Raw genomic sequence first — 57,671 nt, 5'->3', positions numbered from 1 at the left:
CAAAACAGGCCGTAAACTTCCCGATGTGATTTCTACGGAAGAAATAGACCGACTAATCTCTGCCATAGATCTGGGAAAGGCCGAAGGTGAAAGAAACCGAGCTATCCTTGAAACCCTTTACGGCTGTGGACTTCGGGTTTCAGAATTGGTAAACCTGCAAATCTCTGATCTCTATTTCGAGGAAGGTTTTATAAAAGTTACCGGGAAAGGCAACAAACAGCGGTTCGTACCCGTGTCTCCATACACCGAGAAATATATAAATATCTATCTGAAAGAGATGAGACCACATCTACCGGTAAAGAAAGAGGCCAGCGACACGCTTTTTTTAAACAGGAGAGGGAATAAACTCACCCGGGCAATGATTTTTACAATTGTACGCCGACTTTCCGAAGAAGCCGGAATTAATAAAAAGATAAGTCCGCACACCTTCAGACATTCCTTTGCTACTCATTTACTTGAAAACGGCGCCGATCTAAGAGCCATTCAGCAGATGCTTGGTCATGAAAGCATTACTACAACCGAAGTTTATATGCATATAGACCGCAAACATCTGCGGCAGGTGTTAGAGCAATTTCACCCACGGGCCTGAATATTAAATTTCTGCTAAAGCCTTTAAATTACAGGATTTTCCGCAGGATTATCATTAAATTAAGGCGACATAAAAGAATATAAAATTTTAATTAAATGAGGACACTTAAGTTTAAAAATAATGATGAAATGCCTGCAATAGGTCTCGGCACCTGGAAATCGGGTAAAGGCGAAGTGGGAAATGCGGTAAAGATCGCCCTTAATAACGGTTACAGGCATATAGACTGTGCCGCAACCTACGGCAATGAGGCTGAAATTGGGGAAGCCTTCACAGAAATATTTTCAGAAGGAAAAATTAAAAGAGAAGAGGTTTGGGTTACTTCCAAACTTTGGAATGATGCCCATAAAAAAGAAGATGTCATTCCTGCCTTAAAGGAAACCCTCAAAGATCTTCAGCTGGATTACCTGGACCTGTATCTCATTCACTGGCCGGTAGCCTTTAAAAGAGGCGTTAGCTTTCCCGAAAACGATGAGGATTATTTAAGCCTTGAAGAAGCTCCTATCATAGAAACCTGGAAAATGATGATTGAGGCTAAAAAACTGGGTCTTGTAAAGCATATTGGAGTTTCAAATTTCAGTAGCATGAAACTGGAAGAACTCATGGAAGAGACAGAGGACATTCCCGAAATGAACCAGGTGGAACTGCATCCTTATCTTCAGCAACCGGAATTGCTAGAATTTTGCAGCAAACATGATATTAATCTCACTGCTTATTCCCCTTTAGGCAGCGGCGACCGAAATGAGGCCATAAAAGCTCCCAACGAGCCTTCGCTTCTCGAAAATAAAGTAATTCAAAAGATCGCAAAAAAACACGGGGCAAGCCCGGGGCAAGTACTCATAAAATGGAGCGTATTAAGAGGCACAGCTGTAATTCCAAAATCAACCAACGAAGGTCGGATCATTGAAAACATTCAAAGTATGGGAGTAAATCTGGACGAGGATGATCTTTCGGAAATTGCAGGCCTTGATAGACATTTCCGGTATGTAACAGGAGAATTCTTTGTAACAAAAGGCAACTCCTATGAAAACATTTTTGATGATGACGATTATAAAGCTTAATACTTCTTCTTATAATAAAAAAAGCCCTGCAATTGCAGGGCTTTTTTTTTTGATTATTTTTTTACTTGGCGATATTGACCGCCCGTGTTTCCCGTATCACGGTAATCTTAACCTGTCCGGGATAAGTCATATCTGTTTGGATCTTTTGCGAGATCTCAAATGAAAGATTAGTTGCCTTTTCATCATTCACTTTTTCACTTTCTACGATAACTCTCAATTCTCTACCCGCCTGAATTGCATAAGCCTTCTTAACCCCGGGGAAACCGAAAGCGATCTCCTCCAGGTCTTTTAAACGCTGAATATAAGAATCCAGCACCTGGCGTCTGGCGCCTGGCCTGGCCCCGCTTATCGCATCACAAACCTGCACGATTGGAGAAAGAAGGGAGTTCATCTCTATCTCATCGTGGTGAGCTCCAATGGCATTACAAACCTCGGGTTTCTCCCCGAATTTCTCAGCCCATTGCATCCCGAGAATAGCGTGAGGAACTTCGGTTTCTGTATCCGGTACTTTTCCAATATCATGTAATAATCCGGCACGCTTGGCAAGTTTAGGGTTTAGCCCGAGCTCAGCAGCCATAACTCCACAGAGTTTAGCGACTTCCCGAGAGTGTTGCAAGAGGTTCTGGCCATACGAAGAACGGTATTTCATTCTACCCACAATCTTTATAAGCTCCGGGTGAAGTCCATGAATACCAAGGTCAATAACAGTACGTTTTCCTATATCAATTATCTCCTCTTCAATTTGTTTTCTGGTCTTTTTCACCACTTCCTCAATTCGGGCCGGGTGAATACGTCCATCGGTTACCAGTTTATGAAGGGACAACCTGGCGACTTCTCTTCTTACCGAGTCGAAACATGAAAGAATAATTGCTTCCGGGGTGTCATCTACGATAATTTCTACACCGGTAGCAGCCTCCAGGGCACGAATATTACGCCCTTCTCTTCCAATAATTCTACCTTTAACATCATCGCTCTCCAGGTTAAACACAGAAACACAGTTCTCTACGGCCTCTTCTGTGCCTATACGCTGGATGGTAGTAATAATGATTTTTTTAGCTTCCTGCTGTGCAGTGAGTTTGGCTTCTTCAACAGTATCCTGTATCAGGGCCATTGCATCGGCCTTTGCGCTATCTTTTAAGGCTTCGGTAAGCTGTGATTTGGCATCATCTGCCGAAAGACCTGAAATAACTTCCAACTGCTGAATTTGGCTGTTATGAAGCTTATCTATCTCCTCCTGTTTCTTCTCAAGATATTCGGTACGATAGGAATAGTCTTTTAATTTCTCTTCCAATTCTTTATTGAGCTTCTTGTTTTTGGCAAGCTCGCTGGAAACCTGGGATTCCTTATCCCTTACTCTCTTTTCGGTTTCATTAATCTTTTTATCCCGGCCCATGATCACCTTCTCGTGCTCTGTCTTAAGCTCGATAAACTTTTCTTTGGCCTGCAGGATCTTATCCTTTTTAATGCTCTCTCCTTCCGATTTTGCCTCCTTAAGGATATTGGCCGCCGATTTCTTGGCGTTTTTAATTGTGCGGGAGGCTTGCTTGCGTTCCAGCAATTTTGCGATGGCATAGCCTATTGCTACACCTAAGACCAAACCTATAATTATAGTAGTGATTTCCATTGTTGAATGTTTATATAAAAAAAAAGCCTGTATTAGTATTGGTTTGAAGTAAACTCTTTAAAATCAGGTTTAGGGCTAACAAGCTGCTCAAGAATCCGCTTTCCCGAGGGATACGGCGCGCTTTTACAACTTAAACTCACCCTTCTTAAAGAATTCGTGTTGAGTTTCTCAAAATCACTAATACAGGCAGTAACCTTATTTTATTTAAAGAACTTTTTAAGAGGCCAGGTGCTGTTGCAAAAGCTCGTTAAGCGATCTTAACTTTTCTTCAGCTTCCTGCATATCTCCTGCTGCTTCTATATCTTTTTGCTCGGTTTGGGCTGCAAACTGCAAGGCACACATGGCCAGTACATCCTGCTTATCCCTAACGGCATAACTCTGCTCAAATTGTTTTATCATGGCCTCGATCTTTTTTGCAGCCTTCCTCAAACCTTCCTCCTGGTGAGGCTCGATTGTTAAGGGATAAACCCTGTCTGCAATGGAGATCTTAATTCTTAATTTATCCATGATGCCTATTTATTCCGATAATTGAACAATACATTGATCAATTTCTCTAATCAAGCTGTTTATCTTGAGCTTTGTTTCTGTCTTGTAATCTTTACTGCCCAGCATCGCGTTGGCTGCTTTAAGAGTTTGAATCCGTTCTCCAGAATTTTCAAGTTCTTCCTTGAGCCGGGTATTTTCAGAAGTAAGTCTGGTCATTTCATCCTGAAGAGAACCCAAGTTTTGCCTCAAAGCTTCATACTTATGAAGCAACTTGCTGATTCTATTTTCAAGATTATCAACTATTTCTGTCAATTCACTCATAAAAGCGCAATCTAATGCTTATTTCCACAAAGTTAACATACGCTTTGAAATATCCCAATACTTTTTATTGCTATTTTAGATTTTACCTAAACCCGAAGCTAACATATTAAGGCTTAAGGCTTTATTTTTTGCATAAAGTTTGATTAAATTTACCACCAGGAAATTGCTATTCTTAACCTAATATTTTATGAAAATTATCACCATTCTAAGCTTATTATTAACAGGCTTAAACCTTTATACCCAGCCCAGTGTCCCCGAAGATTATTTCTCTTCTCCCCTGGAGGTTCCTCTTGTGCTCTCCGGTACTTTTGGGGAGTTACGTTCCAATCATTTTCACAGCGGCCTGGATATCAAAACCCAACACCGCCAGGGACTAAAGGTGCTCGCTACTGCCGAAGGTTATGTGAGCCGAATAAATATTCAACATTATGGCTACGGAAAAGCCCTGTACGTACAGCATCCCAACGGCTACACCACAGTATATGCGCATTTGCAGAAATTTTCTCCAGAAATTGAAGCCTATGTAAAAAAACGCCAATACGCCAACGAAACCTATGAGATTGAACTTTTCCCTGAAGCCGGGGAACTTAAAGTCTCTCAAAATGAACTCATTGCCTTTAGTGGAAACACTGGCGGCAGTGGCGGCCCTCACCTACACTACGAAATTAGGGATGGCAATCAACGCCCTATGAACCCCAAACTTTTTGGCGTTCAAATAAAAGATTCACGTCCTCCAATCATCAATTCGCTTTTTGCCTATCCCCTTGACGGAGAATCGCATGTAAACAATTCAGCTGAAAGACAAAAAATACGGCTCATCCCCTTACAGGATGGGAGTTATACCACCGAAAAGATCGATGCCTGCGGCAATATTGGCTTCGGGGTTTCTACGGTAGACCAGCAGGATATGGCTCCTAATAAAAACGGCGTCTATAAGGTTGAAACTTCGGTAAATGGAGACGATATCTTCGCGCTCAGGTTTAACCGCTTTTCTTTTTCTGAAACCAGGCATCTCAACCAGCTTATAGATTATGAATACTACGCTAATCACAAAAGCAGGGTTCAGAAACTCTACGTAGAACCCGGAAACCCGCTGAGTGTTTACGACAAAGTGATTTCCGAAGGAAAACTGAATATAGAGGATAGCCTGGATTATAATTACACCATCAGGGTGACCGATTTCTCAGGAAATGAAAGACTGATAAGGATCCCAATACGCGGACGAAACAGCGGGGAAATTCAACCTAAAAAAATAAATAAAACCGATTATTTCGTTAACGCCAATCAGGCTTATGCTGCCGAAGAAAACGGAATCGACTTTTATATTCCTGCAGGAAGTTTATATGAGAATACTTACCTCGATGTTGAGTTTAAAGGAGATACAATAAATTTCCATACCGACGATACTCCCATCCATAAAAACATCACCCTGGGATTTGATGTAAGTAAATACAGTCCCAAAGACCGGGAAAAACTATTTATCGCGCGTTTAGGCTACCGCGGAAGACCTCTCTACTCCTCAACCTACAAAAAGGGGGATCGTTTCACCACAGGCATCAGAACCTTTGGAGAATATACTTTGGCCGCCGATGTCACCGCCCCGAAAATAACTCCCGTAAATTTCGGTGACGGGCAGTGGATTTCCTCTAATAATGACCTGAGGCTTAAGATCTCCGATGATCTCTCCGGAATAAAGAGTTATCGGGCCACGGTTAACGGAAAGTTCATTCTAATGGAATACGAATATAAAAACAACACGCTTACCCACAATTTCGATGATGGGGTGGTTACCGAAACCGAAAATGATTTTAAGCTTATCGTTACCGACAATGTTGGCAACAGCACTACTTACGAAGCTAAATTCTTCAGAAAAAATTAAATCACAAGCGGTTACCTGCCTTATCTAAAGCTTTAGGTAAGCGGTAACCGCAATTGTTTTTTATCGGAAATATATTGTTTTAAAGCGAGTAAAGCAGCCAGCCTGGCCTCTTCTCTTATCTCTTCCTGAAGTTTTTCTGCTGAATAATAATTCTTCACAAAATGGGTGTCGAAATTCCCGCTTCTGAAAGCTTCATGTTCGAAAACAAACTTCCCGAAAGGAAGTGTAGTGCTTACCCCTTTTACTTCATAGTCGCTTATGGCTTTCAACATTAACTGAATAGCCTCTTCCCGGGTTTTCCCGTAAGTGATAAGCTTACTAAGCATGGGATCGTAATAAATAGGCACATCCATTCCCTCTTCAAATCCGTTGTCCACTCTTATTCCAGGACCCGCGGGCATTCGGTATCTTTCAAGTTTTCCCACACTTGGCATAAAATCTTCCATAGGATCTTCGGCATAAACCCTTAATTCCAGCGCGTGCCCTTTAATAGTTAAGTCTTCCTGGTGATATCTTAATTTTTCTCCCCTGGCGATCTTTATTTGTTCTTCTACGAGGTCGATTCCGGTAATTAGTTCGGTTACGGGATGCTCCACCTGCAGGCGGGTATTCATCTCCAGGAAATAAAAGTTTTTATTTTCATCAAAAAGGAATTCCACAGTTCCGGCTCCTACATAATCACAGGCGCGGGCTACTTTTACGGCGGCTTTCCCCATCTGCTTTCTTATTTTGGAGTCTAACACCACCGATGGTGCTTCCTCTACCACCTTCTGGTGCCTTCGCTGCACACTGCACTCCCTTTCAAATAAATGGATGATATTCCCTTGAGTATCGGCCAGCACCTGAATTTCTATATGCCTGGGAGAAGTCACATACTTTTCGATAAATACCGACCCATCCCCAAATGCCGACTCGGCTTCACTAATAGCCCTTTTCATCTGGTCTTCCAGGTCTTTATCCCGTTCTACAATGCGCATTCCCTTTCCTCCACCCCCGGCAGAGGCTTTTATGAGAATTGGATACCCTATTTTGCTGGCTATTTTTTTTGCTTTTTCAACATCGGTAATGGCCTCGTCTATTCCCGGCACCATTGGTATGTCATACTCTTTCACCGCATCCTTGGCGGCCAGTTTGCTTCCCATAATCCGAATGGCTTTTGAGCCCGGCCCAATCCAGGTGATTCCCGCCTTTTCTACAGCTTCTGCAAATTCGGCATTTTCACTAAGAAAGCCATAACCGGGATGAATACCATCTACCTCAAGTTTCTTTGCGACTTCAATTATTTTATCAGCTTTAAGATAAGATTCGCTGGAAGCAGCTTTTCCTATACAAATAGCCTCATCGGCAAACTTTACATGTGGGGCATTTCTATCGGCTTCAGAATAGACCGCGACGGTTTTTATCCCCATTTTTTGTATCGTCTTCATTACCCGTAAAGCGATTTCTCCACGGTTGGCAACTAATATTTTTTTCATTTCTTGCTTGTACTTTGTAATTATTTCACCTCTATTATCACCGGAGCTAATCCATTTCAATAAGCAATTGATTCTTATCCACGCCCTGGCCTTTTTCTACTGAAATGGCTTTCACTACTCCATCCCGAGGGGCACTAAGGGTGTTCTCCATCTTCATGGCCTCCAGCACAAGCAGGTAATCACCTTCTTTCACCTCATCACCTTCCTTCACCATCACATCGAGAATTAGTCCCGGCATTGGCGCTTTAATGTCGTTAACCATCAAAGCAGAACTCAGGCTTAGGCCCATCTTATCTATAAGCTGGTCCAGCTCATTGGAAATCTTTACCTGGTAGTTATTGGAATTAATTTTCACCTGATATTCCCGGTTTAGGAAATCGGCTTTGGCAATAGTGCCCTTAAAGCTTCGGTTTTCGCTTAGCATATGATAATTATTCACGGAAACCTGTTGAGTGTCTAAAGCATTGATCTCGTCCTGGGTAAATTCGAATTCAAAAGAATCGTTCACCTTAACGCTGAATTTTTTTTCCATATATATTGGTTTTCAAATAGAATTTGAAGCTGCTGATGTAAATATAGAAAAACTATATAGCTTTTAAAGAATAGCTTTACAGGAAGATTTTACTTCTCTCCAACTGTTAAGAAAGCGTGAATTCACATAATATTAAAGCAAGGGCTTTTCTAATCAGCTTAACTTAGAATGAACCTAAAACCGGTGAATTATGAAAAAATTAATTTTAACAGGGCTACTTGCCGTATTTGCAATGAGCTCAGGAGTAGCACAAACAGAGGAGCAGGTGTCTGCAGAGATTTCCGCCTGGCTATCAGAGCACTTTTCCAATGAAAGTATTATGGATATGCATGTAGATCTGGATGACCAGGATGATGCGTATGAGGTTAAAATGTCTGACGGAACCGAGATTGAATTCGATGTTGAAGGTCACCCTACCAGCATTGATAGTAAGAAGGGGTTCTGGCCGGAGGCTCTACCAGAAGACATCGCCAATTACCTAAACACCAATCACAAGGATGTGAAAGTGGTGAAATATAAAAAAGAAGCCGATGGGTATGAAGTAAAATTAGCCAATGGTACTGAATTGGAATTCGATGCTAATGCCAGGCTTCATGAAGAAGATGATTAAAATGAGCTATTAAAAAACAAAAGTGGCTGCCCGTTTGGACAGCCACTTTTTTTATATAAACTTCAACTTAATTATTTTGAAGTTGCAGCTTCTTTATATTCTTCGATTTCTTCACTGAAATCAAAAACTTTAGCATCTTTAAGTTTATTTTCAAGAATACTACTACCGGCTGCAGATCTGAACCCACCGGCACAGTGTACTACCACAGGCTTATCGGTTGGCACTTCATCTGCTCTGTTTCTTAGTTCATTCAAAGGAATGTTCAAAGAACCTTCGATAAATTTTCCATCGGTTTCAACTTCTGCTTCGTTGCGCACATCTACTACAGTATACTTATCTCTGTTCTTCTTGAAATCTTCGTGATCGAAAGCTTGAGTAGTAAGAGAAACTTTTTCTGAAAGTGTTACAATACCTTTCATTTGTTGCTCATAACCGATCTTAGCGATCCTTTCAAGAGTATCTTCCATATCATCCACACTCTTCACCACCATATAGAATGGTTCTTCAGGAGCGATAATGGCGCCTAACCAGGTCTCCAGCTTATCCTCTTCTGTCACTCCCATGATATTGATAGTGTGAGGAAGGTGACCCTCTCTGTAAGTTTCACGGCCACGACTATCTACCACTACGGTGTCATCTTCAAGGCTTTCCACCAAAAGTTTCACCGGCACACTGTATTTCGCTTTCTGGACATTCATAGCTCCTTTTCGGTTAACATCTACGTTAAATCCGAAGTAAGCCGGAATGAATGGCTGATCTTTAAGGATTTCTTCCACGAACTCTTCTTCAGTCTGGTCTTTAAAAGCCCAGTTCCCCTGCCGTTCGTTTCCTAAGGTACTGGAAGAAGCATCACTCATGTTCTTTCCACAAAGTGAACCGGCACCGTGAGCAGGATAAACTACCGTATCGTCTGGAAGATCATTGAACTTGGTTTGCATGGTTTTATACATAGCCTTAGCAAGTTCTACCCTCTTAGCTTTCATATTACCCGCTTTCTCACGAAGGTCAGGACGACCTACGTTTCCGATAAAAAGAGTATCCCCGCTAAACATTGCAGTTTCTCCATTTTCTTCTGCGATAAAGGTCAAACTGTCTGGAGAGTGACCGGGAGTATGCAATGGTTTTACAGTCGCACCTCCAATTTTTACGCTCTGCCCCTCGTCAAAACCAGTATGCGGATAACTTACCCCTACCATTTCGCTAATGTAAATAGTCGCTCCGGTTTCTTTATGAATCTGTAGGTGACTACTCACGAAATCGGCGTGAGGGTGAGTTTCAAAAACCGCTACGATCTTTGCATTGTTTTCTTCAGCATACTTATAGTAAGGCATTGGGTTTCGGCTTGGGTCTACCAGGGCCATCTCCCCGTTACTTACTAAAGCATAGGAATAATGCGCTAAAGGCTCGTCTTTAAACTGTTTTATCTTCATCTTAATTTCTGTTTAATTATTATTTAGTGATTGTTTATTTTTCTTAAATGGAAAGAGCATCTGATTTTTGAAATCCTCAGGGAAATCACTGTCTCCTTCAAAACCAAGTTCTATATCTCTTCCTTCCTTCGGAATATAGGCCGTCCCGAACAAATAATCCCAAATACTCAGGCTAAGCCCGAAATTCATTCCATAGGGGTGTGCCTCCGGGAGTTCTTTTGAATGATGCCAGATATGCATTTTAGGATTATTGAAAATATAACCTAAAAACCCATAGCTCCAGCCCACATTCGCATGGTTTAAGTGCCCTACTAAAACTGCGAACATATGAACCACAAAGAATTCCTGTATTCCAAAACCTATCATCGCCAGCGGGATGTATTGCACGGTTTTATAAACGATGGTCTCCATAAAATGAAACCTGAACTGTGCTGCAAAACCCATTTCTTTAACGCTGTGGTGCACTTTATGAAATTCCCATAGCCAGGAGCGCTTATGCAATTGCCGGTGTACATTCCACTGAATAAAATCGGCAACAATGAACATAATTAACAACTGCGCCCAAACGGGGAAATTCTGCACTTCGATGGCCACGATATTACTTATTCCCAAAAGAGCCAGAAAATCATTGAATAATTCCACCGCTACATTCGAGATCGCATTATACCCAACCAGGGAAAACAGGAAAAAATTAAATATGATATAGAACGTATCCAGCCAGAAGCCTTTTCGAAAAACCTTTTGATTCTTCCTCCAGGGAATAAAAATTTCCAGCACCCAAACCACCAGGGACAAGAGCAGGAGCCAATAAAAATAATTGGTCCAGCCCGGATTGCTTATTTCCTCTACCAGATAATTAAAATATCCTGTAAAGGAATTCTGTATAATGTTAAGGTACTTCTCCAACCGGATTATTAAAATTTCAGTGGCAAAAATATACAAAACATAAGGCTTAAGCAGTAACTTTTGTTACAATATCTGACCTACTGTAAGTTACAAAATAATTCAGCTAATTGTTTAGCCTAATTTATCGCTACCCTAATATTAACCAATATTTAACCATTAAACCAGCCAAGGATCTTAATAGCCCCCTTATCCCTGTAATCCATTCGGAATAAAATAATAAGGGCAGAGATTAGGGTAAGTATTCCTATTAGCATAACTGCGGCCTCTGTACTCACCAAATCGGCGATCACCCCGGTGAGTATGGCTCCAATCGCGTAGCCCAGATCCCGCCATAATCTAAAAACTCCTATGCTCTTTGCTCTATCCTGCGGGTGGGTATTTTCGGCAATAGTAGCCAGAAAGGTTGGGTAAACCATCGCCGTCCCCCAGCCCAGAAGCGCCGAAAGGACTACATAATGAGTCATCGTTTCTGCCCATACCAAAATTACCAGTACTATTGCCTGAAGCAACATCCCTATAAACAACATATCCTTTTTGCTGAAGATATCGGCCATTTTTCCGGTAAACAACTGGCCTATCCCCCAAACCGCAGGATACAGGGCGGTCACTATCCCTATCTGTTCCAGGTTAAAGCCTTTATGGGAAAGCAGGATAGGAAAAAGCCCCCAGGCCATCCCGTCGTTAAGGTTGTTTATAAGCCCGGCCTGACTAACAGAACCAAGGTTTTTGTGAGTCCAGGTGGTTTCCTTAAAAATATTTTTTAAGCGGGATACCTCGCTGGTATTCTCTTCTTTAGCTACATGATGCCGGGTATCCTTTATCAGGAAATTACTGAAGAATAAGCCAAGTAGCATCAGGCCTATGCCCAGGTAGAAGGGGTAAGGTCTCAGCCCATATTCCGCCGCTATCCATCCGGTTAAAAAGGCTACTACAGCAACTGCGAAATAACCGGCAAATTCGTTCAGGCCCATCGCGAAACCTCTTTGCTTCTCTCCTACCAAGTCTATTTTCATCACTACTGTACTGGACCATGCGAGCCCCTGGTTGACTCCCAACAGCACGTTAGCCGCAATGATCCAATTCCAGTTTTCAGCAAAAATCAAAATAAAAGGAATAGGAATGGCAAAGACCCACCCCAGCACCAGCAAGTTTTTACGACCAAATTTATTTGCAAGGGCACCGGCGTAATAATTAGAAATCGCTTTCACCGCTCCAAAAACCACTATAAAAGATAAAATTGCCGTTGTGGCGGCAATTTCAAATTCTTTTTCAGCGATCTCGGGCAGAATACTGCGTTCCAAACCAACCATACCTCCTACAAAGGCGTTGACCAACACCAGCAAACTGAACTGTTTCCAGTTTTCTTTAAGTCCGAGTTTTACGTCATCCATTCAGATAATTTTGTTAAAAATAAAAATTCGTAACGAAATTGATCTGGTTGAAGTTACTTTTATTAAAGATACTTTCTGCATCCAGGTGATTCTGGTTTTCCCTGTACACCCACAATAGATCGAAACTTAACCCATCAAGGAATCCCTCTACATTATAACGCAGGTGGGTATTCACCTGAAAAGACTCATCAACATTATATTTATTGTATTTGAATTCTCCCGGTTCGGCGCCCAGAATTTGTTGCATCTCCACGCCCAAATGCAGATTGGGCTTTAAAAAGGTATATTCTCCTTTTAAAGCAACAATATCAACATTGCCCATTCCTTCCAGGCGGGAACGGGAGATAGAAGTAAAGAAATGGTCCCTTCCCAATTCCTTCGGAAATAAAAAGCGGCCCGTATCAAAGGCGTGAGTATAGGCGGCCGCAAAGCGCAACCTGGATCTTTGCCAGCTAAGCTGTGAGCTCAGCACCTGCCCGTTCTCCCCGGGCTGCACATAACGATGTTCGTAGGCCAGCTCCTCATTGTAAGAAAATGGCGACTGGTATACATACTGAATTCCCAGGTTGAAATCATTAAATTCATAATCCACCTCGGTCCACAGGGTATTCATTACCTTATCCAGATAAAAATCATAAACTTTAAAGCTAATATTGTTTCTACGGTATCTATAATTGAATATTCCCATTCCGGAAGACTCATAATACTCGTGGTAGTGAGCTTCCTCCCCGTTGGGTTGAAAACCATTATAAAAAAGTCCCAGCCCTTCTTCAAAGTTAAACCACTCGGTGGTGGCCCGGGGAGACATCCCGTTTAGCCAGCCAAGATTGAACTGATGCCGTCTCCCAAAATTGAAATGCGCCCAGCCTCCACGATGGGCAAAAGGTTTCATCCGGCCATCGCTATGATTTAGCAAGGGAGTGTACTCGGTTTCTATTTTTCCGTAGGTAAGATAAGAATTCCCAAACCTGTATCGAATGAACAATTCCTCCAATCTATCCAGATCCTTAAAATTTCCTTTGTTAAGTACATCATAGAGTTCGTATTCGTACCTGGCATTTTTACCCGTTATTGGGTCTTCCATTCCCAGGTCGTTCCCGAAAGTTTTATAAGTAAAAATCCCTTTTACCCCGGCTTCAAAACCTTTATAATTTCCGGTAGTAAAGCCAACTGCTCCCCCGGTAGCATTGGTATAATAGTCCTTTAGATCGCCACGGTTTATGGTATTCATAAAATAATTCCTGATGTGCCCATGCAAATGGGACTCCCTGAAAATATCCCGCAAATGCTCAGGTTCCTGGGATTCCTCATGATGCTCCTCCTGGGAGTAAACTGATAAATTCAGCAATAATAAAAACAGGGCCAAAGGCCATTTTAATAAATAATTCATATATAAAGTTTTTCTGGAATGGGCTTGCGAAAGAAGCTAAAATAAAATCCGAAATCAGTAACAAGGGTTACAGGTCTGTGTAACATTAGTCACATCATGTTTCACTCTCAAAGTTTATATTTGGCTGCTAATTGATGAAAATTAAATCTTACATAGCTGTTTTCTTTGCCCTGGTCTTCCTGGGAAAATTCTTCATGCTTGATGCTAAATTCTTCGGAAGTATATTAGAATCCGAAGATACCAGTTGGGTGAACACATTTTGTAAAAACACCTTCCTGAATTTTTCCGAAGAAAATAAACCGGCCGACTTTGAACAATCATCAAATATACTGGTTATCAATGCCGAGGCTATTTGTAATTCTCCTTTTAATTTTTCCAATATATATTGGCCAGCACCTCAAGCCGAGCCAAATTTTCAGTATTATGATTACCGAAACCCCGCGGTGATTTCAGCATATCACGATAAATTCTATCCCCCTCCAAAAGTTTTGATTGCATAATAGCTATAAAAGTCTACAGAATATTGATTCTGAAGACTCTATAATAAATTACTTTCATAACTTTAATACAGAATGACAACTAAAATATTAGTAAACCGACGTTCGGTTCAAATATTCAGGGTGTTGCTTAGCGGGATTTTCCTCGTAGCAAGTTTTAACCACCTGCTGAATGTAGAAAAGACCGTAAACCGGATAGACCAGGCCAACTTTAAAGGGATAGCCTACTTTTTTGGAAATCCAGAATTACTGGTTATCCTCTCCGGAGTGGTAATGCTTCTTGCCGGATTTGCTTTATTAATCGGCTTTAAAACCCGCTATTCAGCAATTATTCTGGCCCTTGTATTATTGCCAATAACGCTTACCGTGCAGGTAGGCCAGATTAACACCCTGGGACCGCTCTTTAAAAATATCGCAATTATGGGAGGACTCATTTTTTTCATATTTAACGATTTTAAATCAAGAACCCCGTGGCAAGCCCAGGAAGAATAATTCAGATTTTTTTAAAATAGAGGCAAGCCTCTGAGCATTTAAATCTCGATTATCGAGTAAAAACGAAAAATTATAATAACCACACGCAAAAGCGTATTAAATTCTATACTAAAATGAAGACTATTTTATTAAGCAGTTTCGCAATGTTCCTCACTTTATTCAGTACACAGGTAGCTGCACAGGAACAACCCAACCACGATCATAATAAAGATTATGTGGTGCTTACCAAGAAAGTAGATCAGTTAAAACCTATCCTGCTAACCGCCGAAGCACTTGCTGAAGAGGACGGCGACCACTTTGGAGAGTTCCAGGTGATCGTTTGTGGTAAGGATATTTCTCAGTTAACCAATAAACCGAAAATGACTCCTTTCGTGGAGCAAGCCAGTAAATTAGGCGTAGAATTGGTTGCCTGTGGTTTCTCCCTGAATAAATTCGAGGTAGACCGCAATGAGATTCCTAAGGAAATGACCGTAGTAGAAAACGGGATTCTGCACAACCTCCAACTTCAGAAAAAAGGCTTCTATAGCCTCGGACTCTAATCACTAAGTATCAATCACTAAAAACTAAAAAATGACATTTAAATTAAGTTCAATGCTTTTAGGACTGGGAATAATTACTTTGGGACTTACTTCCTGCAACAGTATTTCCGGTTCAAATGGCGATAAAGAGGCTGCAGTTCCAACTGACACCACAAAGATCACCATACTACAAACCGCCGATATCCATGGACAGCTGGATCCGCACCCGGAATTATTCTGGGAAAACGACAGTATTATCTTTAGAGATCGGGGTGGCCTGGCTCATATCCAAACTCTATTTAAGGAAGAAAAAGCCAAGAATCCCGGTAATACCGTAATTATTGACGGAGGCGATCTTATCCAGGGGAGTGGTTATGCAGCACTTTCAGAAGGAGCTATCTTTCCCGATATCATTAAAAATATGGATTATGATCTCATCGTTCCAGGAAACTGGGAAGTGGTATATGGAAAAGAAGTGATGATGAATGTGATGCAAGGCTTTGAAAAACCTATCATCGCTCAGAATATGTTCCACGATGACGGGGAAAAGAAAGAGCTTTTCCCTCCTTACTGGATCAAGGAGATAGACGGGGTGAAACTCGGATTTATCGGTATAAACGATCCCGATGTACCTGTACGCCAGAATCCTATCTTTAGTGAAGGAATCGATTTCAGCGGAATTGATGACAGCGTCAAGGACCTCATCAAAAAAGTAAAGCACGAGGAAGGTGTGGATGCACTATTCCTGGTGACCCACTTTGGGATCTTTAAGCAGGTAGAACTAGCCAGCAATCCAATTGTAAAAGATGTGGATTACATTCTGGGTAACGATACTCACGAACGTGTTCGTGAACCCATTCAGGGAAAATATGCCAGGGTGACCGAGCCCGGAGCCTTTGGTTCTTTTGTTGGGAAAATGGACCTGTATTTTGTTGACGGAAAGATCGTAAAAGAAGATTATGAATTGATGGATGTAGACCCTGAAAAATACCCGGCCGATCCACAGATTGCAGAGTTGGTAGACAAAGCCAAAGAGCCTTATGAAGAACACCTGGAAACCGTAGTGGGCTATACTACAACTCCTATCTACCGGTATCTAACCGTAGAAAACCCTATGGACAATATGATCACCGATGCCGCCCGCTGGAAGACCGGCGCCGACATCTCTATTTCAAATGGTTTCCGATTCGGAAATCCAATTGTACCCGAAGATGGCAAACCGGCCCCTATAACCCGGGCAAACCTTTGGAACCTGCTACCCGTAAACGAAAAAGTGAAAACCGGAAAAGCTACAGGAAAACAGATCAAGGAGTGGCTGGAAAGTGAAATGCACAACGCCTTTGCCCAGGTAGCTACCGAACGTTTTGGAGGTTGGCTGGTGCGCTTCTCAGGAATGGAAGTCGATTTCAACAGCCAGGGGAAAAAGGGCGAACGAATTAACTCGGTTAAAGTAAATGGAGAGGAGATGAAAGATGATGAGTACTATACCATCTCGGCCTGTGTGCGCCCGGGCGATCCGCTGGACAATCTTTGCCGTATGCCAAATGTTAAAGATGTAGAGGTTAAGGATTATTACATCCATGATGTTGTTGAGGAGTACCTTAGGGAAAACTCCCCGGTATCACCAAAACTGGAGAAACGAGCTTATTGTGAACACTTAGGCCCTAACTCCTTCTCTACCGTTCCCGGTACAGATTATGAGTTCCATTAGGAACTTTTGAGTTATGAAAATGCAAAGGGCTGTCTAAAAAGACAGCCCTTTTTTTTAATCTTATATTCTGATAAAAATTGCGCCAGGCTTTACGAGATGCTAATTAAACTCCTGGCAATCTTCAGAAGGAGTATAAACCCCGGCCGCCTGCTGGTAAACCAGGGTGGCTCCTAAATGTCCTGCATAGCCCAGTAGAGCTGAACCGCTTAACATTCCCAGAACCAGGATAAATTTAAATATGTTTCTTTTGAAATTAAGCATACCATAAGTAAGCGCCAGATCTAAAGCAAAGCCAGCGGTGAAAATCCAGGCCGTAATATAAGCCAGGTTCTCGTGATCCTTCAAAACAGTGGGATCACAGAGTTGACGGGAGACAATGCCATCGGCCTGGTTCCCGGTATAGATAGCGATCCAGGCTCCGAGGATGCCCAAGCCTAGAAGGATACTTCCTGCCTGCGGCCAGAGCTTATTCCTGCTCCAGAGCGAAACAATTTTAAATAAAGTGGCTACAAGAAGTAAGGCTATAGGAAAATGAACGGACAGAGGATGAAAAACCTCTGTCCTCCAAAAATCGGGGATTTCCTGCATTGGTTATTCCATGATTTTTACTGAAATAGGATCTAATCTTTTTCCTACCTTTTCCACTTCTACCTCTACTTTCTGTCCCTTTTGAAGTTCAGAGAATTCCACCTCGTTCCCGCCTCTACTTAGTACGGTCTCATCGGTGAAGTACAGTTCAAGGGTTTTGTTGTCGTCGGTTTTAACATAAATCTCCGTTTTTTCGGGTTCTACCTCATCCACGGTGCCCTGGTAAGTTCCAGATTCCACGGTACTGGTTTCTCCACAGGCAAAAAACATAAATACCAACCCGACAAACATGCTTTTTAAAAATACATTTTTCATATTTAATTGATTTTTGTGTTTATCATTATCTAAGGTACATATAAAACAGCAGATTTTTAGGCTTTTCGGGCCAGAAATCGTATTACAGCGGCTTTGCCTTTGTGATATTCTCCTTCCTCCAGTTCGACCTCCAGCTCTTCAAATTCTTCAAATTTATACCCGCTAAATGCCGCTTCCAGCTCCTCTTTGGTATAAAGCATTTCAGCATCTTTGGGCCCGCCCGATTGCGGGTTCTGCTTCTGAAATTCTATTTGTTCTCTGCTGAAGCCTTCAAAAATCACCACTCCGCCCGGTCGAAGGTATTTATCGAATTGCTGAAAGTAATGTTCCCTGATATCTTTCGGGAAATGCGCAAAAATGAGTGCGACAGCATCAAATTCTTCTTTTTTATAATCCAGCTCTTCAAGCTTCCCCACCTGATAGTCAAAATCGACCTTGTATTCCCGGGCTAGTTTTCGGGCCTTCTTTTTTCCTTCCTTACTAATATCGAAAGCAAAAACCTCCCAATCCATCCTGGCAGCATATACCGCATTCCTTCCTTCCCCTTCTGCCGGCAAAAGGATCCTTCCCGGTCTTAACTCATCCAACTTCTCCTGAAAATAAGTGTTTGGTTTTTTTCCGTAGACATACTCTTTTTCCGAGTAACGTTCATTCCAAAAATCTTTCATAATTCTTCTATTTTTTTCTGAAACTGCAGAAAGTAAAGTTCTGTTTCCCTCCCGAGGGAGTGATATGATCAACATTTCTGCACTCCAGGGTTTCAAATTTTTCTTGTAAGAGGGCGCTCAGCTCTTCTTTTGAATACTGCCTGATCTCCCTACCGCTGCATTTGGTGGGGCCGTTTTCAGAAAAGGTGGCCAGCACCACAAAACCCCCGCGTTTCACAGCACGTTCCAGGTTTTTTATATATCCTTCCACCTGTTCTTTTTCTGTTAGAAAATGAAAAGCAGCACGATCGTGCCAGAGGTGGTACATCTTTTCCGGTTCAAAAGAGGCTGCATCGGCAGCAATCCAGCTTATCTGTTCTGCCTTTACTCCCAACCGATCCCTGGCATGGTCCAGCGCCTTTTCTGAAATATCCAGCACCGAAATATCCCGGTATCCTTCCTCCATAAGGTAATCCACCAGGTTAGAATCACCTCCCCCAACATCAATTATTCTCGCGATTAAAGGCAGGTCCAGGGCGGCAATCATTTCCAGGGAAGTTTCCGGCTTTTCCTGGTACCAGGTGGCTTCTTCATATTTCTTACTCTCATATACTTTCTCCCAATGACTCTTTGAGGCTGTACTCATACTTCTTTATTCTTTGATTCCTGATAGCTAATTAGGATTAGACTTATTAAGAATTTTTATCATATTAAAACTTTTCATAAGGTGAAATAATCCGGGCAGAATTACCAATCCCCCTATAAGCAACATTAACGCGAGGTTATTTATTGTAGCTTCGGGCGCCAGATTCTCCAGCAAACTCAGCTCTTTTTCAGCAGTAATGATAATGTAAGGGAAATGAGCAATAATAGCGGCAAACATAACCAGTACCGCCTGTAAACCTGCCAGGTAGCGGCTCCATATCTTGCTTCCACTTTTTATACTTCGCCATAATGGGATCAACAATAAACCTGAGATTCCAACACTAATCAAAGAAATCGGATTATGGATAAAATCCTCTATGAATATAAACCCGGCAAAATACCCGTAAATAAGCAGGACAGATCCCAACACTACCAACACCACCGTGTACAGGGCCGATTTCTTCCTGTAGAGCTTTCTCACCTCGCCTTCCGTTTCGGCTATCAGGTAGTTGGCAGCGAGAAAAGCACAGAGGGCTGCATAAAACAAGCCTATCAACAAACCAAAAAGATGAAGCCAGGGCTCCATAAACAGGTCATAAAAACCGTAATTGGTGTAATCATCAGTAATGATTATTTTTCCGCTTATCAGGGAGGCAAAAGACATTCCCAGAAATACCGGCGTGACCAAACTCCCAATCCGGAATAATCGGTTATACCAAATTTGTGAGCTGTCTACCACCGCATCATAATGCCTGAAAACGAAAGCCACACCCCTTATGGTAATCCCAAGCAACACCAGTATAAGTGGGATATGGAGATAGATCATCATCACATTGAAATAGGCCGGAAAACCTACCCACAGGATTACCAGCAGGATGATAAGCCAAATATGATTAGCTTCCCAAACGGGTCCCATCACCCGGTAGATCGTATCACGAGTAACCTTTCTATTTTTACGGGAAGAAAATAATTCCACGATCCCTGCCCCAAAATCGGCGCCGCCAAGCAGCACATATAGCAGGAGAGAAAACAACAGGAAAAAAAGCACGATATACAACATAATTATTCTTCTTTATTCAGGGCTTTCATCTGCCGGTTCATAAGCCAGGTCACGGTAATACCCAGTATAATATACAAAAACAGGTAAAAGAAGAAACTGTATTTCATTCCCGGCATAGGGGTTACAGCATCTTCGGTACGCATCACCTGGTGGATAATCCAGGGTTGCCGCCCCACCTCGGTCACTACCCAACCGGCTTCCAGGGCGATAAAGCCCATGGGCGCAGTGATGATAAACAATAACCAGTATTTTCGACTCTTAAGCCAGTGTTTCTTTTTAAGGCTGATAAAATAGACGAGCCCGGCAAGCATCAGCAAAGTACCCAGGCCAACCATTAGCTGAAAGGCATAGTGCACAATGGCTACCGGGGGCAATTCGTCATCGGGAAAATCGTTCAGGCCTTTTACTTCAGCATCAAAATCGCCGAAGGCCAGAAAGGATAAAGCTCCCGGGATTTCGATCTTGTGGCTAACCTCCCGCTTTTCCTCATCCACAATTCCGCCGATATAAAGCGGAGCTCCTTTTTGTGTCTCATAATGGGCTTCCATAGCGGCAAGCTTCACAGGCTGGCGCCCTGCCACATCCTTAGCGGAAAGATCACCACTCAGCGGTTGTAAAAATGCGGCCACAGCCCCGAATACAATCGCAATTTTAAAGGCTTTGGTATGCAGTTCGATATTTTTTCCGCGGAAGATCTGCAGCGCGTGCACTCCTGCCACCGCAAAACTAGTAGCTACAAAGGCAGCCAGGGTCATGTGCAGGGCCTGGGTGAACCAGGCAGGATTGAGCAGCGCCTGCACGGGATCAATATTAAGAAACTCCCCATTGATATAATCAAATCCGGAAGGTGCATTCATCCATCCATTTGCCGAAACAACCAGGATTCCCGAGGCCACCCCGGCGATGCCCACGATGATCCCGGTAAACCAGTGAAATTTTTCTGGCAGCTTCTTCCAACCGTAAAGATAAAAGCCAAGCGCTATGGCTTCAACAAAGAAAGCCGCTCCTTCCAGGGAAAACGGCATCCCGAAAATAGGGCCCGCGTGTTTCATAAACTCCGGCCAGAGCATTCCGAGCTCAAAAGATAATGCCGTACCGGAAACCGCTCCGGTTGCAAAAAATATAGCTACCCCTTTCAACCAGGCTTTGGTGAGTTTAAGGTAAATAGGGTTACGGGTCTTTAACCATTTGTGGTGTGAAACCACCATGAAGAAGGGCATCACCATCCCTATACAGGCAAAAATTATATGAAAGCCAAGGGTAAAGGCCATTTGCAGCCTTGCATAATCCAGATTCTCCATCAAGTATATATTTTTCGGGTCTTTAACAAGCCCGATTTTGGGATATTAAATTTAGAAAAAAATCCAGGGCTTCCGCTATAATTCCAGCATTAATTATGGGGAGAATTTGGTTATTTCAGGATTCGTTATTTGGGGAGTGGTTAATTGGTTAACTAGGGATTGGCTCGCAGAGGTTTAGTAAAGAGCGCGAAGCTAGTTGGGGGATATTAATGGGGATGGATTGAGGCCGAGCCGGCCGCTTGTACTTAGAAGTCTACGGAATGGCAGGCATTTACAAAAACTAACCCCCAGGCCAAAACCTTCCGCTGCGCTTCATATAATCCCTATACTCAGGAAATTTCTGAAGCAATAGCTTTTCTTCATAACTACTTTTAAAATAAAAGAGGATAAGCAATAGAAAGGCGATTAGTAATTTATAACCCGAACCCAGATAAAACGCCAGCGAGAAAGCCGTAAGCAGGATCCCCGAATAAATAGGATGCCGGATATATTTAAAAAGTCCGTGGGTGATTAGTTGAGAGCCGTTTAGCGGACTTGGGAAGATAGAAAGGTTGGTTTTAAGTTGAAGCAGCGCTATAATGACTACCCCTGCACCTAAAAAGATGAGGGGTAGCAATAAATAATCAATCCATACCGGTAATCTGAAGTTTAGAAGCGAAATATCTAATAAAAAACTTAAAAACAGCGTCAACTGTAAACCCACATAAGCAATATCCTTCGCTTTGAGATTCAAATTACCGGAGCTCTTCTATACATCCTTCCCTTTTAACATTTTATTCCAGTACAGGTATGGGAGACCGTATTTTTTAAGCATCCATAACCTCCAGTGTTCTTTCGAAGAATCGAAGATGAGCATTTTCTTTAATTCGGGATCGGGGGTGAATTTATTGTCATAATCAAATTCTGCCAGCACCATTTTCCCGTATTCAGTAACCAGCGGACAAGAAGAATACCCATTGTATTTCTTATTATCGGCCGCTTTATTTTTCATCAGTTTTTCAATGTTATCCAGTACTACGGGCACCTGCTTTCTGATGGCCGCACCGGTTTTCGCGGTTGGCAGGGCAGCAACATCACCCAGGCCAAAAACATTCGGGTATTTATTGTGTTGCAGGGAATGATGATCTACATCCAGCCAGCCTTCAGCATTGGCGAGTTTCGATTTCCTTACGAATTCAGGAGCCACCGATGGTGGTGCCAGGTGAAGCATATCGTAATGGATACCCACCATATTTCCATCTTTCTCTATCTTTAGTTTAGCAGGGTTATGTTCGTAGGCTTCAGGCGCAAGTTCATACCATGCGATTTGTTTTTCAGCATCTATTCTTTTAAGAGCATGGTAGAATTTCAGGTTGATATTCTTCCGGTCTACAATTTTCATCAGGGTTTCCTTGATCTCAGGCACGGCAAAGATCACGGTTCCATTGGTAGCAAAAACCACATTGGTCTTATCTTTCAGTCCGTGTTTTTTAAAGTATGCTTCTGCCAGGTACATAATCTTCTGTGGCGCTCCCCCACATTTAATCGGGGTGGTAGGCTGGGTGAACAGCGCGGTCCCTCCTTTAAAGTTCTTAAGAACCTCCAGGGTATGTTTAGGATCGGTATAATTGGAACAAACATTGCCTTTATCTATTGCTTCGGAAAGTCCGGGCACAAGGCTCATATCGTAAGTAAGTCCGGGTGAGACCACAAGGTAATCATACTTGATCTCCCCTGATTTCTCTGTAGAAACCGAATTACTGTCGGGATCCATCGCGGTAACCTTATCCTGATACCATTTTACTCCTCCCGGAATAAGATCGGCCATAGGTCTTGCTGTATCTTCAAAATCGTAAGTCCCGGCTCCTACCAGCGTCCAGGCAGGCTGATAGTAATGGGTTTTGGCAGGATCAATAATCGCGATATCTAAATCTTTATGCTTTCTCTTAAGGCGTGAAGCCATCATTAGGCCACCGGTACCGGCACCTATAATAAGTATCTGATGTTTGGAATTCATAGTATTTTAATTTTGCACTAATTTAGTTAAAGTTAACTAATAGCCTTGTAACGAGGGTTACACTGACAGAGAAATTTTTGGAGGAACTGATCTTGATCAGGTATTCTTTCGGTAGTGAGCTTGTAATGTTTGGAATTGGGGGTTTGGTTAATTGGGGAATTGATTGATTTGGTGACTAAGTGATGGAGGAAATATCCCGACTCCCGGCGGGACACTCGAAGCCAAGGCTAGAAATCATTTTTAAATCAGGAAGTCTTCAGTTCCCAGTGAACCTTTTTCCGAACTGGTTTTTGAAGTTTGTGCTTTTGAAAAAACAAAAACCTCCTCTTAGGAAAGAGAAGGTTCTTTTTTATATTTAAAATCGAAGAACAGAAAAGCTTACGCCAATTCAGCCCAAACTATGTAAATACCCATAATTAGCACGAACCAACCAAAAGCTTTTTTCAGTTTCTTTCCGTCTATAAACTTGTTCAGATAAACTCCCAGGAAAATACCAGCTATAGAAAGCGCAGTAAAGATAAGCAGGAATGGCCAGTCTATCTCCAGGTTCTGCACATCGCCTATAAATCCGATAAGTGATTTTACCGCGATGATAAGAAGAGATGTTGCCACCGCTTTTTTCATCGGTAGCTTTGCTAACAGCACTAGCGCAGGAATGATAAGGAATCCACCTCCGGCACCAACAATTCCGGTAAGTACTCCTACCACTACCCCTTCCACAATAATCAAGGGATAATTATAAGACACCTCTGCAGGTTCCGGTTTTAAAGATTTTTTCTCCCGAATCATCGAGATAGAGGCCAGGATCATAATGATCGCGAAAAAGAGCATGATCCCAATATTCTTGGTGATCTCGAAACCGGCAACATTAAATAAATGCTCTGGAATAGCCGGCACGATGTACATTCGGGTAACGTAAACGGCGATAAATGCAGGAATAGCGAATACTATCGCTGTTCTAAGGTCTACCAATCCCTTTTTCATGTTTTTTATCGCACCCACCAGGGAAGACGAGCCTACCACGAAAAGGGAATAAGCGGTAGCGGTAACAGGATTAACCGACATCAGGTACACCAGCACCGGTACGGTTAAAATCGATCCTCCACCTCCAATTAGTCCCAAAACAACTCCGATGGTCAACGCCCCAACGTAACCCAAAATTTCAATTATTTCCATAAGTTTAGTTTAGTTTTTACCGCTGCAAAAGTACTGCCTTGAGCGCCCGGTTACAGTAACAAGGGTTACACAAGAACATATTAGCAAGGGCTTTTGGAAAACTTATGAAAAGATACTGCTTTTTTCGCTACAATTTAAAGCTGAAGTACCTCAATGCTATTGCGTTGAAGTTTTATTTTACCTTCCAGCTCCAGTTTTTTAAGTAAACGGGAAATCACCACCCTCGAGGTGTGAAGGTCGTAGGCTATTTGCTGGTGAGTATTGTTTACGATTTCATGCTGATTGATCTTGGCCTTGTCCTGCAGGTATTTCATTAGCCGCTGGTCCATATTCATAAAGGCAATGGTATCTATGGTATCCAGCATTTCTGTAAGTCGGGCGTGATAGCTTTCAAAGACGTAATTACGCCAACTCTTATACTTTGAAGTCCACTCTTCCATCTTTTCGATAGGAATCATTATAAGGCTGGTATCGCGTTCAGCCACTGCACGAATTTCGCTACGGGTTTGTCCCATACAACAGGAAAGGGTCATTGCACAGGTATCGCCCCGCTCCAGGAAATATAACAGCAGTTCGTCGCCATCCTTATCATCCCGCATGATTTTGATAGCCCCCTCCAAAAGCAGCGGCATCATCTTCACATAATCGCCTATCTCGATGATCTTTTCCCCCGCTTCCACGTGTTTTAGGATCCCTACCTCTGATATTTCTTTTATTAAGGCTTTTTCAAAAATAAAATGATAAGCCTCTTCTAGTTTTGCAAGCATGAAATATTTTTTAGAGGCCTAAATTAGGAGTTTTTTGTGGGTTATGGAATTTTTTATTGGGAGATATGATCCAGGAAAGAAGTTAATTCGAAAGGCGACATTCCGTCCCGAAGGCTATCGGGATAATCCGGAATCCCATCTGATTAATAAAATCTTCCCCAAATGTCCTTCCCCATTGTCATTCCGACGAAGGAGGAATCTCATTCTGCTAAGAAGAAGAGCAGAAATGACTTTTACTGCAGGAAGCGGACTCTCAATTCCCAAACAAAAAGATTGCCACGGCAGCATTCTCCTTCCAGTCAAATGTTTCCTCGCAATGACGAGCTTCAACCGCACGGAGTTAATTGAACGTCACTCTGAACTTGATTCAGGGTCTCATAATAGAAGTGAAATTTTGAGAGTTAACAAGGAAGGACAGATCTTCGAAAACAAGCTCACCCAATCGCCTCAGCAAAACAGGATGAGATCCCGGATCGAGTCCGGGATGACGGAAGTTTAGCATTTCGGAACATACCAACAAGCCTTTACCCCAACCAAAAGATTGCCACGTCAACATTCTCCCTACGGTCCTATGTTTCCTCGCAATGACGACCTTAAACCAAGAATAAAAGAGAAAAGACAACAGAGAACCCCACAACAATCTCAGCCCCAACCCCTCCGGGATCTTCCGCAGAAAACCCCGGAAAAAAAGCCTGATTATCATAAAATGTTCTTAATTTTGTCTGACTAACTAACTGACCTTTTTCTCCTCATTTCTGAGACACCCTACAAGAAGGTCTTTATTTCCCGTATCTGATGAAATCGGATTCGCAACGGCGACTTAGTGTCGCCGGCATAATAGCGCTTATCCATGGAGAGCGCGCAAAATAAAGATAATATGTTGTGGTACGTCTTATACACTAAACCGAGATCGGAACAAAAAGTCGCGCAGCGGCTGGACCAATTAGGGGTCCAGGTCTATTGCCCGATGATCACCGAGCTTCGTACATGGAGCGATCGCAAGAAAAAGGTAAGCACTCCTCTTTTTAAATCTTATGTCTTCGTAAAACTTCGTGAAAAGCAACGCAACCTGGTATTTAATGTCCCGGGAGTCGTGCGCTATATGCACTGGCTCGGGAAACCGGCGGTAGTCCGCAACCACGAGATAGAAACCATTGAGAAATGGCTCAACAACGACGAGGTTGAGCAGATGGAAATAAACGAGATCTCCCCCGGTGATAAGATTATGATCAACAATGGTTCCCTGGAGGGCAAAGAAGCCATCGTGCGGGAAGTCGGGAAAAAACAAATGCGCCTCATCCTCCCCGAAATGGGATTTTCGGTAGTAGTGAAGACCAGGGAGGTGCTCTAATTCTTTCTTTTTTTGGGTTTACCTCCCCTATTGTCATTCCGACGAAGGAGGAATCTCATCCTAAAAAGAAGAAGAGCTTACTTAATATTTAATGATTCCCTTTACGGCAGGGAGAGGCGGACTCTCAATTCCCCAACAGAAAGATTGCCGCGTCAACATTCTCCCTGCCGTCAAATGTTTCCTCGCAATGACGGGCTTAAACCATGAACAACAGAGAACCCAAAAACTCGCCAACAGGAAAAAGGCCTCAAACCTTCGGCTTCTTTTAGGCTAAGTGTTAAAACAATGGAGTGATGAAGGGATGCAGGAAGGAAGTTTATCCGAAAGGCGTCATTCCGGACTTGATCCGGAATCCCATCTGATTATTAAAATCTTCCCCAAAAGTCTTTCCCCATTGTCATTCCGACGAAGGAGGAATCTCATCCTGAGAAGAAGAGGAGCATAATTAATATTGAATGATTCCCTTCACGGCAGGGAGAGATCGACTCTCAATTCCTCAACAAAAAGATGGCCGCGGGTTAATTCGTTGAATCGGGATTCGATTAGAAAATTGAGCAAAGCGAATTTCCTATGTGAGTGTAGCAGGTTGGGACCGTTAAAAATTTTCGAAGCCTTGGAGAAAATTTAGGTTCCGATCTGCGGTTTTTTCTGCCTCCGACGACCAGAGGAAGAGGAAGGCATATGCCAAAAAAATACCTGCACATAGGACGCCCTTTTTTGTTTCGTTTTTTGGGCGAGCAAAAAATGAAAGGGCAGACAATTCCAAAAGTTCCTTTAATCCAGAGAATAATAATTTAGCTGGTAAAAATGAGGTAATAAAATAACGTATTTTTACTCAAAGCTCGCAGAAGTTTTGCAAAGGGAGGTGACATTTTCGCGGTAGCGGAAAAGACGGTGGGGTTAAGGCAGGCAGGTGCAAACACTCAGCATACCATGATTTAAACCATGGTCGAGATAAATAGTTAACAGAATGGATTCGGGAGAGGGGATCCAACAAAAATTTCAGATACCACTCTCAATTCCACAACAGAAAGATTGCCACGTCAACATTTTCCCTTCAGTCAAATGTTTCCTCGCAATGACGAACCGGGAACAGAGAACCCACAACTCAAAACCGATCCCGATAGCTACCGAAGCACAATCTCCTCTCTTCTAACAAAGCCCGTTGAGTTCGAGTGCCTTTGTAGAGCGATAGCGGAGCAAAGGTGTATCGAGAACTGTTTATAAGTAAGAACGCTGTATGTCCCTGATATAGGTTGACCACCTAAGCCAACTATTTATGAAAGAAAATGTTTTTAAGTCTTCTCCCGCTTGACCCCTTACCCTAAAGGGTGGCGGAAAAAGTACAATAATCAATAAGTTTTGCTGAACAATATCTGAAAGTGATAAGAATTTGAATTTTCCGTTTTAAAGAAAAATCCCCTCCCTTTAGGGTCGGGGTAGAGGGATTTTTCAATCCCGGTAGCCCTTACAAATATAAATTCAGATGCTACTCTCAATCCCCCAACCAAAAGATTGCCACGTCAACATTCTCCTTCAGTCAAATGTTTCCTCGCAATGACGAACCGGAAAGAGAGAACCCACAACTCAAAACTGATCCTGATGTAAATCGGGATTGTATCTAGAACCGCTTAGAAGTTCCAAACCTTTCTTCTTCAAAACGAAGATTTCTAAAACGCCAAAACTCGATCAAACCACGGTTTTAATCGTGGTCAGGGACAAAAACGACAACAGAGAACTCAGAACCGACAACTGAATCTAAAACCTCCGCTCCAAACTCACTCCCACCCCAAAAAGCGGATTATAATTGCTGTTGATATCTGCCGAAAGCATCAAACTCACCTGGAAAGGATCATTCAGGAGCAGGGTTTCCCCGAAGATATGGAGCACATCCTCATTTCCGAAGGGCAAATCTCTTCGAAAAGTACCCTCATTATGGGCGTAGCTCAGCAGCAGTTTATAGGGATAAGAATTCCAGAAAGTAGAAACCTGACCGCCAAAGCCAAAATGATGTGTAATGAACTTATTGTTGACGATAAGCTGCTGTTTCTCATCATACTTAAAAAAAGGAGCCCCCAGGATTCGGCTTTTATAGGTCCAGCCGGAATAATAGGCCACACTATGCCCCAGGTAATTATCTGCTCCCCAATGATTCACATCATTGCTTTGGTCCCGGGTGTAGTAAAGTTCATAGATAAAAGCATTCAGAAGCCGGTCTTTTTTATCATTCTCAAAATAAATCCCATAACGTCCATCGGGAAAATTGTCGAACCGACTTCCGGAGCCATCTTCAAAAATATTATTATAGATAAAGCTCAACTTAAAATCCTGGTACTGTTTATCGGCATAGATTTCCCAGGAACCCAGATGGTTTCCCAGAACATTATTTATGTCTCCCTGCAGAGCAGCTTCCCCTCCAGCCCTCCCGGTAACAATCCTGAAGTAATCCTCAATACCTTCCGGTTGTTCTCCTCTGTCGGGAGAGGTCCCGCCCCACTGCGCAAAATGTTGGATGCCGACCTTAAAGCGCCAACCGTTCCCGGCATCGTGTACCAGCCTGAACATCTTATGATGCAGCTTAGCCCCTTCTACATGCCGGTCTTTTTCCATCAGATATTCCGCCCAGCGGGCTTCAAAGCCCCAGCTCTGAGCCCTGTTAATAAATACAGGCCCATTGGTTTCCAGCTCCAGCCCCGGCATCGGTCTTGCATTAGTGCTCCAGAGGATATTCTCATCCGAAGCGCTCAGACCCTGGTAGTGCTGCTGTTTTTGTTTTATGCCCAACGAAGCCCGAAGCCAGGGATTTTTATACTGCATATAAATTTCATCCGGGAAAACCTCATCCCTACCGGCATTATCATACGCCGCTCCCAATCCAAACTCCAGCTGCGTCCCCGTCCCCAGGTCCAGGCGATATTGGGCGTTTACCAGCCCGCTAAGATCGGTGAATTCGGAAACCCGCCCCCGCTGATTATGATACATCCAGAAAGGCAAACCCTTCTCTGTACCATCATAGTAAGCGCTAAGCTTCACACCGCCGGAAAACGAATCCTGTGCCGACAAAGAAAAAGGGATCAAAGATCCCAAAATTAAAAATATAGTAAAAGCTTTGAAAATAGTATACATGTATGATTATTAGTCTTAGAAATAGTTAATTTGTTAATTCGGTATTCGAAGCTTGTTTATTTGGTTTTCCTGGTATAGAATAGAAATCTTTTCCCACTTGACCCCTTACCCTAAAGGGTGGCGGGAAAAGGGCGAAACTTAATGTGAAATCCTTCCTTTAGTTCTCGAATAGAAATCTTCGGCTCCCTTTAGTCCCGATAGCTATCGGGAGGGGTGAAACGAAGATTTCTCTACTCTTTTCCCGCTCTTTATTAACTTAACCGTTGGGTTCGAGTGCCTTTTCGAAGCGCTAGCGTAGAAAAGGTGTATCGAGAACAGCTTAGAAGTTTTTACTTATCAGGACTTCTCGATACTTTTTTTATTCCGCTATCGCTTTATAAAAAACACTCGAAGTCAACGCCCTGTTTTAAGGACTACAACTACTTAAATCTTAAAGCTTGAAGATTTCATAATTGCCTAGGATCCCGATAGCTATCGGGAGGGGTGAAACGAAGATTTCTCTACTCTTTTCCCGCTCCGCCCCTTACCCTAACGGGTGGCGGGAAAAGTAGTCCTAATAATATTTACAATTTCAATTCATTTATCTTTTCCAGGATTCGTTGTATAATCCCTTTCACATTCCCAATAACCTCTTCATTCGTAAACCTTATAATATGTAAATCTTGAAATTCAAGTAATTCTTCACGCTCTTTATCGGCAATTTTTTGTTGCTTGCTGTTATGATATCCCCCATCGACTTCGATAACGAGTTTAAATTGATGACAGTAAAAGTCGACAATAAAATAATGTACTGGATGCTGCCTCCTAAATTTATAACCTAGTTGATTATTCCTTAAATATTCCCATAACATTTCCTCGGCAGAAGTCATATCCCTTCTCAATTTTCTAGCCTTAGAAAAATTCTGTAGAGGTGCTCCTTTCCACATGCTGGTATCATATCCGGGATGATCTTTTTTCAAACTTTCTGACTTTATTTATTCCCCTTAACCGGCCATTCACTTTAATTTCCTCCTCTAATATAAAAAAGTCTAATCTTCTTTTCCTTCTTTATTCCTAATTCTATAACTATTTGGGATAGGGATAGAACGAAGAATTCTCGAAATCTTTTCCCGCTCTTTATTAACTTAACCGATGGGTTCGAGTGTCTTTTCGAAGCGCTAGCGTAGAAAAGATGTATCGGCTTAGAAGTTTGTACTAATCAAGACTTCTCGATACTTTTTTTATTCCGCTATCGCTTTATAAAAAACACTCGAAGTCAACGCCCTGTTTTAAGGACTACAACTACTTAAATTTTGAACCTTGAACATTGAAAGTTTCGTCATTGCGAAGGATCCCGATAAGGAAACTGAGGCAATCTTTTATTTTAGCTTCAAAGATTGGTAACAAAGGATCCACGCTTCAAGTATCTCCCTCCGGTCTATACTTTCCTCGCGATGACGTGCTGAAAAACGACTTCATCCCTCCCTTTCTACTTCCCGCCAGCCGGAAAAAAGACTCAGTCTGGAACTGCAATACCCACATTAATTAATCCGAGAACTGAAAACTCAAAACTGCCAACTGAAAAAAGACTTCTCGATAAATCCCGATAACCATCAGGAGGGTAAAGGGATTTTTAGGTTCTAAAATTTATATCTCCAGCTTCTACATCTTAAAAATCTTCGGCTCCCTTTAGGGACGGGGTGAAACGAAGATTTATACTCTTCTTCTTTCCCGCTCTTTAATAACTTCGCCCGTTGGGTTCGAGTGCCTTTTCGAAGCGCTAGCGCAGAAAAGGTGTATCGAGAACAGCTAAGAAGTTTGTACTAATCAAGACTTCTCGATACTTTTTTTATTCCGCTATCGCTTCATAAAAAAACTCGAAGTCAACGTACGTTTAAAGAATTAAGACAAAAACCTTAAACCTTGAATATTAAACCATGAACACCAAACAACAAACCAGAAACCCGGTGAAACTGAGACCCCATAACCGACAACCGAGAACTCACAACCGAAAACTGAATTAAAATATCGCAGCCTTATCTTTAAGTCGCTTTAAAAAAGATTTCTTTTCCTCTCCGTAGACATAGCCGTATTTGTTTCCATAACCGAAATTTGCCATTTCCACATCGTTTAATACAAAACTCACATGGTGTAACTTCCCTTCTTTCTTGGCATCTGTTGCAAATCCAAGCAGCTTCTTTTCAGTATATCCGGCACGGGTTACATAAAGTGTTAAATCGGCAAATTTATTTATCAGAAAAGTATCAGCTACCAGCATTGAAGGGGCTGTATCCACAATCACATAATCATACATCGCCTGAAGCTCATTTAATAACTTTAGCATTCTTTCACTTCGAAGCAATTCTGACGGATTTGGAGGAATACTTCCCGATGCCAGAATATCCATTTTTGGATGAGATTCTGACTTGCTTATTATATCCTCAAGATTAATCTGGGGATCATACAGGTAATCACTAACCCCTGTATAATTTCGCGCATTGGTTTCGTATCGTTGAAGCTGCGGGTTACGTAAGTCAGCACCAACAATAATCACCTTTTTCTTCATATTGGCAAAGGTTATTCCCAGGTTGAAAGCGATAAAGGTTTTTCCTTCACCTTTAACCGTAGAGGTTACAAATAATTTTACACCCTTTTCCCTGTCCAAGGAATTCACTAATAAATATTGCAGATTAGTTACCATGATCCTAAAGGATTCTGAAAGTACCGAACGATCATTAACGGTAATAAGGTCGCTCTCCTTCTTTGCAATTCTTGGAATCTCACCTACAATAGGTATATCCTTAGATGCATTTTCTATATCCGTTCTATCCGTAATCTTATTATTCAACAGGTTCCTGATATAAATAAACAAAAACGGAACCAGCAAGCCCAGGATCAATGCTGCCAGTAGTACGATCTTCGATTTAGGCGACACAGGTTCATTTCCGCTGTAAGCCCGGTCTACAATCTTCGCCTTTGGGGCGGTTACTGCAAGGCTCAGGGAGTTTTCCTCCCTCTTCTCCAATAGGAAAAGATAAAGCGCCTCCTTGATATTCTGTTGGCGTTCTATTCCCCGGTATTGTCTTTCCTTGGCCGGAACCGCCGAGATCTGGGAACCTATTGCTGCCCCTTGTCGCTGCAGGTCTGCCTGGGCTATTTGCAGATTAGAACGCATCCGCTCCAGGCTTTGTAAAATATTTCCTTTTATCTGGTTGATCTGGGAATTAAGTCTTACAACTACAGGGTTGCGCTCGGTAGAGCCACTTAAGATACGGTTGCGTTCAAGTACCAGATTATTGAATTCTTCTATCTGCTGATTCACCCCTTCACCTTGTAGCCCGAGATTAGCGGGAAGCAGGTCGCTCTCACTTGAAGCTTTTAAAAAGTCGATCATCGCATTGGCGAGCTCCATTTGGGTGCCTACCTCCTGGTTGCGCTTTTTATATTCGCTGGCCGTCTCGATAAACATTTCCGATTCGGCCTGGATATCGGTAAGCTGATTGGTCTCTTTGAACTCTTCTTTGCCTACTTCCACCGAATCCAGTTCCTCGTTGATGATTGCAAGCCGCTCATCAATAAAAGAAGCGGTGTTTCGCGCTACCAGGTTCTTGTCCTCTATAGCCTCCCGGTTGTATTCCAAAACCAGCTGGTCCAGGATATCCTGGGCCTTGGCCTTCACAGGATCCTGCAGACTAAGCTCCAGTAAACTCGAATTCTTGTCGGTTAAATTCACCTGCACCGCGCCACGGTATTTCTGCACCACGCTTTCTACCGGACTGAACTTTACCAATACAGCTTCAGTTTCCGCCAGGTCCAGGGGATCGCTGTCTATATTATCTACAAGCACCACTTCCGCGAAGTCAAGGCTGAAAGGTTTTCCTATTTCTGCCTGCATCACTTCTTCGGTTTCGGTGTTGATCACCTCCAGCTTTCCGTTTTCCTGAAGTTTTATTCTGAAACTATTTCCGGCTTCATTCTGAATAGTTCTGCGCAATTCCCGTTCATCCATCTTCAGCACCTGCACCTGCAGCGGACTCCTCTCATAGAGCTCCACCGCTTTCACCGGGCCTTCCTCGAAATAGGTCACATTCAAATTCAAAGCCTTTACCACGTTGCTCATTAGACGCTTTGAATTCAGTATCCCGATCTCATTCTCGATGCTGCTGGCACCCATCCCACCAAGCAAACCGAGATCGGCGAAAGCGGCCATTTCTGAACCGGCGTTTTTACCCTCTTCATCTTTAATAATGATGCTGGCAGTGGTACTATATTCAGGAGTGCTATATTTTAAATAAACAAAGGCGAAAAGCAGGGCTATCACCACGCCTATTACGAACCAGGGCCAGTACCGAAGGTACTTGTCCAGTTCTTCCCTTAAATTGATTTCTCCTTCCTGGGGGGGGTTATAAGTAGATTGTTGTTGAGACATTGTAGATTATCTTGTTAGAAGTACTGCTACTGAAACTAATACGGAAGCGATGGAGATATACACCGAGGCATTACGGTTATAACTGGCGCTTTGTCGCTGCGCCTTGTTTGGCTCCACATATACCACATCGTTTTGTTGTAAATAATAATATGGCGAGTTGATCGCATCGGCATCGGTGAGGTCGAGGTAAGCATGGGTTTTTGTCCCGCCTTCTTCGCGTACTACCAGCACATTATCGCGCCTGCCGTAAATACTTAAATCTCCCGCCATTCCAAGGGCCTGGGGTAGCGAAAAATAATCATCCTGCACCTCGAAGGTTCCGGGTTGGTTCACTTCTCCCAATACGCTTACCTGGAAATTTACCACCCGCACGTTCACGATAGGATCCTGCACATACTCCCTTATCTGCTCCTTGAGTTTTGCGGCAAGTTGTTCCTGGGATAATCCTGCTGCATTCACCTTTCCTAATACAGGAAAATCAATAGTCCCGGCTTCTTCCACCAGGTAGGTCTGCAACTGCTGGCGACCACCAACCGTCATTCCCATATCCATCCCACCTTGTGGCACGCCTATCACCGGCAGGTTAAAAGGCAACGCAGCCTGTTGCTGGGCTGCGGCAACACTTATGGTAAGCAGGTCATTGGGTTTTATGCGTAAGCTTTTCTGTTGCTGATTATCCATCCTGGCCTGCGCTTCTTCCAGTCCCTGGAAGTACACCACCTCCTGCCTCGAAACACAGGAAGTAGCCAGTATGAAAGCAAAAAGCCCTAAGGCCGGAATCTTAAATGATTTGGGGAATTTCATTATTTTCAAAATTTGTGCGAATATATTGATTTATGTTAATTATTCCTTAATATTAGTCAGTAGTCTTTAGACTTTAGTTGGTAGTTTTTTTGTTCCGTCATCCCGTCCCGATAGCTATCGGGGCACAACCAAAACTTATTTACTCCTCTCGCCCTTAAAAACTATATTCCTTATCGCCATCCACAGATACTTAGCGTCTGTTTTTATAGGTGCTCTTTCATAGGCTTCAAGATATTTCAGTTCTGAATTGATAATCTCTTCAATTGTTTTAGGCATATCAGCATAAAAAGGTGGTAAAAGACCCGGTTTGGTTTTTGTCCTTTTTTCTTGCAACTCTTTAGTGTATAAATTAAAGTATTGCTGACTTAATGGCCTAACTCCTATTAGTTTCATCTCACCTTTAAAAAGATTGATGAACATGGGTATTTCATCTAGCCAAAACTTCCTGAAGAGCTTACCTTCTTTGGAAATTCGAAAATCATCCTTAAACTTCCCACCTTCCTGCAGCTCATTCTTTTGAAAAATATAATCCTGTAAATATTCCGAATATGGATGCATGGTTCTTAACTTATATACTTTAATAAGTTTTCCATCTTTGCCTACTCGTCTCAATTTTATCAATGGCCCGTAACTGGGATATTTATCAAAAACCGGTTCTTTTATTTTACGCGCAGTAAAATAGGTTTCTTCTTCTATATCATGTTCCTCAGTAATTTCAAAGCCACACGAATAAAGCCGACCAAAAGCCTCCGCCTTTGATAAAACCCTGTCTTTGCCTTTGGTAATTCCGAAATATATCTTCTTTGCAACAGGAAATTTTGGTGTTACCCGGTTTAAAAGTATATCACCGGAATGAACTACATAGTTAAAAGGTTTTTTTTGGGGATGAATAATTCTACGCTTTCGCGAATTGTATTCTTCAAACCTCCCTATAAATTCCCCGCCATTAGATAATCGGGAATTGATTGCCTCCAGAAATTTATTTAAATATCTGATATCATTTAGACGTTCCAGGTTTATTATCTTTTCTAAACCTTCTTCCAATCCTAATATTGAAGTATGGCATAAACTGGAAGTTACCTGGCACGCTTCCACATCTACGGAATCTGCTACAACTTTTTTATAAGCTGTTGTGCCGATTTTTACTTTGATAAAATCTTCTTTGTTTAAATTTTGGTCATGTAGGAAGTCAGTTATAACCATAATTGTTTTTGTTTGTAGGTTGGGAGTAGAAGAGAATTATGATTACCCACTGTAGGGAGTGGGCGGTGGCTAATATTTTGATAGTACGATGAGTGGAAATTCAGGAAGAACTAATCAAATTTTCGATAAGTTTTTCACAAATAAAGTTTGCTGAATTTCCATCCCCAAAAATCGGAGGAAATGACTTTTTTGATTTATACATTTTTTTAAAGGAGTCGATAATTTTATCGTGATTTGCATTTACTAATACCCCCGAACCTTCTTTGATAATTTCAACCCATTCGGTTTCATTACGCAATATTAAACAAGGCTTTTGGAAAAAATATGCCTCTTTTTGAACGCCTCCAGAATCAGTAATAATTAATTCTGCATTCTTTTCTAATTGGATCATATCCAGAAAAGAAACTGGATCAATTATCCTTAACTTCTTATTATTTTTAATTCTTTGTTGAAGTTCTTCTGGTAATTGTTGTAATTTATTTTTTGTTCTTGGATGAAGGGGTAGCACAACCTGCAATTTGGAGGTTTCTATTATTTCTATTAAGCCTTGAAATATATTACTTAATCTCACTGGATCGTCCGTATTATTATTTCGATGAATAGTAGTGAGTATATAAGATTTATCCTTTAGATCTAAAGAGAATTGAATTGAGGACTTACTATCTGATATATCAGAAAAAAATAAAGAATTGTCATACATTACATCACCGCAGTGGAATATTCCAGGGTTGTCAATATTAAATGAACCGTTATTCTCTTCGAAACCCTCATTTAATAAATTTTTGTACCCTGTAAGTGTAGGTGTGAATAGGAAAGTTGAAGAATGATCACACATAATCCTGTTAATTTCTTCCGGCATACTTTTATTAAATGACCTCAAACCGGCTTCGATATGCACGATTGGAATATGGATCTTAGAAGCTGCAATTGCTCCAGCCAAAGTAGAATTAGTATCTCCATACAAAACTATATAGTTAGGTTCTTCAGAAATTAAAATTTCTTCAATACCCTCTATCATTGCAGCAGTTTGCTTCCCATGGGATCCTGAACCCACATTTAAATTATAATTGGGTTTTGGAATTTGCAACTCATCAAAGAAAATTTGGGACATATTTTCATCATAATGCTGACCAGTATGTACAATGATCTCTTCAATCTCTGAGCTAAAGTTCTTTTTTATGGTTCTGCTTAATGCCGCCGCCTTAATAATTTGAGGACGGGCACCAACTATAGTGAGAAGTTTTAACATATAAATCGATTTTGATAATCAGGTTTATTTTTAATTATTTTTTGACTATCGGGATAATTACAAATAAACCATTCTAAAAATTCTGTAACATCTATCTTATCGTTCAGCATCCTCTTTCTTTTTGTCTGAAATTTTTTACTTAAATTTTCCAGTTCAAGTAATTCTGAGATTTTATTTATAATAGAATTCTCATCTCCAACTTTAAAACCATAAGTCAATCCGTATTTTATTTCAAGTTCCTCGAGTACAGATATTCTGCCTGCAAAATCGCTATATCTAATGGATGGGACTCCTAACATTGCTGACTCCACACTCATGCTTTGGCTATCGCAAATTAATAGTTTGGAAAATGAGAGAATGTCATGCATATCACTGGGATCGATAACAAGTTCGAACTTCCTTAAATCTTCATAAATTACATCCTCAGTAGAAATAAATGGTGATAGGCCTTTCTCCTCAACCATGATAATAATTTGAGTAAGCAGTTTTTGATTAATCCCTTTGATTCCAAAGTCATGGTGAGCGGTTAATTTGGCCAGACGTATTATCACGTAATTATCCGGTAGATTATATTTATCCTTAACAGAATTATTGGGAGTAAATACGTTTGGATGAAGATAACCTAATTTCATATACCCTTTATATCCTATCTTCTTATCATTCCATTTACCAACATCACATACCTCAGGACAAAGTATATTATGAGTAAAGGGATAGGTTAAATCCCCAAGAGTTTTTATTACTTCATAATCATCCTCAGTAATGCTTACACAATCTATTTTAAGCATTCTTCCTAACTGGGCAATCGAGGCATCTGTTCCAATCATTAAATCGGGCCGATTCTTTAATATTATAGGTAAGATTTTAAAATTCCTCTTAACCAAACTCCAGGCAATATGAAATTTTGACTTACCTCTTTCCTGGGGTAAAATATTTTGATAGGGAATCCGGTCAGATTTTAATAAATTTTCAAGAACATCCTTTGTTTTTATTAATATAATAATTTCAAAATCTGGGTTGCTCAGTAATCGTTTTATAGTTGCCCGAGCAAATAGGTATTGAGCCGGATGGCCGAAGTAAAATAATATTTTCATTTAGTTTAAGTTGGAATTATATAAATCAATAATTCTCTTGGCAATTATAGAAGATTCTCAACAGCTGATATCCTCTCCCTGTTGTTTTTTTATACTTCAGAGCCTTTTAAATTTTTTTAGCAATATCTACCTTAATAAAGCTAGTCAATTAACATCTTGAAGCTTTCTTTTTTAGATCTCTTATATCTCCAACATTTGTGGCCAAAATTAGTTTCCATGGAATTGCCTCTTTTATAACATTAGGAGATAGCCTTTTAATACTTTTCATTGAATAGTATAAAACTGAATATTTCCTTCTAAATCAATTAAGAATTAACCTTGATTTTTAATAATTGAATCTAAACCTGTAAGACTATTTCCGTTTGAAAAGATTAATATTTTCATAATTACTTATCTATAATTCCAGAAAATTAGTAAAATAAAAATCCCAACAAATAGAATATTCATAAAATTGCTAATGTAAAATTTTCTTTTTCTGTCAAAAAAATCTTGATAAAAAAAGCTTATAAAAGCAAAAGCAATAATATAGATAAAAGGAAAATGAGGAAGAGATTTTCTAAGTTCCAGACCTTCTAAAATAAATACTAAAGAGAAGGTCTCATACATAACAAAGAAAATCATGGGATAAAAGAGGCATAAACCTTTTTTAAAAATGTTATAAACTCCAAACCAAAAGGGAATAGATATGAGTGATTTATATATTAGACCAGGGGCATAAAAAGATAAAATTACTGACTTATTTGGTAAAATAGTTGGTAATGGCCCAATCATTCCGGCTAAAATATTTATGGCATATGTAAATCCAATTCCGCCTTTAACCATTCCAGAGATTTCTTTAGTTTCTATCATCTCATCAATTCCCCCTAACAGATATCGATTTAAAAGAGTTTCTAAAAAGGTACTTCCATAAATCATTCCTCCTATAAAAATTATTATTATAATCTTGCTAAAAAGTGATTTCCTTTGTTGTAGAATATATGTGGTAATGAGTGCAGCTATAATTAGAACTGTTATAGCCGGCCGAAAATACATTATTGATGCTAGAAAAAATAACGTATAAAAAATATAAATTATCTTTCTTTGAAAAAGATAATTATAGTAATTTAAAAAGGAATAGATTACAAGGAAAATTAAAATACTTTCTTTTAATCCAGAGGAATTAAACCAAATAAAATAGGATGAAATACTAAACGTTAAGGCAGCCAAATAGGCAGATTTATGATCCAGAAGGTAACGTCCGATTTTAAAGATACCAATACCAGAAAAAACCGTCAATACCAAATAAAATAAGTTTAGTAAAAGGTTTGATTCAAAAATTTTATATACAGAACTTATAACCAATACTGCACCTAAATCTTCAAAAGTCCAATCATTAAGAAAATTAGAAATCCCATTAATAAAAGAGCCAGAATTTATTTTTATTGACTCTTTGTGATAAAAAAGTGCATCAGCTGTGCTGAAGACAAAATAATTATTACTGAAAGAGTAAGAAATAAAATTGTAAAGGAAAATAAATATTAATGTGTACGCCAGAATTGTCCATCCCAAATTTTTGGAATTGTAGAAAGTATGAGTCATTCCTGTCTGGGCATGTATAACCAAAAAGTAAGTAACAACTGATAAAAGGTGTAAAAAACTAAGCTCCCAATTTCCCCCTCCTCCTAATCCTAAGAATAAAGAATATAATAATACAGAGAATAAAAGGTACCAAAAACTAATGGATTTTATGAGGGGCATTCAGCTATAAATTAAGATTTCAATATTATGAACCTTCTTATATTTTCTATTTTTCTCAACAGGAATGAAATTATGTTCTGAGAAAACAAAATTTTAAAAATACTCATGTAGAGTTTTTATGAATTTCTCTTTTGAATATTCCGCCAACGGATGTTCACATTGAATACGGAATTCAATTTTTCCCGGTTCATCTTGATAAATTTGAATATTTTAAGAGGAGTTTTAAAATTGAATTAAGACCTATTTGTAGAATTTGATGCTACCTTATTGTAAAGCATCAGAATTCGTTGAGCAACTTGACCTAAACCAATTTCGTATTCAACTAACTCTTTCCTCCCATGCTTAAAATCTTCAGACAACACCTTGTGTATACCATTTGCTATAGATTCAGGAAACGGTTCTACTATAATTCCTGCCTTTGATTCTTTAGAAATCAAATCTCGAACAGAACCAACATTTGTGGTTACCACAGGACAATTGCACGCCATTGCCTCTTTAAGAACTTGTGAAGAGCCTTCATATATGGAAGTTATTAATAGTAATTGAGCAGTGTTCATTAAATGAACTACTTCTTTTCTTGATTTATTTTTTAACTCTGTAAGTCTAAAATGTAAATCACATTTCACAAAATGATTGTTAAAAATTTTAACACCTTCATTTGCGAGAGGATAATTTTTAACTTTATTATCAGCAGATCCGCTAAAAAGTATAATAGATTCTCTTTCAAATAGTGGTGAAGCTGGTTTAAATAAATTCATATCAACCCCACAGGTAATAATATTACCTCTTTTCACACCAAATTTCGTCTTTAATTTTGAGGATACAAATATTGTCTCTTTACTTAAATAATAAGCGATTTTTGAAAGCACTACATTTTTCGACTTATATACATCAGAACCATGAAAAGATGTAATTACAGGAATTTTTCTTTGTAAATTCGCAAATAGGCCAGATATTCCATAATGTGCATGGATAATGTCTGGTTTAAATTCATTGATTTTTTTATATAACTTCGGTAAATGTGATAGGTAGCCTTTTACGCCTTTTTTAGTAATAGTAAAATAGTTTATTTCTAATCCTAAACTAATTAAAGAATCAACCTGCTCTTTAATATATGCAGATGTTTTATTTTGAGTACCAGAATGTACAATTAAGACCTTCATAAATATAAATAACTATTCTGAGTATTCTTTTTTGATTTGAGCGGTAAGAGGCCTCAAGTTAAGCCTTACTTTATGTAGATTGCAATTATCAATTAAATCTTTAATAATAATATTTTCTCCAATGTCGTATGGAGTTTTTGTTGCTCTATCTATTGATTGAAAGTAGTCTAAGAATTTAAAATCTCCTCCAACAACCTTATCACTAAACTTTATCCAAGCATTTGGTATACCATATGCATCGCTTACAATTAATCCATGCAAAGAACTTGAAGCAACTTTTTCGCATCGTAAGAGTTGATCGATAACCAAAAATGGGTCTGGATTACAAATATCTATAACTAAAACATTATCATCATTGATATGTTTTAACCTATCATCATTAAAATCAACATAATGTGGAATAATCCCTAACTTATATTTTTTGTCAATTTTCGGATTGTATATATTAGGCATTAGTAGTGCGGGATCACCATAAATTTCGGGACATTCAATGTTCAACTCTAATAGTCGTTTTCTTGTTTTTGGTCCTCGAACGGCAAGAATTTTTTTAGGAGGCCCTATAACAAAAGATTTATCTTTTATAAATCCAGCCCCCCAAACAATAGAATTTTTATTCGCTCTATTTAAAATAGATCCAATGCCTAGTAAGTGTGTTTTATTAGTGTATGCAGTTGCTACCCGTTTAGTTTTTTTATCAGTTAAATACTCAACAACAATTGGATTAAGAATATCTCCGAAATTATTTTTTTTAACTGCATAATCTATCTTTATTGCGTTGGGATAGATTAAATCGTTAATAGAGTATTGAAATCTTCGAATAGACTTTTTAATGTGAAACATTTAGATTTTTTAATTTAGTTTGAAGCTTAATGAATAGTATACTTTTCCAAAATATGGTAGAAATTAAAGTAGAAACTGCAGCCCCTGAAATTCCAAACTGAGGTATAAGTAAAATATTCAATAAAAAGTTAAAGATGAAAGCAAAAAACAGTACATTTCTAACATATACCTGCAAATCCATCATATTTAATATATATAATAGAGGACCAAAAAATATATTAGCCAAGTTCATTGCTACTACTAGATAGAAAATATTTTTAAGATCCTTAAAGCTTTCTCCAAATAAACCCAAGAAAAAATTCGGAAAAATTACTAATATTAAAATAAAGGGTAAAGAGGATATAATGATTAACCGCGTGGCTTTGTTATAGTGTAATTTCAGTTGCTCAAAGTCTCTTAATGCGTATGCCTTAGATATTTTGGGGGTTATATAACTTGTAACAGATGATAACACGAAAGTAACCATTATTGATAATCTAATACATGCAGAGTAGTAACCTACATTTTCTTCGTCAATAAAGTATCCGATCATAAACTTATCTAAGTTCCCCATAAACAAAAGGATGGATGAAGTTAAGAACATGTGGTAACTATTTCGAAGTATTGGATTTGAGTATTTCGTAGTTTTTAAAAAAGAAAGATTTTTCTTTTTTAAAAAGAAATACAAGATCGAAAGAGAGACGATAAATGATATAATAATACCATAGTTTAAAGCATCAATAATATTACCAAGGTTCAGTAATATTAATAAAAGCATAGCACTTACTAGCGAAAGTTGAAATAGTAAGTTCCTAATAAAAGAAAAAACTACTACATTTTCATAAGCTCTCAGTATTTCAGGTATAATAGTAAAGAATGTATAAGGCAATAAGAGTAGAGAAATCCAAATAATATACTCAATAGCGTCAAATTCTTTGAAAAAATAATCATCAAGCAGTGGTGCTAATATAACTAATAATGCACCAATAATAATGCTTGATAAAGTTATCCTGAAAAAGGATTTTCTTAAAAAACCCGTCACCTGATTTGGCGTATTTAGTGAGGGAATTATTTTTAAAAAATAAATGTCTATCCCCACACGCGAAATCATAGAACTAATTTGAATAATAGTGAAAAGGAGATTGAAAACACCTAGATATTTTGCACCATAAAGATTAGAAAGTAGAAGATTCACTAGAAGCATCATACCAGCTCCAGCTATTTTAAAAAAAAGTATCGTAAACGAACCCTTTATTAATCCCATTCTACACTTACTAAAATGTTTGAGAAAAAGGATGCTCAGTCAATTCTTTTCCGGCAAAAGGATGATAATCACCTTTTAATCCAATAGGTTTAGAATTTCTAATATTATGAACTAGCTCGATAGCTGTTCTCGCATCTTCTAAACCGTAACCATCACCATCTAAGACACCTTGATAAACTTTGGTGTGTAAATCTGTAAAGCCCCCACTAAATTCAAGTTCTTCTCCCTCTATCGTAATAGACCTATAGGTTCTCTGTCCTTTTAGCTTAATTTCCTCAGGTAGCACATCATAATTAATGGATAAAAACCATCTTACTCTGGCTCTTTCAAATTCTAAATAACCCGCGGCTCTGTCATGAGTTTGTACATGAACGTCATTTCTTTTTAGCTCACCAAAAACCCAGGATAACATATCATAAAAATGCACTCCAATATTTGTGGCTATACCACCAGATTTATCCTTATTTCCTTTCCAGGAAGTATAATACCAGTTTCCTCTTGAAGTTAAATACGTAAGATCTACATCGAAAATTTTATCTTTTGGAGCAGCCGCGACTTTTTTCTTAAGTTCGATAATGCTTTCGTGAAGCCGTAACTGCAAAATATTCCATACCCTTTGCCCCGTTTCCTGTTCCATGTATTGAAGGGCATCTAAGTTCCACGGGTTTAAAACCAAAGGTTTTTCACATATAGCATCAGCCCCCCTTCTTAAAGCCATTCTTATATGTGAGTCGTGAAGGTAATTTGGAGTGCAAATACTAAAATAATCTGGAGAAATATTTTGCTCATGCCTTAGCTTTTCAATGTGCCTATCAAAACGCTCTGTTTCTACGAAAAAGTCAGCATCCGGAAAATAACTATCCATAATCCCAACACTATCAAAGCGATCTAGCGCAGCAAGCAAATTGTTATTCGTATCTTTAATAGCTTTTAGGTGTCTTGGAGCGATATATCCTGAAGCACCAATTAGGGCAAAATTTTTCATTATAAAGCGGTTTTTAGTTGGTTCGATATATATTCTATTTCCTCATTCTTTAAATAAGGATTCATAGGTAAACTCAGAATTTCATTTGAGACTTTTTCTGCAATCGGAAAATCTCCTGCAGCATATTCCAGGTATGCAAAGCATTCCTGCAAATGCAAAGGTCTAGGGTAATGAATGGCTGTGGGTATTCCTGCTTCTTTTAGTTCTTTCGCTATCACATCTCTGTTCTCCACCCTAATAGAATACTGTGCCCAAACAGATGTATTTGTATCCAGAAGCATTGGCGTTATAAGGGAATCAGAAAGCAGCTTAGAATATTTTTCTGCTACCCGTTGGCGGTTCATTATATCTTTCTCGTAATGTTCCATTTTTACATTAAGAACAGCAGCCTGAATGGTATCCATCCTGCCCCCCATCCCAATATACTTATGGTGATAGCGTTCAGTTTGACCGTGAAGACGAAGGCTCTTTATCTTTTCTGCAAATTTCTCATCACTGGTAAAAACTGCTCCTCCGTCTCCGAAACAACCCAAGGGTTTTGCCGGGAAAAAACTGGTGCAGGCAAAGGTGCTAAGATTACAACTTCGTTTTCCTTTATAAGTCGCACCAAAACTCTGAGCCGCATCTTCAATAACAATTAGATTATGTTTTTCGGCAATTGCATTTATAGTATCCATATCGGCGGTTTGTCCGAAAATGGATACAGGCATAATAGCTTTGGTACAGGAAGTTATTTTTTCTTCAATCTTTGCAGGATCGATATTATAAGAAGTATCTTCAATATCTACGAATACCGGTTTTGCCTTTAAAAATGCAATGGTTTCTGCAGTTGCAATGAAGGTGAAAGGAGTAGTGATAACTTCATCCCCAGGTTGAATATCCATTGCCATTAACGCAAGTAAAAGAGCATCGGTTCCCGATGAACAAGAGATAGCAAATTTAGCTCCGGTAAAATCTTCTAATTTTCTCTCCAGGACACTAATGGGTTCTCCCATAATATAGTTTGAATTAGAGAGGACTTCTCCTATGGCTTCATCAAAATCAGCCTTATGTTCTTGGTATGCCAATGAAAGATTAGCAAAATCGATAGTAGTAGGTTTATTCATTAATCTTTGCGACCTTATTATTTGTTAATCTATAAACCTGTTTAGTTTCAGGGCATGTTCCCAGACCGTTTTCATCAAATTGAAGTTTATGCCCATATTCACTTACCCAACCAATTTGTTTGGCAGGATTACCTACCACCAGGGCATAATCCAGGATAGTTTTGGTAACCACAGCACCCGCTCCTATGAAAGCATATTTTCCAATATCATTGCCGCATACTATAGTTGCATTGGCTCCAATAGAAGCACCTTTTTTTACCGTGGTTTTAGCATATTCCGCTTTTCTATTAACCGCACTTCTTGGATTAATTACATTGGTGAAAACCATAGAAGGCCCAAGGAAAACATCGTCTTCGCAAATTACTCCGGTATAAATGGAAACATTGTTCTGCACTTTAACGTTAGTGCCTAAAACAACCTCTGGAGAAATAACCACATTCTGGCCTATATTACAGCGTTCCCCAATTATACAGTTGGGCATGATATGAGAAAAATGCCAGATCTTTACTCCTACAGCAATTTCACAACCTTCATCTATTACAGCTGTTGGATGTACAAAATATTTATCTTCCATTTCTATAATTTATTATTGGCTTTTTCACCCAAAACCCCCTTCACATCATACACCACCGCCTCTTCATTTTTAAGAACTTCAAAATTGAGATCTAAAAACTCCTTATGAGCTACCGCTAAAACAATTGCATTAAAATTTTGCTTAGGTAGCTTGTTCGTTGTTTTTAATGTATATTCATGTTTCACCTCGGCAGGATTTGCCAGGGGATCGTAAATAGTAATGTTGGTGCCATAAGATTGCAGTTCTTTTACCACATCAACCACTTTGGTATTCCGCACATCTGGGCAATTCTCTTTAAAAGTGATTCCCAATACCAAAATGTTGGCACCTTTTACTTTAAGATCGTTTTGCAGCATCAATTTGATAACTTCTGAGGCTACATATTGCCCCATAGAGTCGTTCATACGCCTTCCAGCAAGAATAATCTCCGGGTGATAGCCCAGTTCCTGGGCTTTTTGCGCTAGGTAATAAGGATCTACCCCAATACAATGCCCACCCACAAGACCGGGTTTAAACGGCAAAAAGTTCCATTTGGTACCCGCTGCTTCCAAAACATCGTTGGTATCGATCTCCATCTTATTAAAGATCTTAGCCAACTCATTGACAAAAGCGATATTAATATCCCGTTGCGAGTTTTCTATAACCTTAGCAGCTTCAGCCACTTTAATAGTCGGTGCTAAATGCGTCCCGGCAGTGATCACATCTTTATATAAAGCATCTACTTTCTCACCAATCTCGGGTGTAGAGCCTGCCGTTACTTTTAATATTTTTTCTACGGTATGTTCTTTATCTCCAGGATTTATACGTTCCGGCGAATAACCCACAAAGAAATCTTCGTTGAATTTGAGTCCGCTGCTTTTTTCCAGCACCGGGACACATTCGTCTTCAGTCACCCCGGGATAAACTGTAGATTCATAGATCACGATATCACCTTTCTTTAAAACTTTCCCTACGCTTTCACTGCTCTTATATAGCGGAGTAAGATCGGGGCGGTTGTTTTTGTCTATTGGGGTGGGTACGGTGATGATGTAGTAGTTGCAATCGGCAATATCTTCCAGGTCAGTCGTACAATAAAGCCCCGTAGCAGCAGGTGCAACTTCAATTGCAACATCATTTTCCTCCACTTTCCACTCTCCACTTTCCACTTTTCCCTTCATTTCAGAATCCACTTTCCACTCTCCTCTTCGAGTGTTCTGAAGAGCACGGGAGTGATCTTCAGAATGTATCGAGAAGTCCACTAAAACGGACTGAAGAATATCATCCTCCACTTCCAGGGTAGAGTCGTGACCACGCCTAAGCTCCGCCACTCTAGCCTCATTAATATCGTATCCTATCACAGGAAACTTCGTCGCAAAAAGCCTCGCCAGGGGCAGCCCTACGTAGCCTAAGCCAATTATGGCTATTTTAATGTTTTCTTTGTTCATGTTGTTAGTTAGTTTCAATCCGTGTAATCAGTCTAAATCCGTGTAATCTGCGTTCCGTAGGAACATGAGCATAGCTAGTAACATTTTCTCAAATGTTTCAATCTGGCAATTAAAAACTTAGGAATTTTACCGCCGGAATGCGGTTGTGATTTACACCATAATTAATTTAGGTCTCTTGCGGTGTAGGGAATGCAAGATTAGTCGTTAGTTGTTAGTCCGTAGACGATAGATTGGGTTTTTTATTAGTCTGTAGTCGTTAGACTTTAGACGGTAATTTCTGTTAGTCGTTAGATTGTAGTCGTTAGACGATATTTTTTAATCTCTACACGGTAGTGGTTAGGCCTTAGATCTAGACTTAGTCTGTAGACGGTAAACTTTTATAGTCAAGAAGAATTCACTTTCCACTCTCCACTTTCCACTCTCCACTTTCTACCGACTAAAAACTAAAGACTACCGACTAAACCAGGTACGGCTTCGCCGCCGTGAGTCACATTCCTGCTTCTCCTCGAAACCTTAAATTGCTGTTAAATAAACCTTTAAGAAAAACGCAAAGGTAAAGGGCTTTTGGCTTAAATAATTACGGGAAACCGTAATAAAGACGTGTTCTCTTAAGGGACTGCAAATATAAAGTTTCACATTTCTTTAAGACAAACTTAATTTGTTAATTTTTTTGTGATTTGTACACAAAGTGATCAGTTGGTAGTCGCTGGACTTTAATCTGTAGTTATTTGGAGGTGATGCTGTGATACTGTGATCGAGGGACGTTGTGATGGAGTGACGCTGTGATGGAGTTAATTGGTTAATTGATTAATTAGGGATTCGTTAGTTCGTTAGTTCGGGAATCGTTAATTCGTTAACTCGGGATACCTCGTTTCTCGACTTATCCCCTCGTTGAGTTCGGTAAATTCAAAATGCGGGAACGGATTGAATTTGTATCGAGAACAGCTTAGAAGTAAGAACTCCCCAAGACTTCTCGATACTTTTTTATTCCGCTCCCGCTTCATAAAAAAACTCGAAGTCAACGCCCGATTTTAAACTAACAACCTAAATAAAGACCAGAGACTAAAAATATCGATGAATGGTTCAGTATTTTTAAAAAAACCATAAAAAACCACCTACTTATCTAATTTTTAGTATATTACATCACTTCCCTACATCAAATTTCATTTTTCAGAGGATAATCAAGCAGTATTAACCAAAAAATCCTTTGCCATGAACAGACTATGTATTTACTCTCACGATGTAGCGCAAATTATGGGTATTAGCCTGAAATCAGCTCAGAAAAAATTAAGACTCATCCGCACTCACTACCACAAGGAAAAACATCAATGTGTAACTATAGATGAATTCTGTGAGTTCACCGGCCTAAACACACTCAGGGTATATAACGAGATCAACCGTATCAACTCCTATACTGCAACTCCCGGCAAATCCCGGGTTTCGAAAGGAATTTATCAAACACAATTTCCTGATAATTCTTAAGCTTTACAAAGGCAATTTCTCATCCTTTTCTTTGCCATATTTCCAATTGGATAGATGAATCTGGTACCTTACTATCCCCCAGGCGAAGTATTCCTGAAAACCGAAGAAACAAACCTTGAACGCCGCAGGAATCTTAAAAATGCGGATCAAAGAATAGCCCCTCTGAGCGAAGTGAAGAAAAATGAGCGAAGCGAATTAAAAACATTTGAACAACAAACCCCAAACAATAAACCATACCCCAAACCGAGACCAGAAACTTCCAACAGAGAACAGAGAACCGTATAAAAGGTTTCGACCATCCTCCCTCCGGTCGGGCTCAACCTGACAATCCAAAATCCACATTGAACATTGAACGTTGAATACCAAACTATAAACACGGGAGGAAACCGATAACCCAAAACCCACAACAGAGAACTGAGAACTGAGAACCGAACAAAAAAACCCCCACCTTTTTTTAAAAAAAAGCAGGGGTTCTCAAATCTGAAAACAGATTCCTTTTCAACCTAAGCGGTAGCCAGAATACACAGGGAATTAAACGCCCCGTTACGCAGGCCGTACTGCACCGTATTCACCTCCTGAAAGAACTCTGCTAACAGCAAAATAAATACCACCCCAGTACCGCCGGGAACCGAATCCGGTATCAGACTAACATCCGTAGACGTGTTGTCCAGAGCCAGGTTTTCAACCGGACTCACACTACATTCATAAGTGCCTAACCCAAAATCAGTCTTCACATAAGCCCCTTGCAGACTAACATGAGTAGCTCCTTCCGGGCTCACGATGTCACGGTTTGGAATAAAGTTAGGAATACCTACCTCTCCGGTAAGCGTATCTATGCTCACCACCGCTTTTAGGATGCTGGCCAGAGGCGCGTTAATATTGAAATTAAAATCATTCAATAAAGCCAATGCCTCCGGATCCTGGATTCCAACCGCAACGCTACGCTGGCCACGTACGCTGGTGCTGTCAAATTTCTGAATCTCACTCATCACTTTGGTCAACCTGCTGGTTAGGCGATTGTCCTTTGCCCTTTGTAAGATGTCATTAACCGATTGTCGCATAAGTTTACCGGCCTGTGCATTGCTGGTGAACTCGCTCATGTTCTCCCGGGTTCTCGCAAAAGCCGGATCCCTAAGGATTCGTTTTTTGGATACTCCGCTTTTGGTCTTTACTAAAGACCCGTCCTGTGTTTTGTAGAACGTTATGTTGTCTAACGTTCCCTCGATCTTTGATAAGATCCCATTGTTTTTTCCCATAATATAAAATTTAAAGGATTAATAATGAGACAAACCTATAACACATTGTAATACAGCGCAATAGCAGGGGCGTCATCACGACCCTTTTAATCCTTAATCCCACTTTTTACTACGGAAAACACCTGCCTTGGCATTAAAAAACCTTTGAAGCAACATTCAAAACTTCAATAACCCCAACCGGCCTCCCAAACACCTTTTTTCCCTTAAAGCACCCAAACTTCCTCTCCCGTTACCTTTCAGAACCCCATATTCTCACACAACCCCTTTATTTGCAAGGCCTAAGCCCTATCTTCTCCCTACCTTCTTCCTATCTACGCCCTACCTGCTCCCTACCAAGGACTGTTTACATACCATAACTATTTTAAAATCCGTCATGCTGAACTTGATTCAGCATCTCATCCTGAAAATCAAACTATGGCCCTGGATGAGATTCCGGGTCATCCCGATCGCTATCGGGAGGAATGACGGAAACAATATAAATAGTTAAAATCACCGAACCTTGAGTTCGAGTGGTCCCGATGTAAATCGGGATCGTATCGAGAACAGCTTAGAAGTTCCAAAACCTTTTGGATCTTTTCTCTACTTTCCACTCTCAATTCCCCATCCAAAGGATTGCCACGTCAACATTCTCCTTCCAGTCAGATGTTTCCTCGCAATGACGGTCTTGACACTTGAAGAAAAGAGAACAACAACCCCCAAACAATAAACCACAAACCAGGAACTGAGAAATCACAACTGCTTACAATACCAGGTATAAGTATTCCTGATCCCTTCTTCCAGCGAAGTACTTGCTTCCCAACCTTCAGCCTTCAGCTTGCTCACATCCAGCAATTTTCGGGGTGTACCATCGGGTTTGGTCTTATCCCATCTAATCTCCCCGCGATGCCTCACGATTTCCTGGATTAACAGAGCCAGTTCTTTTATACTGATTTCCCTGCCTGTCCCTACATTGTAATAGCTTTCCGGGAGCTTATGTTCCAGGACAAAGTGTACCGCATCGGCCAGATCGTCGGCATACAGAAACTCCCGCAACGGACTCCCGCTACCCCAGACTTCTACGGGCTCATTTCCGTTTATCTTTGCTTCGTGAAACTTCCGGAGCAAGGCCGGCAAAACGTGTGAGCTCTCCAAATCGAAATTATCATTGTAGCCGTAAAGATTAGTAGGCATCAGACTGATAAAATCCTTGCCATATTGTTTCCGGATGGCTTCACAGGCCTTTAGCCCCGCGATCTTGGCGATTGCATAGGTCTCATTGGTTGGTTCCAGGGGGCCGGTGAGCAGGTATTCCTCCTTAATGGGTTGCGGGGCCAATTTGGGATAGATACATGAGCTTCCAAGATAGATAAATTTCTGCACCTCCAGCCTGTGGGAGGCTTCAATAAGATTATTCTGAATCTGCAGGTTCTCCACCAGGAACTCATAGGGATGGTCCCGGTTTGCCAGGATTCCTCCCACCCTGGCCGCGGCAGCTATGACCACATCCGGTTCTTCCTGCTCAAAAAAGGCTTCCACCGACTCCTGATGCCTCAGATCCAGTTCCCTGGAAGTTCTATCTATAAGATTGGTAAAGCCTTCAGCTTCCAGTTTCCGCCAAATAGCCGAGCCTACCATTCCCCTATGACCGGCGATGTATATTCTAGTGTCTTTTTCCATTTAATGTTCTCGTTTTTGCTGGATGATCCTGTCCACCCATGGATTTTCTTGATTCCGCGGATAATCCGTTTAAATCAGTGTAATCTATAAAGTTATTCGAAATAATTCATCGTCGAATAGCCCCCATCTTTGAGATGTTGTTCCTTTTTCATCAATTCCACATCGCTTTGCATCATTTCCTTAATCAGGCTATTCAGGTCATGATCCGGGGTCCAATCCAGTTTGGTTCGGGCCTTGGTAGCATCACCTCTTAGCAGGTCAACTTCCGCAGGGCGGAAATATTTAGGATCAATACTCAACACCTCTTTTCCCGGTTCCAGCTGAAAGTCGGGATCTTCACATTTAAGCACATAAGCTTTCTCCTCTGCTCCTTTTCCTTTGAATTCCAGGCTGATTCCCACTTCGGCGAAGGCCATTTTCACGAAATCACGCACCGAATGGGTCTCCCCGGTGGCGATCACCCAATCTTCCGGCTCTTCGGCCTGCAGGATCATCCACATCACTTTCACATAGTCTTTGGCGTGGCCCCAGTCCCTTTTCGCATCGAGATTGCCCAGGTAGAATTTATCCTGCAGCCCCAACGCGATCCTGGCAGCCGCCCGAGTGATCTTGCGCGAGACAAAGGTCTCACCCCGGCGCGGTGATTCATGATTGAAGAGGATACCATTGGCAGCAAACATCCCGTATGCCTCGCGGTAGTTCACCGTGATCCAGTAAGCATAAATCTTCGCCACCCCATACGGACTCCGGGGATGGAAAGGAGTATTCTCCGATTGTGGCGACTCCTTTACCTTCCCGAACAACTCTGAAGTCGAAGCCTGGTAAATTCTGGTCTTTTTCTCCAACCCCAGCAGCCTCACCGCATCCAACAAGCGCAGCGCTCCAAGGCCATCGGTATTCCCGGTATACTCAGGCATCTCGAAAGAAACCTGCACGTGACTCATCGCTGCCAGGTTATAAATCTCGTCGGGTTGTATCTCCTGAATGAGTCGGATAAGGTTGGTACTGTCGGTCATATCACCATAGTGTAGGATAAAATTCCTGTCTTCCTCATGAGGATCCTGATACAGATGATCCACTCTGTTGGTGTTGAATTGCGAGGCCCGCCTCTTTATTCCATGAACTATATACCCCTTCTTTAGAAGGAACTCACTCAAATAAGCCCCATCCTGCCCGGTCACCCCGGTGATTAATGCTACTTTCTTCATACTTTTATAATTGCGCGGATTATAAGGGATTCCGCGGATATTTCGGATTCTAATATACTAATTAACCTGCTTCCGACATAAAACAGTATTTAATTGGCAGTGGCCGGAGGTGTTACGTGATATTGTGACTGAAGAATGGAGAGAAAGAAAATAAACTAATTTGCAAATGTAGAATTTGATGATTTGGGAACTGGGATTGCTTAAATCAATAATCCGGCACCATTACCTGATACCACCGAAATTAACACTTGTACAACTTAAAAATTAGTTAAAAATCAGTATCTTAGAGAGTATAAAACCGTAACGATTACTACTGTGAAAAGATATTTTATTACCATATTCTTGGTGCTGGCGGCGCTGTTTTCGTTTTCCCCGGAAACGCACGCAGCCACGCTTCTCCAGGACCTGCAACAGGACCAGGAATACACCGAATATAAAGGCCGGGTGCTAAGCAGCGACCGGGAAAGACCTGTGGGCTCTGCCCAACTTACTGTTCTCAATACCAATATTGCAACTGTTACCAATGCTGATGGAGAATTTTCCCTGAAGGTTCCTTCCAATATCGGATCGGCGATTGTGCGGGTAAGCTACCTGGGCTTTGAGAGCAAGAACGTAGCCCTGGAATACTTCAGCGAAGAAGGCACCGAGATCTTCCTGGACCCTTCCGTAGAGGAACTCAGTGAAATCAGTATCTTCCAGGCAGAAGATGCCGGGAAGCTCGTTAGAAGCATGCTAGCCAAGCGTGGGGATAATTACCTTGATCGTAACACGAATATGACGGCCTTTTACCGGGAGAGTATCCGTAAAGGACGCAAGAACGTTTCCCTAAGCGAGGCGGTAATTAAAATTCATAAGAAACCTTATACTTCTTCCGGCAAGGAAGATATAGAGCTGATTAGAGCCCGTAAAACAGCTGATTATGATAAATTGGATACCCTGGCACTTAAATTACGCGGGGGGCCATACAACGCCCTCTTTGTAGATGTGATGAAATATCCCGAATATGTTTTTTATATCGATGATATCAGCGATTACAGTTTTAGCTTTAATGAGCCTACCCAGATCGATGGCAGGTATCTTTATGTGGTGAATTTTGAAGCGAAAGAAAGAAGCGCTCCCTGGTATTTCGGAAAGCTTTATATAGATGCGCAATCCAATAGTCTGGTGCGGGCAGAACTCAACTTAAACGTCGATAACCGTTCGGTAGCCTCCAGGCTCTTTGTAAGTAAGAAACCCGGGAGCACGCGGGTATACCCTATTGAGGTGAAATATCTGATTGACTACCAGCAGCAGGACGGAAAATGGTTTTACGGCTACGGGAGCGCCGACCTTACTTTCGTCGTAAACTGGAAACGGAAGTTATTTAATTCCCGGTATTATGTACATAGCGAAATGGCCGTAACCGGATGGAAACCGGATCCCGGAGATGTCAACCCGAGAAGAAGCGACAGCTACCTGAAGCCCACGGTGGTCATGACCGATGACGTATCAGGCTTCAGCGACCCGGAATTCTGGGGCAGCAATAACATCATAGAACCCGATAAGGATATACAGAATGCGATAGAAAAGATTAGGGAGCAGCTTGATTAGTTTAAAGTTTTTAGTCGATGGTCTTTAGTCTCTATTCCCAATAGCTATTGAGATTAGTCCATAGACAGTAATCTTTATTTGTTGCCGGTTTTCGGCTCATTCTTTTCTTGCCGTAAATTATCTAAAATTGAGTTTTTAATCTGAAACGGGCTTACATAATTAGCAGACTCCGATGTCATCCTGAGTCAAGCAAAGGATGAGACCCAAGTTAATATCGGAATTAGTCAAATATTTAATTCCGGGTTGGATTATTTTAATTAAGCCCGGAGCAGAAAATAGAAAAAAAAAGTCCCGCCAATGGCGGGACTTTGCTTTTTATATAACAGACATTACAGGTTCAGCAAACCTATAATCACAACCTCAAGATTTACTTCGGTATTGGCATCAACAGAAAGATCCAGCAGGTCTAGATCCACATCAGTAGCACTAGCTGCCTCCAGCTCTCCCTTGAATTCCAGTTGCTCATCGGCATCGGTATCTTCATAAGATACAAAGTGCAATTCATAATCGCCTTCTTCTATAAAATGAAGTTCAAAGTCTCCACTACCTTCAGCTACTACAGTACTGTTCACCGCATTGGCGAACCTCAATCCCTCCTCATCGGCAGAGGTTTCAGATTCTCCATAAGCTCCGGTTTCGTAGGCGTAAACCACTACGGCATCTGCGCTGGCAGTACCAAAATCAGACACATTCCCGGTGATGGTTCCGGTTTCGATGCTGTTCACCGCACGAATGCTGTTTGACAGACGATTATCTGAAGTAAAGCTATATTCCCCACTTTCATTGGTTACCACCGCCTTTCTAAGGTCAAAATCCAGTACTACAGCATTATCATTGCTCTCGTGGATTTCCACATTATCACCAAGGCTTAGCTCATTAGACGAACTCGTCAAGGCTTTCTTTTCTCCACTGGTTGTAAGCACATAATTACCAGGAGCTTCTCCTGAGGCATCGGTCTCGTTATCCAGTACCAGAGTGATATCAGAGGTTGTTCCGCTCTCCAGGTCCAGGCTACCTAATAATTCAGCTTCCCCGCTTTGCAGACTGCTCACCTCGATGGTGGTTTTCTCAAAACCTTCAATGGCCTGGCCGTTGATCATCACCTGGGCCACAGTCACAAATACTCCTTGCACTTCAGCATTATCTACCGGAGAGTCTGTTAGGTACACCTGTGTCTCATAGGTCTGGGCATCGGGTTCTCCCGTTCCCAGATCACCTTCATCATCTGAACATGAGACCAAAAGCCCCATGGATAACATCAAAATTCCTGTTTTAAATAAATACTTTAAATTCATAGTTGTTTAATTTTATCGTCTAAGACGACGGATTTGGGTTACACTTAATTCAGGTATTTCTAAATCATACCTTCTGCTTTGCCTTTAAAACGCACTTAGGTTAATGCTATTATTTTGAAGTATCATTTTACGAGCAGTTTAACAGGTTTTCAGAAAGATTTAAGACGGTTTTTTGGGCGTGCCCCTACGCGTCGGGCTATCCGCGTTACACCCTAACTGCTCCTATCCCTCACGCTGGCTGTGACTCCTTATGGAGGAAGCATACAAAAAAGAAGCAGCCGTTTTACCGGCTGCTTCTCCATTCAACTAAGTAATTAACCTGATTACTCTCATTTACCGTTGCCTGAAATTACAGTTTTACTATAGCGGTTACCATTTGCGATAACATTTACTATATAAACCTGATTACTTCTCAAGGCAAAGTCTACCTGAATTGTAGTTACATCTCCTTTAGTAACTCCATCTGCTCTATAGGAACGTAAGAATTGTCCTTTAAAGTCATAGATCTCAATAGTTGCATCAGCAGTGAACTCAAAGTCATACTCTATATTAAGAACCTCAGTAAAGGGTACCGGATATGCAGAGAAGCCATCTGTATTTGTTTCTGCTGATTGAGCTTCCACTGTTGAAGCAGTTTTATTAGGTTTTCCTTCAGGAATACAAGCCTGCATAGCGCTAAACCTCTTGTTTAAAGTATAAACCCCAGGAACACTTTCTGCGCGTAGATCCTCAATTATTTCAGAATATTCACTGGTACATACATCGGCATGCGCAATTAAGTAGAATCCACCACTTACTTCAATATTCTCGATGGTGTAACTGCTTACATAACCTATATCGCCATTCGGGTTCATGTTATACTGTCCGGGAGCAACGGTGTAACTGTAATTTTTGCCTTGTTTCTTATATTGAAGAGGCTCACATCCAACATATAGATGTACAGAACTTAGAATATAATTTTCATAGGCTGTAAAAGTCACATCAATAGTGCCATTTTCATTGTCATAGACAGTCACTTCTCCAACGGCCGCATCTTTTATGTTACATTGAGCTGCACCTGCGTATAATTTCAGTTCAGCCTCAGCTGCATCAGCTGCACTATCATAAAAGTTTGTCCAACCCCAACGACTATCATTTGGTATCATCTCAGGGTATTCACTGAAGCAGAAGGAATTATCCTCTCCATCATAAGCAAAAGCAGTTTCACAGGTTATGCATTCCTGTACGCTTACAGTAATACTTGCTATACTATAACAAACATTATCTCCATAAGTCAACTCACTGCGCACCCAGTAGATATTCTCTCCCAGATCCGGAGTAACCACAGAACTTAATAAAGCTCCTGTATCAGTGTCTGCATCAGTCATACTAGTATGGTAAGTTAACTCTCCACCATCAGGATTGGTCACATACATAGATAGATCAATTGAATCGCCCACACAAATGAAATCTGGATCTGTGGTTGTGATATCA

The 57,671-nt window shown here is 40.8% G+C and carries 52 protein-coding genes and 1 other RNA gene (1 of these 53 running past the window's edge); 13 read left to right on the top strand and 40 right to left on the bottom strand.

Features of this window, described 5'->3' with window-relative positions:
• Positions 1-589, top strand: the 3' portion of a protein-coding gene (gene xerD, locus BUW93_RS13205) for a site-specific tyrosine recombinase XerD (protein ID WP_081212208.1). The gene continues 308 nt to the left of window position 1, outside the view; 589 of the gene's 897 nt are visible here — the last part of the coding sequence; its start codon lies off the left edge, out of view; it ends in the stop codon at positions 587-589.
• Between the two features lie 95 nt (positions 590-684).
• Complete coding sequence (locus BUW93_RS13200; RefSeq protein ID WP_081212207.1) at positions 685-1,647, top strand: aldo/keto reductase; 963 nt, start codon at positions 685-687, stop codon at positions 1,645-1,647.
• 61 nt (positions 1,648-1,708) lie between these two features.
• On the opposite strand, the gene rny is transcribed toward BUW93_RS13200, so the two are convergent.
• The 4 genes from rny to BUW93_RS13180 form a co-directional block, all read right to left on the bottom strand.
• Positions 1,709-3,271 (bottom strand): ribonuclease Y, encoded by a 1,563-nt coding sequence (gene rny / locus BUW93_RS13195; RefSeq protein ID WP_081212206.1) that lies wholly within the window; start codon positions 3,269-3,271, stop codon positions 1,709-1,711.
• Between the two features lie 50 nt (positions 3,272-3,321).
• A non-coding RNA gene (gene ssrS / locus BUW93_RS13190) (6S RNA) lies at positions 3,322-3,436 on the bottom strand.
• 51 nt (positions 3,437-3,487) lie between these two features.
• The gene (locus BUW93_RS13185; protein WP_081212205.1) at positions 3,488-3,778 is read right to left on the bottom strand and encodes a cell division protein ZapA; all 291 of its coding nucleotides are present in this window, start codon (positions 3,776-3,778) and stop codon (positions 3,488-3,490) included.
• A 9-nt stretch (positions 3,779-3,787) separates the two neighbouring features.
• Positions 3,788-4,078 carry a hypothetical protein gene (locus tag BUW93_RS13180; protein ID WP_081212204.1) on the bottom strand — a complete coding sequence of 97 codons (291 nt, stop codon included), beginning with the start codon at positions 4,076-4,078 and terminating at the stop codon, positions 3,788-3,790.
• 187 nt (positions 4,079-4,265) lie between these two features.
• Here BUW93_RS13180 and BUW93_RS13175 point away from each other — a divergent pair, with 187 nt between their 5' ends.
• Positions 4,266-5,957 carry a M23 family metallopeptidase gene (locus BUW93_RS13175; protein WP_081212203.1) on the top strand — a complete coding sequence of 564 codons (1,692 nt, stop codon included), beginning with the start codon at positions 4,266-4,268 and terminating at the stop codon, positions 5,955-5,957.
• A 32-nt stretch (positions 5,958-5,989) separates the two neighbouring features.
• Here the strand turns inward: BUW93_RS13175 and accC are convergent, their stop codons facing one another.
• Together accC and BUW93_RS13165 are read right to left on the bottom strand one after the other, a co-directional pair.
• Positions 5,990-7,432 (bottom strand): acetyl-CoA carboxylase biotin carboxylase subunit, encoded by a 1,443-nt coding sequence (gene accC / locus BUW93_RS13170; RefSeq protein ID WP_081212202.1) that lies wholly within the window; start codon positions 7,430-7,432, stop codon positions 5,990-5,992.
• A 46-nt stretch (positions 7,433-7,478) separates the two neighbouring features.
• Positions 7,479-7,964 (bottom strand): acetyl-CoA carboxylase biotin carboxyl carrier protein subunit, encoded by a 486-nt coding sequence (locus BUW93_RS13165; RefSeq protein WP_081212201.1) that lies wholly within the window; start codon positions 7,962-7,964, stop codon positions 7,479-7,481.
• Between the two features lie 190 nt (positions 7,965-8,154).
• Here BUW93_RS13165 and BUW93_RS13160 point away from each other — a divergent pair, with 190 nt between their 5' ends.
• Positions 8,155-8,574, top strand: a complete 420-nt coding sequence (locus BUW93_RS13160; RefSeq protein ID WP_081212200.1) for a PepSY-like domain-containing protein — start codon at positions 8,155-8,157, stop codon at positions 8,572-8,574.
• A gap of 71 nt (positions 8,575-8,645) precedes the next feature.
• Here the strand turns inward: BUW93_RS13160 and BUW93_RS13155 are convergent, their stop codons facing one another.
• The 4 genes from BUW93_RS13155 to BUW93_RS13140 all read right to left on the bottom strand — a co-directional run bounded on the left by BUW93_RS13155 (position 8,646) and on the right by BUW93_RS13140 (position 13,691).
• Positions 8,646-10,004, bottom strand: a complete 1,359-nt coding sequence (locus tag BUW93_RS13155; RefSeq protein ID WP_081212199.1) for an MBL fold metallo-hydrolase — start codon at positions 10,002-10,004, stop codon at positions 8,646-8,648.
• A gap of 12 nt (positions 10,005-10,016) precedes the next feature.
• A complete protein-coding gene (locus BUW93_RS13150; protein WP_081212244.1) occupies positions 10,017-10,910 on the bottom strand; it encodes a sterol desaturase family protein in 894 nt (297 codons plus the stop codon).
• 149 nt (positions 10,911-11,059) lie between these two features.
• On the bottom strand, positions 11,060-12,301 hold the full coding sequence (locus BUW93_RS13145; RefSeq protein WP_081212198.1) for an MFS transporter: 1,242 nt from the start codon (positions 12,299-12,301) through the stop codon (positions 11,060-11,062).
• Positions 12,302-12,314: 13 nt separating this feature from the next.
• Positions 12,315-13,691, bottom strand: coding sequence for a hypothetical protein (locus BUW93_RS13140; RefSeq protein WP_081212197.1), 1,377 nt, complete (start codon positions 13,689-13,691; stop codon positions 12,315-12,317).
• A gap of 134 nt (positions 13,692-13,825) precedes the next feature.
• Between BUW93_RS13140 and BUW93_RS13135 the strand changes: the two genes are divergently transcribed.
• The 4 genes from BUW93_RS13135 to BUW93_RS13120 all read left to right on the top strand — a co-directional run bounded on the left by BUW93_RS13135 (position 13,826) and on the right by BUW93_RS13120 (position 16,909).
• A complete protein-coding gene (locus BUW93_RS13135) occupies positions 13,826-14,191 on the top strand; it encodes a hypothetical protein (protein ID WP_081212196.1) in 366 nt (121 codons plus the stop codon).
• A gap of 72 nt (positions 14,192-14,263) precedes the next feature.
• On the top strand, positions 14,264-14,680 hold the full coding sequence (locus BUW93_RS13130; RefSeq protein ID WP_081212195.1) for a DoxX family protein: 417 nt from the start codon (positions 14,264-14,266) through the stop codon (positions 14,678-14,680).
• Between the two features lie 113 nt (positions 14,681-14,793).
• Positions 14,794-15,219: a DsrE family protein gene (locus tag BUW93_RS13125; RefSeq protein WP_081212194.1), complete on the top strand. Its 426-nt coding sequence runs from the start codon at positions 14,794-14,796 to the stop codon at positions 15,217-15,219.
• Positions 15,220-15,250: 31 nt separating this feature from the next.
• Positions 15,251-16,909, top strand: a complete 1,659-nt coding sequence (locus BUW93_RS13120) for a bifunctional metallophosphatase/5'-nucleotidase (protein ID WP_081212193.1) — start codon at positions 15,251-15,253, stop codon at positions 16,907-16,909.
• Between the two features lie 99 nt (positions 16,910-17,008).
• Here the strand turns inward: BUW93_RS13120 and BUW93_RS13115 are convergent, their stop codons facing one another.
• The 10 genes from BUW93_RS13115 to BUW93_RS13070 all read right to left on the bottom strand — a co-directional run bounded on the left by BUW93_RS13115 (position 17,009) and on the right by BUW93_RS13070 (position 25,404).
• Positions 17,009-17,497 (bottom strand): DUF2231 domain-containing protein, encoded by a 489-nt coding sequence (locus tag BUW93_RS13115; protein ID WP_081212192.1) that lies wholly within the window; start codon positions 17,495-17,497, stop codon positions 17,009-17,011.
• Between the two features lie 3 nt (positions 17,498-17,500).
• A complete protein-coding gene (locus BUW93_RS13110; protein ID WP_081212191.1) occupies positions 17,501-17,812 on the bottom strand; it encodes a hypothetical protein in 312 nt (103 codons plus the stop codon).
• A gap of 56 nt (positions 17,813-17,868) precedes the next feature.
• Positions 17,869-18,480 carry a class I SAM-dependent methyltransferase gene (locus BUW93_RS13105; RefSeq protein ID WP_081212190.1) on the bottom strand — a complete coding sequence of 204 codons (612 nt, stop codon included), beginning with the start codon at positions 18,478-18,480 and terminating at the stop codon, positions 17,869-17,871.
• A gap of 7 nt (positions 18,481-18,487) precedes the next feature.
• Positions 18,488-19,105 carry a class I SAM-dependent methyltransferase gene (locus tag BUW93_RS13100; RefSeq protein WP_081212189.1) on the bottom strand — a complete coding sequence of 206 codons (618 nt, stop codon included), beginning with the start codon at positions 19,103-19,105 and terminating at the stop codon, positions 18,488-18,490.
• A 27-nt stretch (positions 19,106-19,132) separates the two neighbouring features.
• Positions 19,133-20,164: a cytochrome d ubiquinol oxidase subunit II gene (locus BUW93_RS13095; protein ID WP_081212188.1), complete on the bottom strand. Its 1,032-nt coding sequence runs from the start codon at positions 20,162-20,164 to the stop codon at positions 19,133-19,135.
• Between the two features lie 2 nt (positions 20,165-20,166).
• Positions 20,167-21,465, bottom strand: a complete 1,299-nt coding sequence (locus BUW93_RS13090) for a cytochrome ubiquinol oxidase subunit I (RefSeq protein ID WP_081212187.1) — start codon at positions 21,463-21,465, stop codon at positions 20,167-20,169.
• 280 nt (positions 21,466-21,745) lie between these two features.
• Positions 21,746-22,198 carry a methyltransferase family protein gene (locus BUW93_RS13085; protein WP_081212186.1) on the bottom strand — a complete coding sequence of 151 codons (453 nt, stop codon included), beginning with the start codon at positions 22,196-22,198 and terminating at the stop codon, positions 21,746-21,748.
• 15 nt (positions 22,199-22,213) lie between these two features.
• On the bottom strand, positions 22,214-23,461 hold the full coding sequence (locus BUW93_RS13080) for an NAD(P)/FAD-dependent oxidoreductase (RefSeq protein ID WP_081212185.1): 1,248 nt from the start codon (positions 23,459-23,461) through the stop codon (positions 22,214-22,216).
• Between the two features lie 378 nt (positions 23,462-23,839).
• Entirely contained in the window at positions 23,840-24,637 is a 798-nt protein-coding gene (locus BUW93_RS13075; protein WP_081212184.1) for a sulfite exporter TauE/SafE family protein, read from the bottom strand.
• Between the two features lie 134 nt (positions 24,638-24,771).
• Entirely contained in the window at positions 24,772-25,404 is a 633-nt protein-coding gene (locus BUW93_RS13070; RefSeq protein ID WP_081212183.1) for a Crp/Fnr family transcriptional regulator, read from the bottom strand.
• A gap of 175 nt (positions 25,405-25,579) precedes the next feature.
• Here BUW93_RS13070 and BUW93_RS15055 point away from each other — a divergent pair, with 175 nt between their 5' ends.
• A complete protein-coding gene (locus BUW93_RS15055) occupies positions 25,580-25,903 on the top strand; it encodes a hypothetical protein (RefSeq protein ID WP_198537018.1) in 324 nt (107 codons plus the stop codon).
• A 378-nt stretch (positions 25,904-26,281) separates the two neighbouring features.
• The gene (locus BUW93_RS13060; protein WP_081212243.1) at positions 26,282-26,755 is read left to right on the top strand and encodes a UpxY family transcription antiterminator; all 474 of its coding nucleotides are present in this window, start codon (positions 26,282-26,284) and stop codon (positions 26,753-26,755) included.
• Positions 26,756-28,513: 1,758 nt separating this feature from the next.
• Here the strand turns inward: BUW93_RS13060 and BUW93_RS13055 are convergent.
• The 15 genes from BUW93_RS13055 to BUW93_RS12985 form a co-directional block, all read right to left on the bottom strand.
• Positions 28,514-29,881, bottom strand: a complete 1,368-nt coding sequence (locus BUW93_RS13055) for a capsule assembly Wzi family protein (protein WP_081212181.1) — start codon at positions 29,879-29,881, stop codon at positions 28,514-28,516.
• A gap of 563 nt (positions 29,882-30,444) precedes the next feature.
• The gene (locus BUW93_RS13050) at positions 30,445-30,840 is read right to left on the bottom strand and encodes an endonuclease domain-containing protein (RefSeq protein WP_232778364.1); all 396 of its coding nucleotides are present in this window, start codon (positions 30,838-30,840) and stop codon (positions 30,445-30,447) included.
• 1,040 nt (positions 30,841-31,880) lie between these two features.
• The gene (locus BUW93_RS13045; RefSeq protein WP_081212179.1) at positions 31,881-34,289 is read right to left on the bottom strand and encodes a GumC family protein; all 2,409 of its coding nucleotides are present in this window, start codon (positions 34,287-34,289) and stop codon (positions 31,881-31,883) included.
• Positions 34,290-34,295: 6 nt separating this feature from the next.
• Complete coding sequence (locus BUW93_RS13040) at positions 34,296-35,093, bottom strand: polysaccharide biosynthesis/export family protein (RefSeq protein WP_081212178.1); 798 nt, start codon at positions 35,091-35,093, stop codon at positions 34,296-34,298.
• Positions 35,094-35,228: 135 nt separating this feature from the next.
• Positions 35,229-36,296 carry a sugar transferase gene (locus tag BUW93_RS13035; protein ID WP_081212177.1) on the bottom strand — a complete coding sequence of 356 codons (1,068 nt, stop codon included), beginning with the start codon at positions 36,294-36,296 and terminating at the stop codon, positions 35,229-35,231.
• A gap of 100 nt (positions 36,297-36,396) precedes the next feature.
• Complete coding sequence (wecB, locus tag BUW93_RS13030; protein ID WP_081212176.1) at positions 36,397-37,545, bottom strand: non-hydrolyzing UDP-N-acetylglucosamine 2-epimerase; 1,149 nt, start codon at positions 37,543-37,545, stop codon at positions 36,397-36,399.
• Entirely contained in the window at positions 37,539-38,639 is a 1,101-nt protein-coding gene (locus BUW93_RS13025; protein WP_081212175.1) for a DUF354 domain-containing protein, read from the bottom strand. The genes wecB and BUW93_RS13025 overlap by 7 nt, the downstream gene beginning before the upstream one ends.
• A 390-nt stretch (positions 38,640-39,029) precedes the next feature.
• The gene (locus BUW93_RS13020; protein ID WP_081212174.1) at positions 39,030-40,376 is read right to left on the bottom strand and encodes a glycosyltransferase family 39 protein; all 1,347 of its coding nucleotides are present in this window, start codon (positions 40,374-40,376) and stop codon (positions 39,030-39,032) included.
• 233 nt (positions 40,377-40,609) lie between these two features.
• Entirely contained in the window at positions 40,610-41,539 is a 930-nt protein-coding gene (locus BUW93_RS13015; protein WP_081212173.1) for a glycosyltransferase, read from the bottom strand.
• A 12-nt stretch (positions 41,540-41,551) separates the two neighbouring features.
• Positions 41,552-42,379, bottom strand: coding sequence for a polysaccharide pyruvyl transferase family protein (locus tag BUW93_RS13010; RefSeq protein ID WP_081212172.1), 828 nt, complete (start codon positions 42,377-42,379; stop codon positions 41,552-41,554).
• Positions 42,366-43,622, bottom strand: a complete 1,257-nt coding sequence (locus tag BUW93_RS13005) for an oligosaccharide flippase family protein (protein ID WP_081212171.1) — start codon at positions 43,620-43,622, stop codon at positions 42,366-42,368. Before BUW93_RS13005 ends, BUW93_RS13010 begins: the two co-directional genes overlap by 14 nt.
• 10 nt (positions 43,623-43,632) lie before the next feature.
• Positions 43,633-44,607 (bottom strand): Gfo/Idh/MocA family protein, encoded by a 975-nt coding sequence (locus BUW93_RS13000; protein ID WP_081212170.1) that lies wholly within the window; start codon positions 44,605-44,607, stop codon positions 43,633-43,635.
• Positions 44,607-45,713 (bottom strand): DegT/DnrJ/EryC1/StrS family aminotransferase, encoded by a 1,107-nt coding sequence (locus tag BUW93_RS12995; RefSeq protein ID WP_081212169.1) that lies wholly within the window; start codon positions 45,711-45,713, stop codon positions 44,607-44,609. The genes BUW93_RS13000 and BUW93_RS12995 overlap by 1 nt, the downstream gene beginning before the upstream one ends.
• Complete coding sequence (locus tag BUW93_RS12990; protein WP_081212168.1) at positions 45,706-46,287, bottom strand: acyltransferase; 582 nt, start codon at positions 46,285-46,287, stop codon at positions 45,706-45,708. The genes BUW93_RS12995 and BUW93_RS12990 overlap by 8 nt, the downstream gene beginning before the upstream one ends.
• A 2-nt stretch (positions 46,288-46,289) precedes the next feature.
• Positions 46,290-47,711, bottom strand: coding sequence for a nucleotide sugar dehydrogenase (locus tag BUW93_RS12985; RefSeq protein ID WP_081212167.1), 1,422 nt, complete (start codon positions 47,709-47,711; stop codon positions 46,290-46,292).
• Positions 47,712-48,923: 1,212 nt separating this feature from the next.
• Here BUW93_RS12985 and BUW93_RS12980 point away from each other — a divergent pair.
• Positions 48,924-49,193, top strand: coding sequence for a thioredoxin domain-containing protein (locus BUW93_RS12980; protein WP_157893329.1), 270 nt, complete (start codon positions 48,924-48,926; stop codon positions 49,191-49,193).
• A gap of 54 nt (positions 49,194-49,247) precedes the next feature.
• Positions 49,248-49,478, top strand: coding sequence for a hypothetical protein (locus BUW93_RS12975; protein WP_081212165.1), 231 nt, complete (start codon positions 49,248-49,250; stop codon positions 49,476-49,478).
• 218 nt (positions 49,479-49,696) lie between these two features.
• Here BUW93_RS12975 and BUW93_RS12970 read toward each other — a convergent pair whose 3' ends face one another.
• From BUW93_RS12970 to gmd, 3 genes are all read right to left on the bottom strand, one after another.
• Positions 49,697-50,449 (bottom strand): hypothetical protein, encoded by a 753-nt coding sequence (locus BUW93_RS12970; RefSeq protein ID WP_081212164.1) that lies wholly within the window; start codon positions 50,447-50,449, stop codon positions 49,697-49,699.
• A 729-nt stretch (positions 50,450-51,178) separates the two neighbouring features.
• Positions 51,179-52,105, bottom strand: coding sequence for a GDP-L-fucose synthase family protein (locus BUW93_RS12965; RefSeq protein WP_081212163.1), 927 nt, complete (start codon positions 52,103-52,105; stop codon positions 51,179-51,181).
• 92 nt (positions 52,106-52,197) lie between these two features.
• Positions 52,198-53,313, bottom strand: a complete 1,116-nt coding sequence (gene gmd, locus BUW93_RS12960; RefSeq protein WP_081212162.1) for a GDP-mannose 4,6-dehydratase — start codon at positions 53,311-53,313, stop codon at positions 52,198-52,200.
• A 315-nt stretch (positions 53,314-53,628) separates the two neighbouring features.
• Between gmd and BUW93_RS12955 the strand changes: the two genes are divergently transcribed.
• Positions 53,629-54,903: a carboxypeptidase-like regulatory domain-containing protein gene (locus tag BUW93_RS12955; protein WP_232778363.1), complete on the top strand. Its 1,275-nt coding sequence runs from the start codon at positions 53,629-53,631 to the stop codon at positions 54,901-54,903.
• 329 nt (positions 54,904-55,232) lie between these two features.
• Here the strand turns inward: BUW93_RS12955 and BUW93_RS12950 are convergent, their stop codons facing one another.
• Together BUW93_RS12950 and BUW93_RS12945 are read right to left on the bottom strand one after the other, a co-directional pair.
• On the bottom strand, positions 55,233-56,198 hold the full coding sequence (locus tag BUW93_RS12950; RefSeq protein ID WP_081212160.1) for a DUF4382 domain-containing protein: 966 nt from the start codon (positions 56,196-56,198) through the stop codon (positions 55,233-55,235).
• Positions 56,199-56,527: 329 nt separating this feature from the next.
• Positions 56,528-57,671 (bottom strand): T9SS type A sorting domain-containing protein (locus BUW93_RS12945; RefSeq protein ID WP_157893328.1); only part of this gene is annotated, 1,144 nt, incomplete at its 5' end.

The sequence above is a fragment of the Salegentibacter sediminis genome (genome assembly GCF_002078605.1).
GTDB lineage: Bacteria > Bacteroidota > Bacteroidia > Flavobacteriales > Flavobacteriaceae > Salegentibacter > Salegentibacter sediminis.
Note: the sequence above shows the minus strand (reverse complement) of the source record. Positions and strands in the feature narration are given on the sequence as shown.

What these genes read in the sequence shown, in the direction of transcription:
- BUW93_RS13005 (WP_081212171.1), bottom strand. Translation starts at nt 43,622, where the DNA reads ATGGGATTAATAAAGGGTTCGTTTACGATACTTTTTTTTAAAATAGCT.
- BUW93_RS13180 (WP_081212204.1), bottom strand. Translation starts at nt 4,078, where the DNA reads ATGAGTGAATTGACAGAAATAGTTGATAATCTTGAAAATAGAATCAGC.
- BUW93_RS13115 (WP_081212192.1), bottom strand. Translation starts at nt 17,497, where the DNA reads ATGCAGGAAATCCCCGATTTTTGGAGGACAGAGGTTTTTCATCCTCTG.
- wecB (WP_081212176.1), bottom strand. Translation starts at nt 37,545, where the DNA reads ATGTTAAAACTTCTCACTATAGTTGGTGCCCGTCCTCAAATTATTAAG.
- BUW93_RS13200 (WP_081212207.1), top strand. Translation starts at nt 685, where the DNA reads ATGAGGACACTTAAGTTTAAAAATAATGATGAAATGCCTGCAATAGGT.
- BUW93_RS12985 (WP_081212167.1), bottom strand. Translation starts at nt 47,711, where the DNA reads ATGAACAAAGAAAACATTAAAATAGCCATAATTGGCTTAGGCTACGTA.
- BUW93_RS13015 (WP_081212173.1), bottom strand. Translation starts at nt 41,539, where the DNA reads ATGAAGGTCTTAATTGTACATTCTGGTACTCAAAATAAAACATCTGCA.
- BUW93_RS13070 (WP_081212183.1), bottom strand. Translation starts at nt 25,404, where the DNA reads ATGCTTGCAAAACTAGAAGAGGCTTATCATTTTATTTTTGAAAAAGCC.
- BUW93_RS12975 (WP_081212165.1), top strand. Translation starts at nt 49,248, where the DNA reads ATGAATCTGGTACCTTACTATCCCCCAGGCGAAGTATTCCTGAAAACC.
- BUW93_RS13000 (WP_081212170.1), bottom strand. Translation starts at nt 44,607, where the DNA reads ATGAAAAATTTTGCCCTAATTGGTGCTTCAGGATATATCGCTCCAAGA.
- BUW93_RS13130 (WP_081212195.1), top strand. Translation starts at nt 14,264, where the DNA reads ATGACAACTAAAATATTAGTAAACCGACGTTCGGTTCAAATATTCAGG.
- BUW93_RS12995 (WP_081212169.1), bottom strand. Translation starts at nt 45,713, where the DNA reads ATGAATAAACCTACTACTATCGATTTTGCTAATCTTTCATTGGCATAC.
- BUW93_RS12970 (WP_081212164.1), bottom strand. Translation starts at nt 50,449, where the DNA reads ATGGGAAAAAACAATGGGATCTTATCAAAGATCGAGGGAACGTTAGAC.
- BUW93_RS13100 (WP_081212189.1), bottom strand. Translation starts at nt 19,105, where the DNA reads ATGAGTACAGCCTCAAAGAGTCATTGGGAGAAAGTATATGAGAGTAAG.
- BUW93_RS13080 (WP_081212185.1), bottom strand. Translation starts at nt 23,461, where the DNA reads ATGAATTCCAAACATCAGATACTTATTATAGGTGCCGGTACCGGTGGC.
- BUW93_RS13075 (WP_081212184.1), bottom strand. Translation starts at nt 24,637, where the DNA reads ATGGAAATAATTGAAATTTTGGGTTACGTTGGGGCGTTGACCATCGGA.
- BUW93_RS12980 (WP_157893329.1), top strand. Translation starts at nt 48,924, where the DNA reads ATGAACAGACTATGTATTTACTCTCACGATGTAGCGCAAATTATGGGT.
- BUW93_RS13135 (WP_081212196.1), top strand. Translation starts at nt 13,826, where the DNA reads ATGAAAATTAAATCTTACATAGCTGTTTTCTTTGCCCTGGTCTTCCTG.
- BUW93_RS12950 (WP_081212160.1), bottom strand. Translation starts at nt 56,198, where the DNA reads ATGAATTTAAAGTATTTATTTAAAACAGGAATTTTGATGTTATCCATG.
- BUW93_RS13145 (WP_081212198.1), bottom strand. Translation starts at nt 12,301, where the DNA reads ATGGATGACGTAAAACTCGGACTTAAAGAAAACTGGAAACAGTTCAGT.
- BUW93_RS13140 (WP_081212197.1), bottom strand. Translation starts at nt 13,691, where the DNA reads ATGAATTATTTATTAAAATGGCCTTTGGCCCTGTTTTTATTATTGCTG.
- BUW93_RS13125 (WP_081212194.1), top strand. Translation starts at nt 14,794, where the DNA reads ATGAAGACTATTTTATTAAGCAGTTTCGCAATGTTCCTCACTTTATTC.
- BUW93_RS13120 (WP_081212193.1), top strand. Translation starts at nt 15,251, where the DNA reads ATGACATTTAAATTAAGTTCAATGCTTTTAGGACTGGGAATAATTACT.
- BUW93_RS12965 (WP_081212163.1), bottom strand. Translation starts at nt 52,105, where the DNA reads ATGGAAAAAGACACTAGAATATACATCGCCGGTCATAGGGGAATGGTA.
- BUW93_RS13035 (WP_081212177.1), bottom strand. Translation starts at nt 36,296, where the DNA reads ATGGTTATAACTGACTTCCTACATGACCAAAATTTAAACAAAGAAGAT.
- BUW93_RS13185 (WP_081212205.1), bottom strand. Translation starts at nt 3,778, where the DNA reads ATGGATAAATTAAGAATTAAGATCTCCATTGCAGACAGGGTTTATCCC.
- BUW93_RS13175 (WP_081212203.1), top strand. Translation starts at nt 4,266, where the DNA reads ATGAAAATTATCACCATTCTAAGCTTATTATTAACAGGCTTAAACCTT.
- accC (WP_081212202.1), bottom strand. Translation starts at nt 7,432, where the DNA reads ATGAAAAAAATATTAGTTGCCAACCGTGGAGAAATCGCTTTACGGGTA.
- BUW93_RS13010 (WP_081212172.1), bottom strand. Translation starts at nt 42,379, where the DNA reads ATGTTTCACATTAAAAAGTCTATTCGAAGATTTCAATACTCTATTAAC.
- BUW93_RS13040 (WP_081212178.1), bottom strand. Translation starts at nt 35,093, where the DNA reads ATGAAATTCCCCAAATCATTTAAGATTCCGGCCTTAGGGCTTTTTGCT.
- rny (WP_081212206.1), bottom strand. Translation starts at nt 3,271, where the DNA reads ATGGAAATCACTACTATAATTATAGGTTTGGTCTTAGGTGTAGCAATA.
- BUW93_RS13060 (WP_081212243.1), top strand. Translation starts at nt 26,282, where the DNA reads ATGTTGTGGTACGTCTTATACACTAAACCGAGATCGGAACAAAAAGTC.
- BUW93_RS13025 (WP_081212175.1), bottom strand. Translation starts at nt 38,639, where the DNA reads ATGAAAATATTATTTTACTTCGGCCATCCGGCTCAATACCTATTTGCT.
- BUW93_RS13020 (WP_081212174.1), bottom strand. Translation starts at nt 40,376, where the DNA reads ATGCCCCTCATAAAATCCATTAGTTTTTGGTACCTTTTATTCTCTGTA.
- BUW93_RS13110 (WP_081212191.1), bottom strand. Translation starts at nt 17,812, where the DNA reads ATGAAAAATGTATTTTTAAAAAGCATGTTTGTCGGGTTGGTATTTATG.
- BUW93_RS13165 (WP_081212201.1), bottom strand. Translation starts at nt 7,964, where the DNA reads ATGGAAAAAAAATTCAGCGTTAAGGTGAACGATTCTTTTGAATTCGAA.
- BUW93_RS12990 (WP_081212168.1), bottom strand. Translation starts at nt 46,287, where the DNA reads ATGGAAGATAAATATTTTGTACATCCAACAGCTGTAATAGATGAAGGT.
- BUW93_RS13095 (WP_081212188.1), bottom strand. Translation starts at nt 20,164, where the DNA reads ATGTTGTATATCGTGCTTTTTTTCCTGTTGTTTTCTCTCCTGCTATAT.
- BUW93_RS13160 (WP_081212200.1), top strand. Translation starts at nt 8,155, where the DNA reads ATGAAAAAATTAATTTTAACAGGGCTACTTGCCGTATTTGCAATGAGC.
- BUW93_RS13090 (WP_081212187.1), bottom strand. Translation starts at nt 21,465, where the DNA reads ATGGAGAATCTGGATTATGCAAGGCTGCAAATGGCCTTTACCCTTGGC.
- BUW93_RS13105 (WP_081212190.1), bottom strand. Translation starts at nt 18,480, where the DNA reads ATGAAAGATTTTTGGAATGAACGTTACTCGGAAAAAGAGTATGTCTAC.
- BUW93_RS13045 (WP_081212179.1), bottom strand. Translation starts at nt 34,289, where the DNA reads ATGTCTCAACAACAATCTACTTATAACCCCCCCCAGGAAGGAGAAATC.
- BUW93_RS13155 (WP_081212199.1), bottom strand. Translation starts at nt 10,004, where the DNA reads ATGAAGATAAAACAGTTTAAAGACGAGCCTTTAGCGCATTATTCCTAT.
- BUW93_RS13055 (WP_081212181.1), bottom strand. Translation starts at nt 29,881, where the DNA reads ATGTATACTATTTTCAAAGCTTTTACTATATTTTTAATTTTGGGATCT.
- gmd (WP_081212162.1), bottom strand. Translation starts at nt 53,313, where the DNA reads ATGAAGAAAGTAGCATTAATCACCGGGGTGACCGGGCAGGATGGGGCT.